Origin of the sequence: Streptococcus fermentans (genome assembly GCF_040888305.1) — a bacterium.
Classification (GTDB): Bacteria; Bacillota; Bacilli; order Lactobacillales; family Streptococcaceae; genus Streptococcus; species Streptococcus fermentans.
The window spans coordinates 115,343-172,414 of the sequence record NZ_JBFNFG010000002.1; the positions used below are offsets into that span (position 1 = coordinate 115,343).

The 57,072-nt window shown below is 38.2% G+C and carries 59 protein-coding genes, 1 tRNA gene and 1 riboswitch (2 of these 61 only partly in view); of the genes, 40 read left to right on the forward strand and 20 right to left on the reverse strand.

Going from position 1 to position 57,072, the window contains the following annotated elements; genetic code table 11:
- A protein-coding gene (locus AB2B50_RS02905; RefSeq protein ID WP_320692379.1) for a Xaa-Pro dipeptidyl-peptidase crosses the window boundary here: on the reverse strand, positions 1-748 show its start. It extends 1,592 nt beyond the left edge of the window; only the first 748 of its 2,340 coding nucleotides appear in the window; the start codon lies at positions 746-748; its stop codon lies off the left edge, out of view.
- Positions 749-925: 177 nt separating this feature from the next.
- On the opposite strand from AB2B50_RS02905, the gene mutY reads away from it, so the two are divergent.
- The 4 genes from mutY to AB2B50_RS02925 all read left to right on the forward strand — a co-directional run bounded on the left by mutY (position 926) and on the right by AB2B50_RS02925 (position 5,011).
- On the forward strand, positions 926-2,089 hold the full coding sequence (mutY, locus tag AB2B50_RS02910; RefSeq protein ID WP_320692380.1) for an A/G-specific adenine glycosylase: 1,164 nt from the start codon (positions 926-928) through the stop codon (positions 2,087-2,089).
- Between the two features lie 64 nt (positions 2,090-2,153).
- Positions 2,154-2,858 carry a response regulator YycF gene (gene yycF, locus AB2B50_RS02915; protein WP_000722070.1) on the forward strand — a complete coding sequence of 235 codons (705 nt, stop codon included), beginning with the start codon at positions 2,154-2,156 and terminating at the stop codon, positions 2,856-2,858.
- Entirely contained in the window at positions 2,851-4,200 is a 1,350-nt protein-coding gene (gene vicK / locus AB2B50_RS02920) for a cell wall metabolism sensor histidine kinase VicK (protein WP_320692381.1), read from the forward strand. The genes yycF and vicK overlap by 8 nt, the downstream gene beginning before the upstream one ends.
- Before the next feature lies 1 nt (position 4,201).
- A complete protein-coding gene (locus AB2B50_RS02925; RefSeq protein ID WP_045763287.1) occupies positions 4,202-5,011 on the forward strand; it encodes an MBL fold metallo-hydrolase in 810 nt (269 codons plus the stop codon).
- 38 nt (positions 5,012-5,049) lie between these two features.
- Here the strand turns inward: AB2B50_RS02925 and AB2B50_RS02930 are convergent, their stop codons facing one another.
- Both AB2B50_RS02930 and AB2B50_RS02935 read right to left on the reverse strand, forming a co-directional pair.
- Positions 5,050-5,397 (reverse strand): thioredoxin domain-containing protein, encoded by a 348-nt coding sequence (locus AB2B50_RS02930; protein ID WP_320692382.1) that lies wholly within the window; start codon positions 5,395-5,397, stop codon positions 5,050-5,052.
- 257 nt (positions 5,398-5,654) lie between these two features.
- Positions 5,655-7,373, reverse strand: coding sequence for a phospho-sugar mutase (locus AB2B50_RS02935; protein WP_320692383.1), 1,719 nt, complete (start codon positions 7,371-7,373; stop codon positions 5,655-5,657).
- A gap of 152 nt (positions 7,374-7,525) precedes the next feature.
- On the opposite strand from AB2B50_RS02935, the gene AB2B50_RS02940 reads away from it, so the two are divergent.
- From AB2B50_RS02940 to AB2B50_RS02950, 3 genes are all read left to right on the forward strand, one after another.
- Positions 7,526-9,427, forward strand: coding sequence for an ABC-F family ATP-binding cassette domain-containing protein (locus AB2B50_RS02940; RefSeq protein ID WP_320692384.1), 1,902 nt, complete (start codon positions 7,526-7,528; stop codon positions 9,425-9,427).
- A gap of 1 nt (position 9,428) precedes the next feature.
- On the forward strand, positions 9,429-10,292 hold the full coding sequence (locus AB2B50_RS02945) for an XRE/MutR family transcriptional regulator (protein WP_320692385.1): 864 nt from the start codon (positions 9,429-9,431) through the stop codon (positions 10,290-10,292).
- Positions 10,293-10,367: 75 nt separating this feature from the next.
- Positions 10,368-11,534, forward strand: coding sequence for an MFS transporter (locus AB2B50_RS02950; RefSeq protein WP_320692386.1), 1,167 nt, complete (start codon positions 10,368-10,370; stop codon positions 11,532-11,534).
- Between the two features lie 46 nt (positions 11,535-11,580).
- Here AB2B50_RS02950 and AB2B50_RS02955 read toward each other — a convergent pair.
- From AB2B50_RS02955 to AB2B50_RS02965, 3 genes are all read right to left on the reverse strand, one after another.
- A tRNA-Arg gene (locus AB2B50_RS02955) sits at positions 11,581-11,652 on the reverse strand.
- A 108-nt stretch (positions 11,653-11,760) separates the two neighbouring features.
- Positions 11,761-12,144, reverse strand: coding sequence for a large conductance mechanosensitive channel protein MscL (mscL, locus tag AB2B50_RS02960; protein WP_320692387.1), 384 nt, complete (start codon positions 12,142-12,144; stop codon positions 11,761-11,763).
- Positions 12,145-12,214: 70 nt separating this feature from the next.
- On the reverse strand, positions 12,215-12,649 hold the full coding sequence (locus tag AB2B50_RS02965) for a GtrA family protein (RefSeq protein WP_320692388.1): 435 nt from the start codon (positions 12,647-12,649) through the stop codon (positions 12,215-12,217).
- Positions 12,650-12,677: 28 nt separating this feature from the next.
- Positions 12,678-12,775, forward strand: a riboswitch (PreQ1 riboswitch).
- On the opposite strand from AB2B50_RS02965, the gene AB2B50_RS02970 reads away from it, so the two are divergent.
- The 12 genes from AB2B50_RS02970 to AB2B50_RS03025 all read left to right on the forward strand — a co-directional run bounded on the left by AB2B50_RS02970 (position 12,776) and on the right by AB2B50_RS03025 (position 23,214).
- Complete coding sequence (locus AB2B50_RS02970) at positions 12,776-13,285, forward strand: QueT transporter family protein (RefSeq protein WP_320692389.1); 510 nt, start codon at positions 12,776-12,778, stop codon at positions 13,283-13,285. It begins immediately after the preceding riboswitch.
- Positions 13,286-13,345: 60 nt separating this feature from the next.
- Positions 13,346-13,819 (forward strand): hypothetical protein, encoded by a 474-nt coding sequence (locus AB2B50_RS02975; RefSeq protein ID WP_320692390.1) that lies wholly within the window; start codon positions 13,346-13,348, stop codon positions 13,817-13,819.
- A 66-nt stretch (positions 13,820-13,885) separates the two neighbouring features.
- Positions 13,886-14,533, forward strand: a complete 648-nt coding sequence (locus AB2B50_RS02980; protein WP_049504963.1) for a hypothetical protein — start codon at positions 13,886-13,888, stop codon at positions 14,531-14,533.
- A gap of 71 nt (positions 14,534-14,604) precedes the next feature.
- A complete protein-coding gene (locus AB2B50_RS02985) occupies positions 14,605-15,402 on the forward strand; it encodes a formate/nitrite transporter family protein (protein ID WP_049504965.1) in 798 nt (265 codons plus the stop codon).
- A gap of 389 nt (positions 15,403-15,791) precedes the next feature.
- Entirely contained in the window at positions 15,792-16,589 is a 798-nt protein-coding gene (locus tag AB2B50_RS02990; protein ID WP_320692391.1) for a formate/nitrite transporter family protein, read from the forward strand.
- Positions 16,590-16,669: 80 nt separating this feature from the next.
- Positions 16,670-17,944, forward strand: a complete 1,275-nt coding sequence (locus AB2B50_RS02995; RefSeq protein ID WP_320692392.1) for a DUF2130 domain-containing protein — start codon at positions 16,670-16,672, stop codon at positions 17,942-17,944.
- Positions 17,945-17,953: 9 nt separating this feature from the next.
- On the forward strand, positions 17,954-18,397 hold the full coding sequence (locus AB2B50_RS03000) for a GNAT family N-acetyltransferase (RefSeq protein WP_049504971.1): 444 nt from the start codon (positions 17,954-17,956) through the stop codon (positions 18,395-18,397).
- A 31-nt stretch (positions 18,398-18,428) separates the two neighbouring features.
- Complete coding sequence (locus AB2B50_RS03005) at positions 18,429-19,232, forward strand: alpha/beta fold hydrolase (protein WP_049504972.1); 804 nt, start codon at positions 18,429-18,431, stop codon at positions 19,230-19,232.
- A 3-nt stretch (positions 19,233-19,235) separates the two neighbouring features.
- Positions 19,236-20,114: a tRNA pseudouridine(55) synthase TruB gene (gene truB / locus AB2B50_RS03010; RefSeq protein WP_049504974.1), complete on the forward strand. Its 879-nt coding sequence runs from the start codon at positions 19,236-19,238 to the stop codon at positions 20,112-20,114.
- A gap of 176 nt (positions 20,115-20,290) precedes the next feature.
- On the forward strand, positions 20,291-20,782 hold the full coding sequence (locus tag AB2B50_RS03015) for a DUF536 domain-containing protein (RefSeq protein WP_049504976.1): 492 nt from the start codon (positions 20,291-20,293) through the stop codon (positions 20,780-20,782).
- Between the two features lie 69 nt (positions 20,783-20,851).
- Positions 20,852-21,442, forward strand: coding sequence for a 3'-5' exonuclease (locus AB2B50_RS03020; RefSeq protein WP_049504978.1), 591 nt, complete (start codon positions 20,852-20,854; stop codon positions 21,440-21,442).
- Positions 21,443-21,450: 8 nt separating this feature from the next.
- On the forward strand, positions 21,451-23,214 hold the full coding sequence (locus tag AB2B50_RS03025; protein WP_049504980.1) for a glycerophosphoryl diester phosphodiesterase membrane domain-containing protein: 1,764 nt from the start codon (positions 21,451-21,453) through the stop codon (positions 23,212-23,214).
- Between the two features lie 46 nt (positions 23,215-23,260).
- Here the strand turns inward: AB2B50_RS03025 and AB2B50_RS03030 are convergent, their stop codons facing one another.
- Entirely contained in the window at positions 23,261-23,560 is a 300-nt protein-coding gene (locus AB2B50_RS03030; protein ID WP_049504982.1) for a YbaB/EbfC family nucleoid-associated protein, read from the reverse strand.
- Positions 23,561-23,924: 364 nt separating this feature from the next.
- Between AB2B50_RS03030 and AB2B50_RS03035 the strand changes: the two genes are divergently transcribed.
- From AB2B50_RS03035 to AB2B50_RS03075, 9 genes are all read left to right on the forward strand, one after another.
- The gene (locus AB2B50_RS03035; RefSeq protein WP_049504984.1) at positions 23,925-24,632 is read left to right on the forward strand and encodes an IspD/TarI family cytidylyltransferase; all 708 of its coding nucleotides are present in this window, start codon (positions 23,925-23,927) and stop codon (positions 24,630-24,632) included.
- Between the two features lie 4 nt (positions 24,633-24,636).
- The gene (locus AB2B50_RS03040; RefSeq protein ID WP_320692393.1) at positions 24,637-25,659 is read left to right on the forward strand and encodes a ribitol-5-phosphate dehydrogenase; all 1,023 of its coding nucleotides are present in this window, start codon (positions 24,637-24,639) and stop codon (positions 25,657-25,659) included.
- Between the two features lie 12 nt (positions 25,660-25,671).
- Positions 25,672-26,541 (forward strand): phosphotransferase family protein, encoded by an 870-nt coding sequence (locus tag AB2B50_RS03045; protein WP_320692394.1) that lies wholly within the window; start codon positions 25,672-25,674, stop codon positions 26,539-26,541.
- On the forward strand, positions 26,531-27,409 hold the full coding sequence (locus tag AB2B50_RS03050) for a DMT family transporter (protein ID WP_060955664.1): 879 nt from the start codon (positions 26,531-26,533) through the stop codon (positions 27,407-27,409). Before AB2B50_RS03045 ends, AB2B50_RS03050 begins: the two co-directional genes overlap by 11 nt.
- Positions 27,410-27,421: 12 nt before the next feature.
- A complete protein-coding gene (locus AB2B50_RS03055; RefSeq protein WP_049549506.1) occupies positions 27,422-28,111 on the forward strand; it encodes a CTP--phosphocholine cytidylyltransferase in 690 nt (229 codons plus the stop codon).
- A gap of 247 nt (positions 28,112-28,358) precedes the next feature.
- Positions 28,359-29,159: a dihydroorotate dehydrogenase electron transfer subunit gene (locus tag AB2B50_RS03060; RefSeq protein WP_320692395.1), complete on the forward strand. Its 801-nt coding sequence runs from the start codon at positions 28,359-28,361 to the stop codon at positions 29,157-29,159.
- A complete protein-coding gene (locus AB2B50_RS03065) occupies positions 29,122-30,108 on the forward strand; it encodes a dihydroorotate dehydrogenase (protein WP_320692513.1) in 987 nt (328 codons plus the stop codon). Before AB2B50_RS03060 ends, AB2B50_RS03065 begins: the two co-directional genes overlap by 38 nt.
- Before the next feature lie 65 nt (positions 30,109-30,173).
- Positions 30,174-31,085, forward strand: a complete 912-nt coding sequence (locus AB2B50_RS03070; protein WP_320692396.1) for a bifunctional riboflavin kinase/FAD synthetase — start codon at positions 30,174-30,176, stop codon at positions 31,083-31,085.
- A gap of 174 nt (positions 31,086-31,259) precedes the next feature.
- Positions 31,260-32,228, forward strand: a complete 969-nt coding sequence (locus tag AB2B50_RS03075) for a hypothetical protein (protein ID WP_320692397.1) — start codon at positions 31,260-31,262, stop codon at positions 32,226-32,228.
- 230 nt (positions 32,229-32,458) lie between these two features.
- Here the strand turns inward: AB2B50_RS03075 and AB2B50_RS03080 are convergent, their stop codons facing one another.
- The 4 genes from AB2B50_RS03080 to nrdH all read right to left on the reverse strand — a co-directional run bounded on the left by AB2B50_RS03080 (position 32,459) and on the right by nrdH (position 36,941).
- Positions 32,459-33,226, reverse strand: coding sequence for a DeoR/GlpR family DNA-binding transcription regulator (locus AB2B50_RS03080; protein WP_000917594.1), 768 nt, complete (start codon positions 33,224-33,226; stop codon positions 32,459-32,461).
- A gap of 127 nt (positions 33,227-33,353) precedes the next feature.
- Positions 33,354-34,316: a class 1b ribonucleoside-diphosphate reductase subunit beta gene (gene nrdF, locus AB2B50_RS03085; protein WP_049526102.1), complete on the reverse strand. Its 963-nt coding sequence runs from the start codon at positions 34,314-34,316 to the stop codon at positions 33,354-33,356.
- A 178-nt stretch (positions 34,317-34,494) separates the two neighbouring features.
- Entirely contained in the window at positions 34,495-36,654 is a 2,160-nt protein-coding gene (gene nrdE / locus AB2B50_RS03090; protein ID WP_320692398.1) for a class 1b ribonucleoside-diphosphate reductase subunit alpha, read from the reverse strand.
- A gap of 68 nt (positions 36,655-36,722) precedes the next feature.
- Positions 36,723-36,941: a glutaredoxin-like protein NrdH gene (nrdH, locus tag AB2B50_RS03095; protein WP_000259242.1), complete on the reverse strand. Its 219-nt coding sequence runs from the start codon at positions 36,939-36,941 to the stop codon at positions 36,723-36,725.
- Between the two features lie 363 nt (positions 36,942-37,304).
- Between nrdH and AB2B50_RS03100 the strand changes: the two genes are divergently transcribed.
- From AB2B50_RS03100 to udk, 3 genes are all read left to right on the forward strand, one after another.
- The gene (locus AB2B50_RS03100) at positions 37,305-37,568 is read left to right on the forward strand and encodes a phosphocarrier protein HPr (RefSeq protein ID WP_000146952.1); all 264 of its coding nucleotides are present in this window, start codon (positions 37,305-37,307) and stop codon (positions 37,566-37,568) included.
- A 4-nt stretch (positions 37,569-37,572) separates the two neighbouring features.
- Complete coding sequence (gene ptsP, locus AB2B50_RS03105) at positions 37,573-39,306, forward strand: phosphoenolpyruvate--protein phosphotransferase (protein WP_025171271.1); 1,734 nt, start codon at positions 37,573-37,575, stop codon at positions 39,304-39,306.
- Between the two features lie 124 nt (positions 39,307-39,430).
- Positions 39,431-40,069, forward strand: coding sequence for a uridine kinase (udk, locus tag AB2B50_RS03110; RefSeq protein ID WP_007555045.1), 639 nt, complete (start codon positions 39,431-39,433; stop codon positions 40,067-40,069).
- Between the two features lie 198 nt (positions 40,070-40,267).
- Here the strand turns inward: udk and AB2B50_RS03115 are convergent, their stop codons facing one another.
- From AB2B50_RS03115 to AB2B50_RS03125, 3 genes are read right to left on the reverse strand one after another with little or no spacing between them, the layout of a single operon-like run.
- Positions 40,268-40,831, reverse strand: coding sequence for an ECF transporter S component (locus AB2B50_RS03115; protein WP_320692399.1), 564 nt, complete (start codon positions 40,829-40,831; stop codon positions 40,268-40,270).
- On the reverse strand, positions 40,815-41,366 hold the full coding sequence (gene coaC / locus AB2B50_RS03120) for a phosphopantothenoylcysteine decarboxylase (protein ID WP_320692400.1): 552 nt from the start codon (positions 41,364-41,366) through the stop codon (positions 40,815-40,817). Before coaC ends, AB2B50_RS03115 begins: the two co-directional genes overlap by 17 nt.
- A gap of 11 nt (positions 41,367-41,377) precedes the next feature.
- Positions 41,378-42,067 (reverse strand): phosphopantothenate--cysteine ligase, encoded by a 690-nt coding sequence (locus AB2B50_RS03125; protein WP_320692401.1) that lies wholly within the window; start codon positions 42,065-42,067, stop codon positions 41,378-41,380.
- A gap of 232 nt (positions 42,068-42,299) precedes the next feature.
- On the opposite strand from AB2B50_RS03125, the gene AB2B50_RS03130 reads away from it, so the two are divergent.
- Positions 42,300-43,970: a formate--tetrahydrofolate ligase gene (locus AB2B50_RS03130; protein ID WP_320692402.1), complete on the forward strand. Its 1,671-nt coding sequence runs from the start codon at positions 42,300-42,302 to the stop codon at positions 43,968-43,970.
- 93 nt (positions 43,971-44,063) lie between these two features.
- Here the strand turns inward: AB2B50_RS03130 and lysS are convergent, their stop codons facing one another.
- From lysS to AB2B50_RS03155, 5 genes are all read right to left on the reverse strand, one after another.
- On the reverse strand, positions 44,064-45,554 hold the full coding sequence (lysS, locus tag AB2B50_RS03135) for a lysine--tRNA ligase (RefSeq protein ID WP_320692403.1): 1,491 nt from the start codon (positions 45,552-45,554) through the stop codon (positions 44,064-44,066).
- A 140-nt stretch (positions 45,555-45,694) separates the two neighbouring features.
- A complete protein-coding gene (locus AB2B50_RS03140; protein WP_320692404.1) occupies positions 45,695-46,315 on the reverse strand; it encodes a histidine phosphatase family protein in 621 nt (206 codons plus the stop codon).
- Positions 46,315-46,797 (reverse strand): aminoacyl-tRNA deacylase, encoded by a 483-nt coding sequence (locus tag AB2B50_RS03145; protein WP_001085923.1) that lies wholly within the window; start codon positions 46,795-46,797, stop codon positions 46,315-46,317. Before AB2B50_RS03145 ends, AB2B50_RS03140 begins: the two co-directional genes overlap by 1 nt.
- A complete protein-coding gene (locus AB2B50_RS03150; protein WP_000954130.1) occupies positions 46,797-47,639 on the reverse strand; it encodes a DUF368 domain-containing protein in 843 nt (280 codons plus the stop codon). The genes AB2B50_RS03145 and AB2B50_RS03150 overlap by 1 nt, the downstream gene beginning before the upstream one ends.
- Before the next feature lie 109 nt (positions 47,640-47,748).
- Positions 47,749-48,549 carry a glycoside hydrolase family 25 protein gene (locus AB2B50_RS03155; protein ID WP_320692405.1) on the reverse strand — a complete coding sequence of 267 codons (801 nt, stop codon included), beginning with the start codon at positions 48,547-48,549 and terminating at the stop codon, positions 47,749-47,751.
- A gap of 156 nt (positions 48,550-48,705) precedes the next feature.
- Between AB2B50_RS03155 and glmU the strand changes: the two genes are divergently transcribed.
- The 8 genes from glmU to AB2B50_RS03195 all read left to right on the forward strand — a co-directional run bounded on the left by glmU (position 48,706) and on the right by AB2B50_RS03195 (position 56,505).
- Positions 48,706-50,085, forward strand: a complete 1,380-nt coding sequence (glmU, locus tag AB2B50_RS03160; RefSeq protein WP_320692406.1) for a bifunctional UDP-N-acetylglucosamine diphosphorylase/glucosamine-1-phosphate N-acetyltransferase GlmU — start codon at positions 48,706-48,708, stop codon at positions 50,083-50,085.
- 9 nt (positions 50,086-50,094) lie between these two features.
- Entirely contained in the window at positions 50,095-50,658 is a 564-nt protein-coding gene (locus AB2B50_RS03165) for an NUDIX hydrolase (RefSeq protein WP_070460396.1), read from the forward strand.
- Positions 50,651-50,962 (forward strand): cell wall synthase accessory phosphoprotein MacP, encoded by a 312-nt coding sequence (gene macP, locus AB2B50_RS03170; protein ID WP_060955683.1) that lies wholly within the window; start codon positions 50,651-50,653, stop codon positions 50,960-50,962. Before AB2B50_RS03165 ends, macP begins: the two co-directional genes overlap by 8 nt.
- Before the next feature lie 10 nt (positions 50,963-50,972).
- Positions 50,973-51,668, forward strand: a complete 696-nt coding sequence (locus tag AB2B50_RS03175) for a 5'-methylthioadenosine/adenosylhomocysteine nucleosidase (protein ID WP_070460397.1) — start codon at positions 50,973-50,975, stop codon at positions 51,666-51,668.
- 292 nt (positions 51,669-51,960) lie between these two features.
- Positions 51,961-54,249, forward strand: a complete 2,289-nt coding sequence (pcrA, locus tag AB2B50_RS03180) for a DNA helicase PcrA (protein WP_320692407.1) — start codon at positions 51,961-51,963, stop codon at positions 54,247-54,249.
- 313 nt (positions 54,250-54,562) lie between these two features.
- Positions 54,563-54,823, forward strand: coding sequence for a SemiSWEET family transporter (locus AB2B50_RS03185; protein WP_045763891.1), 261 nt, complete (start codon positions 54,563-54,565; stop codon positions 54,821-54,823).
- Positions 54,824-54,928: 105 nt separating this feature from the next.
- Positions 54,929-55,630: a response regulator transcription factor gene (locus tag AB2B50_RS03190; protein ID WP_320692408.1), complete on the forward strand. Its 702-nt coding sequence runs from the start codon at positions 54,929-54,931 to the stop codon at positions 55,628-55,630.
- A complete protein-coding gene (locus tag AB2B50_RS03195; RefSeq protein ID WP_320692409.1) occupies positions 55,627-56,505 on the forward strand; it encodes a sensor histidine kinase in 879 nt (292 codons plus the stop codon). The genes AB2B50_RS03190 and AB2B50_RS03195 overlap by 4 nt, the downstream gene beginning before the upstream one ends.
- A 39-nt stretch (positions 56,506-56,544) precedes the next feature.
- Here the strand turns inward: AB2B50_RS03195 and AB2B50_RS03200 are convergent, their stop codons facing one another.
- On the reverse strand, positions 56,545-57,072 hold the 3' portion of the coding sequence (locus AB2B50_RS03200; RefSeq protein WP_045763888.1) for an ABC transporter permease. 231 nt of this gene lie beyond the right edge of the window; the window shows 528 of its 759 coding nt (coding positions 232-759); its start codon lies beyond the right edge, outside the window; it ends in the stop codon at positions 56,545-56,547.

Here is a 57,072-nt window from a genome sequence, read left to right on the forward strand (position 1 = left end):
GTTCAATAAAACTAATACTCGGATCTTCTAAGCTAATCTCGTGTGGCTCTTTGACTTCTAGTTCAGCTTCCATTTTGTAAAGGGCCTTATCACTAGCTTTATCATTGGTTCCTTGATGGTAAGGACTTGCCGTCATAACAGCTGGAATTTTGCCGTGGTAAGATGGACGGATAATGTTTACCTTGATAAGATCTGGCAGTCCATCATTATCAGAATCAATACTACTTTCTACATAAACAACTTCACGAATAACATTGTTAGTTGAGAAAGTAGCCAAACTCTTTCCATTGAAGTAGTGGTAATCATTGTCCTCAGGGATAAAACCATCACTAACAAGCTGATCAATTAAGGTATTTCCCTTTTTAGTGCGCGTGTTAAGGAGTTGATAGAGGTTATCAACTAAATCACCAAAGACGATAGGAAGTCCTGTTTCTTGATGAAAGGTTTGAGCATCTTCGAAGTCTATAAGGTAGCTAAATCCAAGCAACTGAAAAACTACGGTATAAAAGATTTCTGAAGTTAATTCACGATTAGAATTGAAGAAAGTGAGCAGATCAGTTTCTTTATCAACCGCTAAAGTTGAGAGGGGATAATCCGTATTTTTATAATTGAAAAAATAAGTTCTAACAAAAGCTTCAAACTGTTCTTTCGCAGAATTTGATTGATCAAGCTTGAACCCAAGGTTGGATAATTCCTGTAAAGCTTCTCGCTGGCTTACAGGATAGTAACTAAATTGATTAAAACGCATAGATGCCTCCTTTGAAGAATCATTAAATTTATTATATCAAAAAAGAAGGGAAAATGATAGAATCAGCTGGTTTGGAAAGGTTAAATTGCTATTAATCTAACAGAGTTTAAGAGAGTGTTTTAACAAGTCCTATCTTGAATTTTTGAGTATCATTAAAGGTTATGCTATACTAGAAATATGTTAGATTTGGAGAAATATGGTGTGACCATGTGGGAAAAGGACAAGATTCTCTCTTTCCGTCAAAAATTATTAGCCTGGTATGACGAAAATAAGCGTGATTTACCCTGGAGACGGAGTAAGAATCCTTACCATATCTGGGTGTCTGAAATCATGTTGCAGCAGACTCGAGTTGATACCGTTATTCCCTATTATGAACGTTTTTTGGACTGGTTTCCGACTGTTGAAAGCTTAGCAAATGCTCCTGAGGAGCGCTTATTAAAAGCTTGGGAAGGACTTGGCTATTATTCTCGTGTCCGCAATATGCAAACAGCCGCTCAACAGATTATGAGTGAATTTGAAGGCAAGTTTCCGTCAACTTATGAAGGTATTTCAAGCTTAAAGGGGATTGGTCCTTATACAGCTGGTGCAATTTCTAGTATTGCCTTTAACCTTCCACAGCCTGCAGTAGATGGCAATGTCATGCGTGTTTTGGCACGTTTGTTTGAAGTCAATCATGATATTGGAAATCCTAGCAATCGTAAACTATTTCAAGCGATGATGGAAGTTCTAATAGATCCTGATCGTCCAGGTGATTTCAATCAGGCTTTGATGGATTTAGGTTCAGATATTGAGGCTCCTGTTAATCCAAGACCTGAGGAGAGTCCTGTTAAGGAGTTCAGTGCTGCTTACCAACATGGGACCATGGATTGCTATCCCATTAAGGCTCCAAAGAAAAAGCCAATTCCTATTTTTCTAAAGGCTCTTGTAGTTCAAAATAGTCAAGGTCAGTTTCTATTAGAGAAGAATGAGAGTGAAAAACTCTTGGCTGGATTTTGGCATTTTCCCTTGATTGAAGTTGATGAATTCTCAGACCAGACTCAGGACCTGGACCTTTTTAGTCAAGTAGCGGAGCCAATTCTAGAACTGGGACCATCTCCACAGGAGAGTTTTGAACAGGACTATGACCTTGAAGTTGATTGGCAAGATCTACGTTTTGAAGAGGTTAAGCACATTTTTAGCCATCGTAAATGGCATATCCAGATAATTGCAGGGCGAGTTACTGAAACACAGGAATATGCAGATAGAGAAGTCCTTTGGTTAAGTCCGGAAGAATTTATCAATTATCCCCTAGCCAAACCCCAGCAAAAGATTTGGCAAGCCTACTTGAAAAGAAGCTGCTAGTATCGGTCTTTCGTGTCTTCTTTACATTTTTTTGGTATAATGAGATAAGGAAAAAGGTGACTAAATGAAAAAAATACTAATTGTAGATGATGAAAAACCCATCTCAGATATTATAAAATTTAATATGACCAAGGAAGGTTATGAAGTTGTAACTGCTTTTAATGGTCGTGAAGCTCTTGAACAATTTGAAGCTGAGCAACCAGATATTATTATCTTGGATCTGATGCTTCCAGAGATTGATGGACTTGAAGTTGCAAAAACTATTCGTAAGACAAGTAGTGTTCCTATTATCATGCTTTCAGCAAAGGACAGCGAGTTTGATAAGGTTATTGGGCTTGAACTTGGAGCGGATGACTATGTAACCAAGCCATTTTCAAATCGTGAACTACAGGCCCGTGTTAAAGCTCTTCTCCGTCGTACAGATATTGTATCAGTTGATAACCAAGAACCTGAAACGAAATTACAAAGTCTGCAGATTGGCGATTTGGAGATTTTACCAGATGCCTACGTGGCTAAGAAATATGGTGAAGAGTTAGACCTAACCCACCGCGAATTCGAACTCTTACATCATTTAGCTTCTCATCTTGGTCAAGTTATTACCCGAGAACATCTTCTTGAAACTGTTTGGGGATATGACTATTTTGGAGATGTCCGTACAGTTGATGTAACTATTAGACGTTTGCGCGAGAAGATCGAAGACACACCAAGTAGACCTGAATACATCCTAACTCGTCGTGGAGTGGGATATTACATGAGAAATAATGATTGAAGTAATTAAACAAACAATTTTGACGAGTGACTTTATCTTTATCCTCATCCTAATTGGCTTTATTATGCTAGTGACTTTTCTTCTGCTTGAGAGCCGTCGCGATAATATTCGCCTTAGACAATTAAACCAGAAGGTTAAGGATTTGATTGCTGGTGATTATTCTCAGGTTTTGGATATGCAGGGAAGTTCAGAGATTACAAATATCACCAATAATCTTAATGATTTGTCTGAAGTAATCCGTCTGACTCAGGAAAATCTCGAACAAGAGAGTAAGAGGTTGCATAGTATCCTAGCCTATATGACAGACGGAGTACTTGCGACCAATCGTCGTGGCCAGATCACCATGATCAATGATATGGCCAAGAGACAACTTGGAGTTGAAAGGGATGATGCTCTTAATCAAAATATCTTAGAGTTACTCAAAATTGAAGAAGAGTATGAGCTGAGAGATCTCATTACCCAAAGTCCTGAATTGATGATTTATTCCCAAAATGTGAATGGCGAGTATATCAGTTTGCGCGTGCGTTTTGCCTTGATTCGTAGAGAATCTGGTTTTATCTCTGGTTTAGTAGCAGTCCTACATGATACGACTGAACAAGAGAAGGAAGAACGTGAGAGAAGGCTTTTCGTTTCGAACGTTAGTCATGAGTTGCGTACACCCTTGACAAGTGTAAAATCTTATCTTGAGGCCTTGGACGAAGGAGCCCTGACAGAACCAGTTGCCCCTGATTTTATCAAGGTTTCTCTGGATGAAACCAACCGTATGATGCGGATGGTGACGGACCTCTTGCACCTCTCACGGATTGACAATGAGACCAGTCACTTGGATGTTGAGTTGATTAACTTTACTGCCTTTATCACTTTTATTCTCAATCGTTTTGATAAGATGAGAAGTCAGGACGATGAGAAGAAATACGAGTTGGTGAGAGATTATCCGATTAACTCCGTGTGGATTGAGATTGATACAGATAAGATGACTCAGGTGATAGATAATATCCTAAATAACGCCATCAAATATTCACCAGATGGTGGAAAAATCACTGTAAGCATGAAGACTACAGATGATCAGATGATTTTGTCTATCTCTGACCAAGGTTTAGGAATTCCAAAGCAAGATTTGCCGAAGATTTTTGACCGTTTCTATCGAGTTGATCGGGCAAGAAGTCGTGCTCAGGGTGGAACAGGATTAGGTTTGGCTATTGCTAAGGAAATCATCAAGCAACATAAGGGCTTTATCTGGGCCAAGAGTGAATATGGCAAGGGCTCTACTTTTACCATCGTACTTCCATACGATAAAGATGCCGTGAAAGAAGAGATTTGGGAGGATGAACTAGAAGACTAGAATGAGTGATATCGGTTTTAAATACAGTATTTTAGCATCGGGTTCCAGTGGAAATTCATTTTACTTGGAAACACCAAAAAAGAAAATTTTAGTAGATGCGGGACTCTCAGGCAAAAAAATTACAAGCCTCTTGAGTGAAATCAATCGTAAACCAGAGGATTTGGATGCTATCTTAATAACCCATGAGCATTCAGATCATATCCACGGTGTGGGCGTCCTTGCTCGTAAGTACGGCATGGATCTTTATGCCAATGAGAAAACTTGGCAGGCTATGGAAAATAGTAAGTATCTCGGTAAGGTTGACTCGTCGCAAAAGCATATTTTTGAGATGGGAAAAACCAAAACCTTTGGCGACATCGATATCGAGAGCTTCGGTGTGAGTCATGATGCAGTCGCTCCCCAGTTTTATCGTTTTATGAAGGACGATAAGAGCTTTGTCATGCTGACGGATACAGGCTATGTTAGTGATCGTATGGCTGGCATTGTCGAGAATGCAGATGGCTATCTGATCGAGTCAAATCATGATGTGGAAATCCTGCGAGCAGGATCCTACGCATGGCGACTCAAACAACGCATCCTGTCTGATCTTGGACATCTTTCAAATGAAGATGGCGCAGACGCCATGATTCGCACACTAGGTAATCGTACCAAGAAGATTTACCTAGGCCATTTGTCTAAGGAAAATAATATCAAGGAGCTGGCTCACATGACAATGGTCAATCAGCTAGCTCAAGCAGATCTAGGAGTAGGAGTAGATTTTCAAGTTTACGATACTTCACCAGACACCGCAACACCATTGACTGAGATATAAAAAAAGAAGGCCTTTGCCTTCTTTTTTTATAGACTATCTTACAACTCAGCAAATTCTTTGATTTCTTGAGCTGACATTGAAGAGTCGCAACGGACCTTGATTTGTCCATTTGCAACATGGACGAATCCTGGTACAGTAGGGATTTCATAGCGTGAGCGGAAGTCTTGTAAAGCTTCAAGTTGACTTGGTTCTTCGCTATTGATGAAGTAGATGTGCGCTTTGGTTTCAGCTACTACACCAGCCAATGTACCAGCAAATTTACGGCAGTAAGGACAAGTTTTGCGTCCGATAAAGAAAGTTGCAGTTTCTTGCTTGTCAAGTGCTTCTTGAGCACGCGCTACAGTTGTAACTTCAAGATCTTTGATGTTTTCTAAAAATTGTTCCATGAGATTACCTCGCTTTCATTGATATGTCTAGTATGCCATAAAGTTTCTAAAATTGCTCAGTTTTGATACGGAAATAGATGGTGGGGCAGAAATTAGTAGACTAAGTCTGATTTTCTAGTCCGATATCCCTGTGTCTTTAAAGATATCGAAACTGAAGTTTTGGTCAAAAGAGTTAAAAAAAGACATAAATTACAGTCATCTTTTACTTTATCATCAAAAATAAAGGTCAGGATTTTTCCCGACCTTTATATAGTTGCTTATTTTACAAAGGCATTGATTTCAGCTTCGATGTTAGCAATCTTAGCTTGTGAATCTTCGTTGCTTTCACCAACAACTGCAATGTAGAACTTGATTTTTGGTTCAGTACCTGAAGGACGAACTGCAATCCATGAACCATCAGCAAGTGTGTATTTCAAGACATCACTTGGGGGAGTAGTCAAGGCTGTTACAGTGCCATCAGAGGCAGTAGAAGTTTGTGCTTTGAAGTCTTCTACGACAGTGATTTCTGTTGCGTTCCATTCTTTTGGACCATTTTCACGGAATTTAGTCATAATTGCTTTGATTTGCTCAGCACCGTCGACACCAGAAAGAGTAACAGAGATTGTCTTTTCAGCATAGTAGCCATACTCTTTGTAGATTTCTTCGATACCATCTGCAAGAGTCAAACCACGAGAACGGTAGTAGGCTGCAAGTTCAGCAACGACTAGAACAGCTTGGATAGCATCTTTATCACGTACGAATGGTTTAATCAAGTAACCGAAGCTTTCTTCAAATCCCATCATGTATGTGTGATTGTGTTTTTCTTCGAATTCTTGGATTTTTTCAGCGATAAATTTGAAACCAGTCAAGACGTTGAACATAGTTGCGCCGTAGCTTTCAGCAATCTTCGTTACCAAGTCAGTTGATACGATAGATTTGCAAAGGGCTGCATTTTCTGGAAGAGTTCCAGCGTTTTTGTGGGCTTCCAAAATGTATTTGGCCATGATAGCACCGATTTGGTTACCTGAAAGGTTAAGATAGCTACCGTCTTTTTGAAGAACTTCAACACCGACACGGTCAGCATCAGGGTCAGTTGCGACAAGCACATCAGCTCCTACTTGACGACCAAGTTCTTCTGCAAGTGCAAAGGCTGCTTGGCTTTCTGGGTTTGGAGATTTAACAGTTGAGAAGTCTGGATCTGGAGTAGCTTGAGCTTCAACAACTTGAACTGAGTCGAATCCTGCTTGTGCAAGAGCACGACGCGCCAACATTTCACCGGTACCGTGAAGAGGAGTGTAGACAATCTTCATGTCCTTGCCAAACTCTTCAATCAAAGCTGGGTTGATGTTCACATCTTTGACTTCTTTGAGGTATTCGGTATCGACTGCTTCGCCAATAACTTCAATCAAACCAGATGCTTTTTCAGCTTCTACATCAGCAACTTCAACTGCAAATGGATTTTCGATAGCACGGATATAAGTTGTCAAAGCATCCGCATCGTGTGGAGGCATTTGGCCACCATCTTCACCGTAAACCTTGTAACCATTGAATGGAGCAGGGTTGTGGCTAGCAGTAATCATGATACCTGCGAAGCAGTTAAGGTGACGAACAGCAAATGAAAGTTCTGGTGTTGGACGGAGACTTTCAAAAACATAAGATTTAATACCGTGTTTAGCAAGAACTGCTGCAGATTCAAAGGCAAATTCTGGAGAGAAGTGACGGCTATCATAAGCGATCGCTACACCACGTTCTTTTTCGTTTCCACCTTTTGACTCAATCAAACGAGCCAAACCTTCTGTTGCTTGACGAACAACGTAGATGTTAATGCGGTTAGTACCAGCACCAATCAGTCCACGCATACCTGCAGTACCAAACTCAAGATTGGTATAGAATGCGTCTTCTTTAGTTTTCTCATCCATGTTTTCCAAATCATGACGAAGGTAGTCTGGAAGTTCTGCGAAATCAACCCATTTTTGGTAGTTTTCTTGATAAGCCATAGGAAATCTCCTTTAATATATAATCTAATCGCTTACATTATACCACGATTTGAAGTTTTAGTAAAACGTTAGCATGAGTTTCTGAAAAAGTTATGAAATGTACCTAAACCACAAGTCTTGAACGGCTAACCGAAACATGCTATACTAACTGTATGATTATTTTACAAGCTAATAAAATTGAACGTTCTTTTGCTGGAGAGGTTCTTTTTGATAATATAAACCTACAAGTGGATGAAAGAGACCGCATTGCTCTCGTTGGGAAAAATGGTGCTGGAAAGTCTACTTTGCTCAAGATATTGGTTGGAGAAGAGGAGCCAACCACTGGTGAAATCAATAAGAAAAAAGATATTTCCCTCTCTTATCTAGCTCAGGATAGTCGATTTGAGTCTGAGAACACCATCTATGATGAGATGCTTCATGTTTTTGATGACTTGCGTCGTACTGAAAGACAACTTCGACAGATGGAGTTGGAGATGGGGGAAAGAACTGGTTCAGAACTAGAAAAACTAATGTCTGACTATGATCGCCTATCAGAAAATTTCCGTCAGGCTGGAGGCTTTACATACGAAGCTGATATTCGCTCTATCTTAAATGGATTCAAGTTTGACGAGTCTATGTGGCAGATGCGAATCGCTGAGCTTTCCGGTGGTCAAAATACCCGTTTAGCCCTTGCCAAAATGCTCCTTGAAAAGCCTAATCTCTTGGTCTTGGACGAGCCGACTAACCACTTGGATATTGATACAATTGCTTGGTTAGAAAACTATCTAGTTAATTATAGCGGTGCTTTAATTATCGTCAGCCACGACCGTTATTTCCTCGATAAGGTTGCGACCATAACACTCGACTTAACCAAACATTCTTTAGATAGATATGCAGGAAACTACTCAAGTTTTGTGGAGCAGAAGGAGCAGAAGCTCGCAACTGAAGCCAAAAACTATGAAAAGCAGCAGAAGGAAATTGCTGCCTTAGAAGACTTTGTTAACCGAAATCTTGTTCGAGCATCAACAACCAAACGTGCTCAATCTCGACGCAAGCAACTGGAGAAAATGGATCGCTTGGACAAGCCTGAAGCTGGGAAAAAGTCAGCTAATATGACCTTCCATTCTGACAGGGTATCTGGTAATGTCGTTTTGACAGTTGAAAATGCTGCTATTGGCTATGATGGTGAAATCTTATCAGAACCCATCAACCTTGATCTTCGTAGGATGAACGCTATTGCCATTGTTGGTCCTAACGGTATTGGTAAGTCAACCTTTATTAAATCCATTGTGGACCAAATTCCCTTTATCAAGGGTGAGAAGCGCTTTGGTGCTAATGTTGAGGTTGGTTACTATGACCAGACTCAGAGCAAACTAACACCGAGTAATACAGTCTTAGACGAACTCTGGAATGATTTCAAGCTGACTCCTGAACTAGAAATTCGTAATCGCCTAGGTGCCTTCCTTTTTTCTGGTGACGATGTTAAGAAATCGGTTGGTATGCTGTCAGGTGGAGAGAAAGCTCGATTGCTCCTAGCTAAACTTTCAATGGAAAATAATAACTTCCTGATTCTAGACGAGCCGACAAACCACTTGGACATCGATAGTAAGGAAGTGTTGGAAAATGCCTTGATTGACTTTGATGGGACTCTTCTATTTGTCAGCCACGACCGTTACTTTATCAACCGTGTAGCGACTCATGTGCTAGAATTGTCTGAAAATGGATCAACACTTTATCTTGGTGATTATGACTATTATGTTGATAAAAAAGCAGAGCTAGCAGCTAGCCAAGCAGAAGAAGCGGCAGCTGTTAGCCAAGAAAAAGAGGCTTCTCCAGTTAATGACTACCAAGCTCAAAAGGAAAGTCAAAAAGAACTTCGTAAATTGATGAGACAAATCGAAAGTCTTGAGACAGAAATCGAAGAACTGGAAACTCAAGCCCAAGCTATCTCTGAACAAATGCATACCACCAATGATGCAGATGAACTCATGCAATTACAAGCAGAACTGGATAAAATTAGCCAGCGTCAAGAAGAAGCAATGCTAGAGTGGGAAGAATTATCGGAGCAGGTGTAAGATGGAAAATCTTGGAAAAGTTTTTCGTGAATTTCGAATCAGTAAAAATTACTCTCTAAAAGAAGCTGCAGGAGAGGCCTGTTCGACCTCCCAATTATCCCGCTTTGAATTGGGGGAGTCGGATCTGGCTGCATCTCGTTTCTTTGAAATATTAGATAATATTCATGTGACGATTGAGAATTTTATGGATAAGACTAGAAATTTTCAACATCATGAGCATGTTGGCTTGATGGCTCAGATTATTCCACTTTACTACTCAAATGATATTGCAGGTTTTCAAAAACTTCAAGAAGAACAACTTGAAAAGGCTAAGAGTTCAACAAATCCCCTCTATTTTGAGCTGAACTGGATTTTGTTACAAGGTCTGATTTGTCAAAGAGATGCTAGCTTCACTATGAAGCAAGGTGATCTGGATAAGGTGGCAGATTATCTTTTCCAAACAGATGAATGGACCATGTATGAGTTGATCCTCTTTGGCAATCTCTATAGCTTTTATGATGTGGACTATGTTACTCGCCTTGGTAGAGAAGTGATGGAGAGGGAAGATTTCTACAAAGAAATTGGCCGCCATCGAAAACTGGTCTTGATTTTAGCTCTTAACTGTTACCAGCATTGTTTAGAACATCTTGCTTTTGAAAATGCCAGCTACTTTGAAGCTTATATAGAGAAGATTATAGGTAAGAGCATCAAACTCTATGAGCGTAATGTTTTCCACTTTCTTAAGGGATTTGCTCTTTATCAGAAGGGGCAAAAAGAAGAAGGTTGTAAACAAATGCAGGAAGCAATGCGTATTTTTGACCTACTAGGTCTTCCAGAGCAAGTAGCCTACTATCAGGAACACTACGAGAAATTTGTCAAAAATTAATTTCCCAAATAAGGGAAAAATGAGAAACTCCTTCAAGTTTTGATACAATAGTTTCAAAATTTGAGAGGAGTTTTTATGAATCGATATGCAGTACAGTTGATTAGTCGTGGAGCTATAAACAAGATAGGAAATATGCTCTATGATTATGGAAATAGTGTTTGGTCGGCATCGATGGGAACGATTGGGCAAACCGTTCTAGGTATTTATCAAATTTCAGAGTTGGTGACAGCTATACTAGCTAATCCATTTGGAGGCGTGATTTCAGACCGTTTTTCGCGTCGCAAGATTTTGATGACAACAGACTTGGTTTGTGGGATTCTCTGTTTAGCTATTTCTTTTATCAGAAATGATAGCTGGATGATTGGCGCTTTGATTTTTGCTAATATTGTTCAGGCGGTTGCCTTTGCATTTTCTCGTACAGCCAATAAGGCCATTATAACTGAGGTTGTAGAGAAAGACGAGATTGTGACCTATAATGCTCGTTTAGAGTTAGTCTTGCAGGTTGTTGCTGTAAGTTCTCCTGTGCTCTCCTTCATCGTTTTACAATTCGCAAGCCTCCATGCGACTCTTTTACTGGATGCGCTGACCTTTTTCATCGCTTTTGTTCTGGTTGCTTTACTTCCAAAAGAAGAACCAAAGGTTCAAGAGCAGAAACCTTTTACTGGAAAAGATATTTTTGCGGATATCAAAGATGGCTTGCACTATATCAGGCATCAAAAGGAAATTTTCTTTCTCTTGTTAGTGGCTTCCAGTGTGAATTTCTTTTTTGCAGCTTTTGAGTTTTTGCTCCCTTTTTCAAATAAACTTTATGGTGTAGAGGGAGCCTATGCGACTATCTTAACCATGGGTGCAATTGGCTCAATCATCGGAGCACTGATAGCAAATAAATTTAAATCGAGCATGAATACGCTTTTATTCTTATTGATCCTCACAGGAGTAGGAGTTTTCATGATGGGCTTACCACTGCCAAATTTTCTAACTTTTTTAGGAAACCTAGTTTGTGAATTATTTATGACAATTTTTAATATTCACTTCTTTACTCAGGTACAAACCAAGGTTGATGGAGACTATCTGGGGAGGGTATTGAGTACCATTTTTACACTGGCAATTCTCTTTATGCCTATTGCGAAAGGTGTAATGACATTTTTACCAAGTGTGCAATTAGTTTCCTTTTTAATCATCGGACTTGGAGTTATTTTACTTTCGTTGGTATCAATGTTCTATATTCAAAGACAAGGGTAACACAGAAAAAAAGCAACGGCGCCGTTGCTTTTTTTGTTTTCATCAATCCACCCTGAGGGAATCGAACCCCCATCTCAAGAACCGGAATCTTACGTGATATCCATTACACTAAGGGTGGAAACTTTAATTATTATATCAAAAAAGAGAGCTGAACTCAAGTTTTTTCTAGGCTCAGTAAAAGGAGAAGTAAAAAAGGATTCAGTATTGAACCGAATCCTCTATATGATTATTTTTTCTCAAGAAGAGCTTTGATTTCTTGAAGAACTTCCAATTCAGTTGGTCCAGCTGGAGCTTCCTCTTCAACAACTTCTTCTTTTTTACGAAGATTTTGAGCTTTTTCAATTGCTTTAATCATGAAGAAAAGAACAGTACCTACAACAAGGAAGTTGATAACAGCGCTCAAAAAGTTACCGTAAGCAACCCCATTCCATGAAAGTTCAGCAATACGTTCGATTTTTGCAGCTTTCAAAGCAGGGTTCAATAGAAGTGGAGTGATGATATCATTAACGAATGAAGTAATGATAGCACCAAAAGCAGTAGCGATGATCACACCGACAGCAAGGTCTACGACGTTACCGCGGAGCAAAAATTCTTTAAGATCCTTTAACATAATCTTTTTCCTTTCAAAATTTTACATTTTAAATTATAACTTAATCATCTGTTGAATGCAAGAAATATGCTCAGTGTTTTTTAAAAACAAAAACTTTACTGAAGATGTAATTGAGGACTATAATAGTAACTTGTGCAAAAATAGTCTCAATTGTATTGATAGTATTGAGATTATCACCTACAAACTGACCGATAATATGGGGGAAACTCGTCACAAAAATAAAGGTTAAAAGCAGGTCTAAGAGGAATGTAATGAATCTTGCGGTCGTAAATTTTATCAGACGCTTGAACCAATTTTTTCGTTTTTGTTTAAAAACAATGGTATCGTTAGTGAAAAAAGCAAACAAAATTCCAGTTATATTTCCCAGAGCAGTCGCCCATAATTCTTGTTGGAAAAAGTAAAAAATAGTGATACGAACAATGATAGAAACAAGTGTAGTTGCAACTCCAAAAAATAAGTAGGAGAGGATTTCATTGTCGAAAAATCTTTTTATGGATATTTTCATAAAAACAGTATAGCATAAAGGACATAAATGTGCTATAATTGAAAGGTTGACTTGCTCAACCCTTGGTGCTTAGCTTCTTTCACCAAGCATATTTTACGCGGGTTAATCGCTAAAGGAGAATAATAGATGAAAAAACTTACTGTCCGTGATTTGGCGGATATTGCCATTGTCGCAGCCATTTATGTGGTTTTGACAATCACACCACCCCTTAATGCTATCAGTTACGGTGCTTATCAGTTCCGTATTTCTGAAATGATGAATTTCTTGGCTTTCTACAATCCTAAGTACATTATCGGTGTTACTATTGGATGTATGATTGCTAATTTCTTCAGTTTTGGAATTATTGATGTCGCTGTTGGAGGCGGTTCTACACTGGTATTCCTTAGCCTGGGAGTATGGTTGTTCAGCAAATACAGCAAAGACTATCTTTTTAATGGATTGATTCGAAAAGATCATTTCTTCTTTTCAATTCTATTTTCGATTTCAATGATCACCATTGCTGCTGAATTGAACATCGTAGCTGAAGCACCTTTCTTCTTAACTTGGTTTACAACTGCTATCGGAGAATTCGCTTCCTTGATTGTTGGTGCTATTCTTATCGGAAAAATCGGTAAACGTCTTGATTTGACTAGATAAAGATATCACATGAAATATTATTGAAAATGGCTGAACTTTGTTCAGTTTTTTTCTTTATCCATGAACCTAGAAGCTCAACAAAAGTGGTATAATAAAGAAAAAAGGGATTATTTTAATATGTATGGTTATCGTATTTCAGTTTTTGAAGTCCTTTGGAAAAATCAGGTCATTAGATTTTTGTTTATTTTTTTAGCACTATTTTATTTCTATCTTTTTTTCCAAAGAGTTAAGACATCTTTAAAAAGTGGTGGGAGTATGTTGGATCCTTTTCATATTGCAAAGGGAAGATTATACATTCACACGATTATTCTTTTTAGAAAAAGGATTGTTCCTCTAGCTGAAATTAGACAGATTGATATTGATTACGTTCGAGGGAGAAGAATGAATGGGGACAGGTATCATCTGTATTTTACAAGGAAAGATGGAAAATCTTTTACTTTTCATTTTGGGAAAAGCAAAAGAAACGAGGAGTTAGTGAAAAATCTTGCCAATGTGGCCAAGAAGTGCCATATTAAAATCTATTATTATTATTAAGAGTCGATTGCTAAAATTGGATTGTTGTCACTTGTGACAATTGTCAAAGCCAGGAGAGTAGCTAATATGAATCAACTACAAGTAATAAGACAAGATAAACAACTAAGAATTTTATGGATGCAAGAATGCGATATTCTCTTTTATGACCAGTTGAAAGAGGTTGAATTTTCTCAGAACAATGAAGTTTATTCTCTTTCGCCCATAGCCTTTGCTAAAGACGGCAGCGGGGGAGAATATGTAATTCTTGAAGATCAGAGTATCGGCTTTATAGGAAGTGAAGGCCAAGTTGGTCGGGTAGCAGAAAGCCTTGATGACTTGCTTACTTTCTTAATTCATGCTGGTTCTATCTCAGACTTTTCTTGTCGGTTACTCTACCAAAACAAGGATTTGTTGGCAAAATTCTGTCAGGGATTTATCAACAAAGCACGACAAAATTACCAGTCAAAAGGCGAAAAGTGGGACAAAGTGAGAACTCTACTTGCACAAGAGTTGGGACTTGAATTTCAGCCAGAAAAACTGCAAGAGTTAGCCTTCAATTTTTATCAATCAGCGATAAGAACTCCACTATTTACTTGTAAATATGGTCATGGTGAGAATGAATATGTCTGCGATTCTGTTTTGTCAGATATTGTCGGCTTGTGGGTTTCAGAGCTGGTAGGGTTGACTGCAGAAGAAATTGAAGCTTTTGCAAACACTAAAAACAATCAAATGTAAAGGACAAAAATTTATTTCCACTTAAAATGTTTTATGTTATAATATTAACAATGATATTTTAAGGGGTTTATATGAGTTCGTCAGAATTTATTTCAAAGATTGATTATTATTGCCATAAGAAAGAAAGTTTATTTGACCAAAGTAAGTTTAAATATGCCATTCGCTCGATGTTTGCCGGTGCTTTCTTAACCTTTAGTACAGCCGCTGGTGCCATAGGTGCTGATCTACTCAATAGCATCGTTCCAAGTGCTGGTTATTTCCTATTTCCCTTTGTATTTGCTTGGGGACTTGCCTATATCGTTTTCTTGAATGCCGAGTTGGTGACATCAAATATGATGTACTTGACAGCTGGAACATTTTTGAAGAAGATTGATTGGAAAAAAGCTTTTATCATTTTACTTTATTGTGCCTTTTTCAACTTAGTTGGCGCTCTGTTAGCAGGTTGGTGCTTTGCTAATTCATCGGCTTTTTCACACCTGACACACGACAGTTATCTTTCAAAGATTGTAGCCAAGAAGTTGGCACGACCTAGTGAGTTGGTCTTGTTGGAAGGGATTTTGGCAAATATGTTCGTAAATATTGCCATTCTGTCTTCAATTTTGGTTAAGGATAGCAATGCCAAACTCTGGATTATCTTGTCAGCTATTTCTATGTTTGTTTTCTTATCTAACGAGCATATTGCAGCCAATTTTTCGTCTTTTAGTATTATTAAATTTAGTATTGTAGCTGATCAGATTGCAAACTTTGATATTCCAAATATCCTCCGTCATTGGAGTGTTACCTTCATTGCTAACTTGATAGGTGGAGGATTCCTGATAGGTTTACCATACGCTTATCTTAATAAAAATGAAGAGACTTATGTTGATTAGCACTTAGCTCTTACTAAATAAAATGAAAATCAATAATAGAGGAGGTCGGTGAAAAAAATCCAGACCTCGATTTTTTTTTCAAAGAAGCTTTTGATAAAAACGTTATTTTCTCTGTCTATAAATTCAAACAAATTATTAGTACATGGACTTTAGCTGAAAATCAAAGAGACTCTTTTGTAAATTCATATAGAACAAATTAAAAACATATAGTGAATATATAAAGTAGAGAATTTGAAAATAAAGAGTTGAAAATATTAAATATGCTGATACAAAGCAAATGGAAACGATTGCTAAAAGTGATAAAAATATTGTAAATAGAATTAAGAAAGCCTTCCCATAATTTCGATTTTATGTTATAATATTCACAAATAAAAGTTTTAGGAGTTTATATGGTTTCTTCAGAATTTATCTCAAAAATTGAGTTTGCTTGTAAGAAAAAGGAAAGTCTTTACAGTCAAAGTAAAATCAAGTACGCTATCCGTTCAATGTTTGCTGGTGCATTCTTAACATTTAGTACAGCAGCTGGTGCAGTTGGAGCTGACTTGATTAATAAGATTGCTCCAGGTAGTGGACGTTTCCTCTTCCCATTTGTTTTCGCTTGGGGATTGGCTTACATTGTCTTCTTAAATGCTGAGTTAGTAACATCTAACATGATGTTCTTGACAGCTGGTAGCTTTTTGAAAAAGATTAGCTGGAGAAAAACAGCTGAAATCCTTCTATATTGTACACTCTTTAATTTGATCGGTGCTCTTATAGCAGGTTGGGGCTTCGCCCATTCAGCAGCTTATGCAAACCTAACACATGATAGTTTTATTTCTGGAGTTGTGGAAATGAAGTTGGGCCGTTCAAATGAACTAGTCTTGCTTGAAGCTATCTTGGCTAATGTCTTTGTAAATATCGCAATTCTTTCATTTGTTTTAGTCAAAGATGGTGGTGCTAAACTTTGGTTGGTTCTTTCAGCAATTTATATGTTTGTATTCTTGACAAACGAACACATCGCAGCTAACTTTGCTTCCTTCGCTATCGTAAAATTCAGTGTTGCTGCAGATACAATCGCTAACTTTGGTATTGGTAATATCCTTCGTCACTGGGGTGTAACCTTCATCGGTAACCTTATCGGTGGTGGGCTTTTGATTGGATTACCTTACGCCTTCCTAAACAAAAATGAAGACACATATGTAGATTAAAAGTTGGATAGATTCCAACTTTTTCTTTTTGTTTATCCATGCTATAATGAATGTAGAAAAGATGGATACAGAGGAATAATATGAACGAGATTAAATGTCCCAACTGTGGGGAAGTCTTTACGGTCAATGAAAGCCAGTATGCAGAACTCTTGTCGCAGGTACGAACAGCAGAGTTTGATAAAGAATTGCATGAACGAATCAAACAAGAGTTGACATTGGTGGAACAAAAATCCTTAAATGAACAACAGGCAAAACTGGCTCAAAAAGATCAAGAAATTGCCCAGCTTCAAAGTCAAATTAACAACTTTGATACAGAAAAAGAATTGGCTAAGAAAGAAGTGGAGCAAAGTGCTAGCCAAAGCTTGCTAGAGAAAGAAAAAGAAGTTCAAGCTCTCGAAAATCAATTGGCTACCTTGCGCTTAGAGCATGAGAACCAACTTCAAAAAACATTATCTGACTTAGAGAAAGAAAGAGATCAGGTAAAAAATCAGCTCCTTTTACAAGAAAAAGAAAACGAACTTTCTCTGACTTCAGTTAAGAAAAACTACGAAGCCCAGCTTAAGGCGGCTAATGAGCAGGTTGAGTTCTATAAGAATTTCAAAGCCCAACAATCTACAAAGGCTATTGGTGAAAGTCTGGAACACTATGCGGAGAGTGAATTCAACAAGGTTCGAAGCTTTGCCTTTCCAAATGCCTACTTTGAAAAAGACAACAAGGTTTCAGCACGTGGTTCTAAGGGCGATTTTATCTTCCGTGATTTTGATGAAAATGGACTAGAATTCATTTCCATCATGTTTGAGATGAAAAATGAAGCTGATGGGACAGAGAAGAAACATAAGAATGCGGATTTTTATAAGGAATTGGACAAGGATCGTCGTGAGAAGAACTGTGAGTATGCTGTTTTGGTAAGTATGCTTGAGGCTGATAACGACTACTTCAATACAGGGATTGTCGATGTCAGCCACGAGTATGAAAAGATGTATGTCATTCGTCCTCAATTCTTTATTCAATTGATTGGACTTTTGCGAAATGCTGCCCTTAATTCTCTTAAATACAAGCAGGAATTAGCACTTGTTCGTGAACAAAATATTGACATTACGCATTTCGAGGAAGACTTGGATGCTTTCAAGGTAGCCTTTGCTAAGAACTACAATTCAGCTTCGGTCAACTTCGGCAAGGCCATCGATGAAATTGACAAGGCCATTAAACGGATGGAAGAAGTCAAGAAATTCCTGACCACATCAGAAAACCAACTGCGCCTTGCTAACAACAAATTGGATGATGTTTCCGTTAAAAAATTGACAAGAAAAAATCCAACTATGAAAGCGAAATTTGATGCCTTGAAGGAAGACTAGGAGGATCCTATGCAGATACGAAAAGCAACCATGAAAGATGCTGAAGCCCTACTGTCTTTATACGAAGACTTGGGCTATCCAACGACCGCTTCTAATCTGTCTCGACGTTTAGAAATGATTCTTTCTCAATCACATTATGGCTGTCTTTTAGCTGAAAGAAACGGAGAAATTTTAGGTTTCTTAGGTTATGCAAAGCTCTTCTTTTTTGAAGAAGATGGATCTTACTATCGTATTTTAGCTTTGTCAGTTGCAAAAGAAACAAGACGACAAGGAATTGCTAGTAGGCTAATCGATGAATTGAAAAAACAAGCTGTAAAAGAAGGAGTTAAGGCACTGGCTCTAAATAGTGGATTAACCGCTGAACGAAATGCTGCACATCAGTTTTATCAGGCAGTTGGATTTGAAAAAGTGACTGCCGGCTTTGCCTTGCATTTAAAAACTCAGCATAGATAAATCGTGAAAAAATAGTAGAGGGAACGAAGTAATGTCTTCAACAAAAGGGAAAACCTTATATTTTAACGATAAGAGCATGGACTATGTGACCTTTGGTAAAGGAAAGAAGTCTCTCGTTATCATACCAGGGTTGGGGGATGGGATTCAGACGGTTAAAGGTATGGATATGTCTTTTTCAATCACATACCGTATACTTGCCAAACGTTACAAAATTTATGTTTTTTCTCGAATCAATGAGCTGAGACAGGGCTATACGACGCGAGATATGGCAGCAGATGTAGCAGAAGCAATGGAGGTATTGAATATTACCAGTGCCTATGTTATGGGGATTTCGCAAGGTGGAATGATTGCCCAATGGCTAGCTGTAAACTTTCCAGAAAAGGTTGAAAAGTTAGTTTTGGCTGTTACAACTGCAAAACTAAGTAATCTAGGTAGGGATAGAATTAGTTGTTGGCTGAACCTGAGTCAAACAGGAACTTATAAAGATCTGATGATTGATATCGCTCGTCATTCTTACACGACTAAATCCTTTGGAAAATTTAAATACCTTTATCGAATAATGGGAATTTTTGGTCATATTAAAGATAAACAACGTATTGATATTCAGTCTGTATCTTGTTTGAAACATGATAGTCTAGATTTTTTGGAAAAAATCAACTGCCCTACGTTAATCATTGGAACAGAAAAAGATGATGTTCTTGGCGTAGATGGTTCGTTTGGATTGCATCATCATATCAGAGGTAGCCAACTGATTATTTTACCAGGGTGTGGACATGCACTCTATGAACAGAATAAGGATTTCCAAAAAAGAGTTTTAGTATTTTTAGAAAGTTAATCAATGAACGGTATTATCAACTTAAAAAAAGAGGCGGGGATGACCTCGCATGATGCAGTTTTCAAGCTGCGTAGGATTTTAGGAACTAAGAAGATTGGTCATGGAGGGACTTTAGACCCTGATGTTGTCGGTGTTTTGCCGATTGCCGTCGGTAAGGCAACCCGCATGGTTGAGTTTATGCAGGACGAAGGTAAGATTTACGAGGGTGAAATTACTCTGGGATATTCTACAACAACCGAGGATGCTAGTGGTGAGGTGGTTGCTGAGACACCAGTATTGTCTCCTTTAGATGAAAAGCTTGTTGATCAAGCGATTTCTGGCCTTACAGGACCTATCATACAAGTTCCTCCTATGTACTCCGCTGTCAAGGTCAATGGGCGCAAACTTTATGAATATGCGCGTGCTGGTCAGGAAGTGGATCGTCCAGAACGTCAGGTGACGATTTATAGTTTTGAACGAACAAGTTCCATTTTCTATGAAAATAATCTGGCTCGATTTACCTTCCGTGTAAAATGTAGCAAAGGGACTTATATCCGGACCTTGTCAGTTGACTTGGGAGAAAAACTTGGCTATGCAGCTCATATGTCTTATTTAACACGAACAAGCGCTGCGGGCTTACAGTTAGATGATGCTTTGACCTTGAATGAAATTGAGGAAAAGGTTCAAGCTGGTGAGTTAGACTTTCTTCATCCCTTAGAGATTGGTACAGGTGACTTAGTTAAGGTTTATTTGACCCCAGAGCAGGCTGAAGAAGTGCGTTTTGGTCGCTTTATTGAATTGGAGCAAACTGAGAAGGAATTGGCTGGTTTTGAAGGTGATAAGTTATTAGCCATTTTAGAGAAACGGGATACTCTTTATAAACCAAGAAAGGTTTTCAATTGATTAGGACCGGTGGTAAAATTGCAAACTGATGTTTAGTTTAAAAAAGCTGAAAGACAATTTAGTTTAGAAGAGAAATTGTTTTGAAAAAGGGTTGAAAACACGGTGATATTTGACAGTTTTGCTTGCTTATGATAATATTTAAATAAAGAAAAGCTAGAAAACTTTCAGAGGATATTATGAGTATTGAGATGACTGTAAGTGAGATTGCTGAGGTTTTGGGCTTGTCCCGCCAAGCAATCAATAACCGTGTCAAGGAATTACCTGAAGAAGATACGACTAAAAATGATAAAGGAGTCACTGTGGTAACTCGCAGTGGCTTGATTAAGCTTGAAGAAATCTACAAAAAAACTATTTTTGAAGATGAACCTGTTAGTGATGATGTGAAGCAACGTGAATTAATGGAGATTCTTGTTGATGAAAAGAACGCTGAAATCATCCGTCTTTATGAGCAATTAAAGGCTAAAGACAAACAGTTAGCTGAAAAAGATGAACAGATGCGTGTCAAAGACCGTCAAATCGCAGAAAAAGATAAGCAATTGGATCAACAACAACAGTTAACCCTACAAGCCATGAAGGACCAAGAAACCCTTCAGTTGGAGTTGGATCAGGCTAAGCAAGAAGTACAAGCAACGAAGAAAGGCTTCTTTGCTCGCTTATTTGGAGGATAAGAAAAAACTGCTTGGTTTCTAGATATAACCAAGTAGTTTCTTTTTCAAATACAATAAGGAATGGATAAGATGGAAAAATTAAGAGATTATATTTCATTTGATTTGGAATTTAATAAACACCAAGATAAAACTCACTTGATTCAGGTATCTGCAGTCCGTTTTAAAGATGGTGAAGAAGTAGGAGCATTTGACTCATATGTTCATACCGATGTACCATTGAAAAGTTTTATAAACGGCTTAACGGGTATCACGTCTGAAACCTTGAAAGATGCACCGATGGTGGAGGAAGTTCTTAAGAATTTTCAAGACTTTGTTGGTGAATTACCCCTTGTTGGTTATAATGCAGCCAAGAGTGATTTACCAATCTTACTAGAGTATGGATTGGATTATAGTCGTCAATATCTAGTCGATCTCTATGATGAAGCTTTTGAGCGACGGAGTTCGGATCTTCACGGCATTGCAAATCTAAAATTACAGACTGTTGCTGAATTTTTAGGATTCAAGGGGCAGTCTCATAATAGTTTAGAGGATGCACGAATGACTGCGCGTGTTTATGAAGCTTTTCTAGAATCTGATGAAAGCAGAATTTTACTGGACTCCAAGAGTAGCCTGAACTCTAATCCTTTTGGTGGACTAGATTTGTCACAGTTTTTTGATTAGGAGGTTTTATGAAACCTGAAAAACCTAAAAAATTGGGTTTTAAAAAGATTTACCTCAATCTTGATAAAATCCTCTTTCTATTTTTTCTAATCTTCATGCTGGTAGACTATATTTGGTTGCCACTGAACTCATTGATAGCAGGTTTTTTACTAAGCCAGACGGGCTATTTATTTATTTCCTATAACAATGTTTTTGAAATTTTAAAACATGCGCCTTTAGTCAGCCTTGGGTTTTTAATCTTAATAGCCATTAACCTTTTAGTAGCCTATTTTCAAATTAGTCTCCTCTTTATTGGGGCTCGACACCTTCTTTATCACGAGAAACGAACCTTGATTGAGTATAGTCGCAAGGTATTTCGTGAAAGTATAGCCTTCATGAAACGTCTGACTGTTTCCAAGGCCTTGTTTATCTTCGTTTATATTGCTATGATTTTTCCGTTTATCAGGAAGATTTTTAAAATTTATTATTTTAATAAAATAGTGATACCTGAGTTTATTCAGACCTACATGGAAGACAAATACTGGATGTGGTGGATTGGTATTATCATCTTGTCAATCCTCTTCCTATGCGTTTCTGTTAAGTTGGTTTTTGTTCTACCAAAAATCTTTTTTGAAAAGATGACGGTTAAGGAAGCAGTGGTTTACAGTTTAGAAAAAACCAGAAATCATTTTTGGTTTTACGCTTGGCATCTCTTTCTCATTGTTGTCAAAACAAATCTTTTCTTTTATTTACCTTTAATTCCTCTATTGATGATCCAGTCTTTAGCAGATGGTCTCACACACCGAGAATCATTGATTCTAGCTATTTCAAACTATATTTTGATTAAAAATATCCACTATATGTCTTTAACCTACTTCTTGGTTAAGTTTACCTCCTTTTTAACTGGTGAGGAGTTGGATATTATGCCAAGACGGAAAAAGGACCATATTATGAGATGGGGTGTAATGGGGTGCGCAAGTATCTTCTTTGCGATTGAAGGCTATATTTATCTCGAAGCACCCGTAGTCAATCCTCCACTTGTCATCTCTCACAGAGGAGTTTCTAATGGGAATGGTGTCCAAAATACAGTTGAATCCTTAGAAAAAACAGCTCAGTTAAAACCAGATTTAGTTGAGATGGATGTGCAGGAAACCAAGGATGGTCAGTTTGTCATGATGCATGATGCGAACCTAAAAAGTTTAGCGGGATTAAATGTAACACCACAAGACTTAACTTTAGATGAGTTGAAGCAATTAGATATTTATGAAAATGGTTATCAGACTAAAATATCTAGCTTTGATGATTATATAAATCGTGCCAATGACCTTCATCAGAAATTGCTGATCGAAATAAAAACAAGTCGAAAAGATAGTGCTCAGATGATGGATCATTTTCTAGATCAATATGGAGCAAAAATTAAAATCTATGGGCATCAGATGCAATCTTTGGATTATCATGTTATTGAAAAAGTTACCCAGTATGATAAAGAGATTCCAGTCTATTTCATACTGCCCTATAATTCCGTTTTTCCAAGAACAAATGCTACAGGTTATACCATGGAATATTCTACCTTAGATGAATATTTTGTAACCAAGCTTTGGAATACAAAACAAAAACTCTATGTATGGACAATCAATGGTTCGGAATCCTTTGATAAGTCCCTACGTTTGGGAGTTGATGGTATGATAACAGATGATTTGGAAAAAATTAAAGAAGAGCTTGAGACCGCTCAGGAAGATCCTGAATATACGGACTTGCTTCTCAAGAAAGCAACAGAAATATTTACTTTCTAGGTAAGACAAAAGAGGCTGAATTGAACATCAGCCTCTTTTTATACTATTAGAATGGTAATTTACCAGCAAAAGCCCCTAGTTTCTTTTTAGTTGCTTCATCAATTTGCTCAAGAGCAGCATTGACTGCTTGAACTGTCATATCTGATAGAGTTTCAATATCTTCTGGGTCAACAACTGCTGGATTGAAGTCAATCCTAACAATTTTCTTGTCTCCTGTTAGTGTAGCAGTTACAAGGTTTTGGGCAGAAGTTCCAACAAATTCTGTAGCAGCAAGTTCAGCTTGACTTTGCTCCATTTGTTTTTGAAGTTTTTGAGCTTGACGCATCATGTTTTGCATATTCATCATGGTGGTATATAGCTTCCTTTTCTATTATTTTCCCTACTATTTTAACAATTTTAACTAGAAAAGTCTAATTTAAATCTAAGTATTATCTTAGAACCAACTTTAAACTTTAAGGTTTCTTTAAGGTTTCTATACTATTCTGAAGAACTCTATATTAATAGAATTGATTAGATCTTGATAGGAGAAATGAGAAAATCATTTGTATTTTATAAAAGAAAGTTCACTAGGAAGAAATAATGTTCAGATTAAGGTTTAAAAAGAGCGTTTTCTAGGCATAAAGTCTTTGTATTTCTTTCAAGATAGAGCCAGATTGTGATATAATAGTTAACAATAAGTTTTTTTTAGAATGAACTAAAGGAGTATAAAAATGATCTACGCTGGAATTTTAGCGGGTGGCACTGGCACACGCATGGGGATCAGTAATTTGCCTAAACAATTTCTTGAGTTGGGAGATCGCCCAATCTTAATTCACACTATTGAGAAATTTGTTTTGGAACCAAGTATTGAGCGAATTGTAGTTGGAGTTCACGGGGACTGGGTGACACACGCAGAAGATTTAGTTGAAAAATTCCTTCCACTCCATAAAGATCGTATCATTATCACCAAAGGTGGTGCAGATCGAAATTCTAGTATTGAAAAGATCATCGAAGCCATTGATGCTTACCGTCCAATCGCAGAAGATGATATCGTGGTCACTCATGACTCTGTTCGTCCTTTTATCACACTTCGAATGATTCAAGACAACATTGAACTGGCTAAAAATCATGATGCTGTCGATACCGTGGTTGAAGCAGTCGATACCATTGTAGAGAGTACAAACGGACAATTCATCACAGATATTCCAAACCGTGCCCATCTCTATCAAGGACAAACTCCACAAACCTTCCGTTGCAAGGACTTTATAGATCTCTATGGTTCTTTATCAGCAGAAGAAAAAGAAATTTTGACAGATGCATGTAAAATCTTTGTCATTAAGGGAAAAGATGTAGCCTTGGCTAAGGGTGAATACTCTAACCTTAAAATTACAACAGTTACAGACTTGAAGATTGCTAAAAGCATGATTGAGAAAGACTAAAGACATGATTAATCAAATTTATCAACTGACAAAGCCAAAGTTTATCAATATCAAATATCAAGAAGAAGAGATTGATCAAGAGAATCAAATCCTTATTCGACCAAACTATATGGCAGTTTGTCATGCGGATCAACGCTACTACCAAGGTAAACGCGATCCAAAAATCTTATCAAAGAAACTTCCAATGGCTATGATCCACGAGTCTTGTGGAAAGGTCATTTCTGATCCAACTGGTACTTATCAAGTGGGTCAGAAGGTTGTCATGATTCCAAATCAACCACCTATGCAGAGTGACGAGGAATTTTATGAAAACTACATGACTGGAACTTATTTCCTATCGAGTGGTTATGATGGGTTTATGCGAGAATTCGTTTCTCTACCTAAGGATCGTGTGGTATCTTATGAGGACATCGAAGATACAGTAGCTGCCATTACTGAATTTGTCAGTGTTGGCATGCACGCCATGAATCGTTTCTTGACAGTTTCTCACAGTAGACGTCAGCGTATTGCAGTGATTGGGGATGGTAGTCTAGCTTTTGTCATGGCTAATATTATCAACTATACCTTGCCTGAAGCAGAGATTATCGTCATTGGGCGCCACTGGGAGAAATTGGAACTCTTCTCTTTTGCTAAAGAGCTCTATATTACGGATAGCATCCCAGAAGATCTTAGTTTTGACCACGGTTTCGAATGCTGTGGTGGTGATGGATGCGGGCCTGCTATTAATGACTTGATTCGTTACATCAAACCACAGGGAACCATTCTCATGATGGGCGTTAGCGAGTATAAGGTTAATATCAATACTCGTGATTCCTTGGAAAAAGGTCTACTATTAGTTGGCTCTTCTCGTTCTGGAAGAGTTGACTTTGAAAATGCAATACAGATGATGGAAGTTAAAAAATTTGCAAATCGTCTGAAAAATATCATTTATCTGGAAGAACCAGTGAGAGAAATCAAGGACATTCATCGTGTTTTTGCAACAGACCTTAATACTGCCTTCAAGACAGTATTTAAGTGGAAAGTCTAATGGAGGATTATTGTGAAGGAAATCGTTAAAGAAAAGATTGTTTCTTTATTAGCTGGTGATGAAGAAATTCAGAGCGTTGAACAGTTGGGTGGAATGACTAATCAAAACTATTTGGTTAAAACATCCTCAAACCAGTACATCGTTAAGTTTTTCGGTAAAGGTACGGATAAATTAATCGACCGCCAGAATGAAAAGTACAATCTTGAATTGTTGAAAGATTTAAAATTAGATGTAGAAAATTATCTTTTCGATATTGAAGCAGGAATTAAGGTTAATCAGTACATTGAAAATGCTGAAACGCTTGATTCAACTATCATTAAAACCAAATTTGAAAAGATTGCGCCAATTCTACAAACGATTCATGCGTCTGGTAAAGAATTAAAAGGAGAGTTTGCTCCATTTGAGGAAATCAAAAAATATGAATCCTTGATTCAAGGAGAGATTTCCTATCCAAACTATGAAGCTGTCAGAAAATCGGTAATTTCTCTAAAAGACCAACTTGAAGAAATTGGAATTGAGAAGAAATCTTGTCATATTGATTTGGTTCCAGAAAACTTTATTGAAGCGCCAGATGGACATCTCTACCTCATCGATTGGGAATATTCTTCCATGAATGACCCTATGTGGGACTTGGCAGCTCTCTTTCTAGAGTCTGAATTTACACCGGAAGAAGAGGAAGAATTTCTAGCTTATTACGAGAGTGAACAGACACCAGTTTCTAGGGAAAAAATTCGTATTTATAAGATTTTACAAGACATTATTTGGAGCCTTTGGACTATTTACAAAGAAGAAAATGGTGCAGATTTTGGAGATTATGGAATTTCTCGTTATAATAGAGCTGTTAAAGATTTGACATATTATGGAGGTTCAGATGAAAAATAAAAATGGAGTTTCCTTTGGTCTACTATCAGGTGTATTCTGGGGATTAGGATTAACTATTAGTGCTTATATTTTTTCAATCTTTACAGAGCTGTCACCTTTTGTAGTAGCAGCAGCACACGACTTTCTTAGTATTTTTATCTTGCTAGGATATCTTTTAGTTAAAGAAGGAAAAGTACGTTTTTCAATCTTCTTGAACATTCGAAATGTTAGTGTCATTATTGGAGCATTATTAGCTGGGCCGATTGGTATGCAGGCCAATCTCTATGCGGTTAAGTATATTGGTAGCTCTTTAGCTTCTTCGGTTTCAGCAATTTATCCTGCAGTTTCTGTCCTTCTGGCCTTCTTTATTTTAAAGCACAAGGTTTCTAAGAATACAGTATTTGGAATTTTATTAATCATTGCAGGGATTATTGCTCAGACTTACAAGGTTGAACAAGTTAATTCCTTCTATATCGGAATTCTGTGTGCCTTGATTTGTGCTCTTGCTTGGGGAAGCGAAAGTGTTCTAAGCTCATTTGCTATGGAAAGTGATCTCAGTGAACTCGAAGCCCTCTTGATTCGACAAGTAACTTCCTTCCTGTCCTATCTTGTTATTGTTCTCTTCTCGCATCATTCATTTGCAGAAGTGGCAAATGGACAATTGTTGGGACTTCTGATTGTCTTTGCAGCATGTAATATGATTTCTTATCTAGCCTACTATATTGCTATTAATCGATTGCAGCCAGCAAAAGCAACAGGTCTAAATGTGAGTTATGTAGTATGGACTGTTTTGTTTGCAGCAATTTTCTTGGGCTCGCCCCTTAATTTACTGACCATCATTACTTCACTTATCGTAATGGCTGGTGTTTATATTATTATTAAAGAATAAAGGAGAAAACGCGTGAAAGCGATTATCTTAGCAGCCGGATTGGGAACTCGTTTGAGACCCATGACAGAAAACACTCCCAAAGCATTGGTTAAAGTCAATCAAAAGCCATTGGTTGAATATCAAATTGAATTTTTAAAAGAACGCGGAATTGATGACATTATCATCGTTGTAGGTTATTTAAAAGAACAATTCGACTATCTTAAAGAAAAGTACGGAGTTCGGTTGGTATTCAACGATAAGTATGCTGATTACAATAACTTTTACTCACTTTACTTGGTGAAAGAAGAGTTGGCTAACAGCTATGTTATTGATGCGGATAATTATCTTTTCAAGAATATGTTCCGCAATGATTTGACTCGTTCGACTTATTTCAGTGTTTATCGTGAAGATTGTACCAACGAATGGTTCCTAGTTTACGGTGATGACTACAAAGTTCAAGATATTATTGTCGATAGCAAAAATGGACGCATCTTGAGTGGTGTATCATTCTGGGATGCTCCAACAGCTGAAAAGATTGTTGGTTTTATCGATGAAGCCTATGCAAGTGGCGAGTTTGTTGACCTCTATTGGGACAATATGGTTAAAGATAATATCAAAGAACTAGATGTTTACGTAGAAGAGTTGGAAGAAAACTCTATCTATGAAATCGATAGTGTTAAAGATTATCAAAAATTAGAGCAGATTCTTTCTTCACAAAAGTAAGCAACTTTTATGAACTGATACCTTACCTATTTTTACTTGACTTTTCACGTTTGATACAGTATACTAGTGAAAATTTAACCTTTAAGGGAAGTCCAGAGAGACTTACAAGGTGTCAGAGAAAAGAAACTACGATTGAAACAAGTAAGCAAGTGCTTATTTGCTACTTTTGTGTGAATATCTTAACTGAAACCTTGCAATGCAAGGTTTTTCTTTATCTGATCCCCTTAAAATTTAAGGAGGAAAAGTTATGAATCCAAATTGTAAAAAACGCATGGGTGCTATTCGTTTAGAAAACATGAAAGTGATTGAGCAAGAGGAAATCGCACCAGCGATCTTTGAACTAGTTCTCGAAGGAGAAATGGTTGAAGCTATGAAAGCTGGACAATTTCTTCATTTACGTGTGCCCGATGATGCCCATCTCTTGCGTCGTCCGATTTCAATCTCGTCTATAGATAAGGCTAAAAAACAATGCCATCTTATTTATCGTATCGAAGGTTCTGGTACGGCAATTTTTTCAACCTTAAAAACAGGTGATAGCTTAGATGTTATGGGACCTCAAGGAAATGGCTTTGACTTATCTGATTTAGATAAGCAGAGTCATGTTCTCCTAGTCGGTGGAGGAATTGGTGTGCCTCCTTTACTTGAAGTAGCTAAACAATTAGATGAACGTGGTGTAGATGTTACAACAGTTCTAGGATTTGCTACTAAAGATGCAGTTATTTTGGAAGATGAATTATCCAAATACAGCAAAGTCTTTGTAACGACTGATGATGGGTCTTATGGTATTAAAGGAAATATTTCTGTAGTGATTAACGAATGTGACACTGAATTCGATGCAATTTACTCATGCGGAGCACCTGGTATGATGAAATACATCAATCAAACATTTTACGACCATCCAAGAGCTTATCTATCTCTTGAATCCCGTATGGCCTGTGGCATGGGAGCTTGCTACGCTTGCGTATTGAAAGTACCAGATAGTGAAACAGTTAGTCAACGTGTGTGTGAAGATGGCCCTGTATTTAAAACAGGAACAGTTGTTTTATAAGGAGAGTGTCATGACTACAAATCGATTACAAGTTTCTCTACCAGGTTTAGAATTAAAGAATCCCATCATTCCTGCTTCAGGCTGTTTTGGATTCGGTCAAGAATATGCCAAATACTATGATTTGGATCTCTTGGGCTCTATCATGATTAAGGCTACTACACTTGAACCCAGGTTTGGAAATCCAACTCCACGAGTGGCAGAAACACCAGCAGGTATGTTAAACGCCATTGGTTTACAAAATCCTGGTTTAGAAGTCGTTCTCTCTGAAAAATTACCTTGGCTTCAAAGAGAATATCCAAATCTCCCTATAATCGCAAATGTTGCTGGCTTTTCAAAACAAGAATACGCGGGCGTATCTCATGGAATTTCTAAGGTAACTAACGTGAAAGCTATTGAGCTCAATATCTCTTGTCCTAACGTTGATCATGGGAATCATGGACTTTTAATTGGACAAGATCCTGAGTTGGCCTATGATGTGGTGAAGGCTGCCGTAGAAGCATCAGAAGTGCCCGTTTACGTCAAATTGACTCCAAGTGTTACTGACATTGTAACCATTGCTAAGGCTGCAGAAGATGCTGGAGCTAGTGGACTCACCATGATCAATACCCTTGTAGGGATGCGTTTTGATCTCAAAACTAGAAAGCCGATTATTGCAAATGGGACAGGTGGCATGTCTGGACCTGCAGTCTTTCCTGTAGCTCTTAAACTAATCCGTCAAGTAGCTCAAACAACTAAGCTTCCAATCATTGGTATGGGAGGAGTGGATTCTGCTGAAACTGCCTTAGAAATGTATCTGGCTGGTGCATCAGCTATCGGAGTCGGTACAGCAAACTTTACCAATCCATATGCTTGTCCAGATATTATCGAAAATCTACCAAAAGTCATGGATAAGTACGGGATCGAAAGTCTAGAAATGTTGCGAAATGAAGTCAGAGAAAGTTTGATCTAAGTTTTATATGCTGAATTCAGTCTAAATTGTTTTGAAAGCGCCATTTTTTTGGTATAATAAATACTATGATTATTACAGTACCTATTAAAACAGAAAAAGATATTGCAACACCAGGACCAAACGTCCTTGTACTTGGTTATTTTGATGGAGTTCATCTTGGACATCAAAAATTATTTGAAATAGCTTCTAACATTGCTGCTGAAAAGCGCCAGGGAGTAGCTCTAGTAACTTTTAATGAATCACCAAAACTAACTCTGAATCAATATTCACCTGAACACTTATTGCATATTTTGAATGCTAGTGAACGTGAGCGTCGATTGAAGAGAGCTGGAGTTGAGAGCTTGTATTTGATGGATTTCACTAGTCGAGTAGCAAATATGACTGCCCAAGAATTCATTGATACCTACGTCAAGGAAGCAAAGGCAGATACGATTGTAGTCGGTTTTGACTACACTCTTGGTTCAGATAGAAAAACAGCTGAAGATTTAAAAGAACTTTTCCATGGAGAAGTAGTTATTGTTCCACCAGTTGAGGACGAAAAGGGGAAAATTAGTTCAACGCGCATTCGTCAAGCCATCTTAGAGGGTGATGTGAAAGAAGCTAGAAAACTTCTCGGTGCGCCACTACCAACTAGAGGTGTAGTGGTTCATGGCAATGCTCGTGGTCGAACTATTGGCTTTCCTACAGCCAATCTAGTCAATTTGGATCGGACTTATATGCCGGCTGATGGTGTCTATGCTGTTGATGTTGAAATTCAGAGAAAAGTCTATCGTGGAATGGCTAGTCTAGGCAAAAATGTGACCTTTGATGGTGAAGAAGAGCGCTTTGAAGTTCATATCTTTGATTTTTCTGACGATATCTATGGCGAAACTGTCATCGTTTCCTGGTTGGACCGTATCCGTGATATGGTAAAATTTGATAGCGTTGATCAATTGGTTAAGCAACTTAAGCAAGATGAACAGATGGCAAGAAAATAGAATTTGAAATAATAGGAGAGTTTGAGATTATCTCAAGTTCTTTTTTTGAAATATCATATATTATTTTTGATAAGCGCTTTCTTTCCTTATTTAATAGCATTTGTATTAAAGATTATTATTGAAATTTATAGGAATTTTTTCTATAATTTAATCATAAAACTAAAGGAGATTATGATGTTTAAAGAAAAAAGAAATAAAGGCTTTATTTCAGGGCTTATTCTTTCACTAGTTTTCTTTGCTTTTTCTGCAGGAACTGTCTTCATGTGGAATCATCATCAACATCCAATGGATCCATTTTCAGACGACACACGGTCAGGTAAAGAAGTTACTATGACTGTCTATGATATCTATCCAGAAGTGGTTGGAGAAGTTGAAGGTGGAAGTGTTTTATATCTTGTGCAATATAGCAATGATGGTGATGGTAAATTTGCAGTTGTAGAGGCTAAAGAAAATGATAAAGAGATTCAAAAACTTATGGATCAAGCTGCAACTGAAACACTTATAGATAATCCAGCTACTCTAGTAGGTACACAGTTACAACCTCTAAGTAAAAATGTTAACAACAAATCTCGAAATAATAGAATTGTAGATTTGTCTGGCTTTCTTGACTCTATACTTGAACCTGATTCAAGTGTTGCATTGAACATGAACTCAAGTGTCTATCTTAGTTTGACTGAACACTCAAAAGATGGCTGGTGGCATATCATAAGTGCTGCAATTTTTGGAGGAATTGGCCTAGTCACATTAGTGAGTGCCTTTCTTCTTCGTAAAAAATCTATCGCAGCTTTTGAAGAGCTTTATCAAGCCTATCCAGAATTGCAAGGAAACGTTGAAAATATGGCTGGTTTAGCAGAATTTTATGATGAAAATCTAAAAGTAATTCTCTATAAAAACCACCTCATCACCTACTATAAAGGAACGCAAGCTTTAGACCTAAGAGATGTTGAGCAACTTTATCTAGTTGAAACGAGAATTAACCGTTCCCTAATCACAAATAAAGTCTATCAGTTCTGCTATATTCGTAAGAATGCTAAGAAGAAACAAGACATGACCTTGAAAAGAACTAAAACAGTTCAAGAACAACTGGAAGAACTTTGGGATATAATTTCAGATAAATTCCCAGAAATTCATATAGGAGTTTAATAGCAAAGCATCGAATTTTCGATGCTTTTTATGTTTATATCAATTAGCTATTATCGTTATAATTTTGATAGATTTTAGAGATAATTTCTTAATGGATTGTGCGGTGTTTTCATTATAAAACTTGTATGTAATCTATATCTTTATTTCTTTCACCAAGGAAATTATTGATTGCAAAAAAACTAGCCATGGAATTAGTAGTAGCTACTAAATTCTATGACTAGTTGTAGAGTTTAAGGTTTTGACTTGATAATTTTAGTTTGTTTAGACAGTGATTGGAGTGTTTGGTCACTTAATTTTGAATCAGTGATAATGGTGTCGATATCTGAGATATTGTAAAATGTGAAGAAATCAAATTTATCAAATTTGCTATGGTCAGCTAGGAGATATTTTTTATTGGCGTTTTCTAGTGCTAATTTCTGTGCTTCACCTTCGTCTTCACTAAAGGTAGCGATAGCATGATCCTTGATACCATTACAACTAACGAAGGCTTTTGAAAATTGCAAACTAGCGATATCTTGAAGGGTTAAAGTACCTACAAATGCTCCAGTAATTGAACGATAATTACCACCGATTAGAATGAGATCAGTTAGCTTACGCTCGTTTAGAATGAGAAATACAGGCAAACTATTGGTAACAACACGAATGTTATCGATAGGAAGTTCACGCGCAAAGAATTCTAATGTGGTACCTGGACCAATGAAAATAGTTTCTCTTTCTTCAACTAAGTGACCTGCAAAGCGAGCAATTTCTTGTTTTTCTGCTGTTTGTAGCCCTTGTTTTTCAACGTTAGAACGCTCATTATTTAATAAGGAACCTGTTCGAAGTTTTTCAGCTCCTCCATGAACTCGAACCAGCAAATCCTTATCCGCTAACTCTTGTAAATATCGTCTAGCTGTCATATCGGAAATATCAAGGCGATTCATAATCTCTTTAACAGTGATAGTTCCTTTTGTATTAACAATTTCTAAAATAGTATCTAATTTTTCTTGCTTCAGCATTGAACCACCCCCAAATCTAATATTATTTTATCATATTTTAAACAGCTAAGCAACTTAAAGAAAACAAAAATAAACAAAAAAAAACATCTAGTTTGTAAATAAACTTAGATGTTTTTTAGGTTAGGTATTAATTTAGTCCATAGTTATAGTCATCATCCTGCATAGCTTCAACTTCGCCAAGTAGATAACCATTACCAACTTGAGAGAAGAAGTCGTGGTTTGATGTACCGGTTGAAATCCCGTTCATAACGATCGGGTTGACATCGTCCGCTGAGTCAGGGAAGAGAGGATCTTGCCCCAAGTTCATAAGAGCCTTATTTGCATTGTAGCGAAGGAAGGTTTTAACCTCTTCAGTCCATCCGACTTCGTCATAGAGGCTCTCTGTGTAGCCTTCTTCATTCTCATAAAGAGTATAGAGAAGGTCGTACATCCATTCTTTGAGTTTTTCTTGCTCATCTTCTGGCAATTCATTGAAACCAAGTTGGAATTTGTAGCCGATGTAGGTTCCATGAACTGACTCATCACGAATGATCAACTTGATAATTTCTGCTACGTTGGCCAACTTGTTGTTTCCAAGATAGTAGAGTGGTGTAAAGAAACCAGAGTAGAAAAGGAAGGTTTCAAGGAAAACACTAGCTACTTTCTTTTCAAGAGGAGTTCCGTTTAGGTATATTTCATTGATAATCTCAGCTTTTTTCTGAAGATATGGATTAGTGTTGGTCCATTCGAAAATTTCTTCAATTTCAGACTTGGTATTCAAGGTAGAAAAGATAGAAGAGTAAGATTTGGCATGGACAGATTCCATAAATTGGATATTGTTAAAAACAGCTTCCTCGTGAGGCGTACGAATATCAGCACGAAGGGCTTGAACACCAGTTTCTGATTGCATGGTATCAAGAAGGGTCAAACCTCCAAAAACTTTACCAACAAGGTCTTTTTCCTTGTTAGAAAGCTTTCTCCAGTCGTCTAGGTCATTTGACAAAGGGATACGCGTATCAAGCCAGAACTGCTCAGTCAGCTTTTCCCAGGTTGATTTGTCAATGACATCTTCGATGGCATTCCAGTTAATGGCTTTGTAGTAAGTTTTCATTTGAAATCTCTTTCTGTGTGTAGTAATGCGATAACATAATCATTCTTATTTTATCATAATTCTATGCTATAATCGAACAAAAAGTCGGTAGCCCGACTTTTATGTTCTTACATGATTCTATCAGCAAAATACGTTTCGTTTAATGGATTAAGTAAATGTAATTTTTTTGAGAGTTGAATTAAATCACACAGCTCTCGCATTGGTTAGCACCGACTTCTCCACCATCATCTGTAAAGGTACGGACGTAGTAGATAGACTTGATACCTTTGTTGAAGGCATAGTTACGAAGGATAGACAAGTCACGTGTCGTTTGTTTGTTTTCTTTCTTCCATTCGTAAAGGCCTGTTGGGATATCACTACGCATGAAGAGTGTGAGTGAAAGTCCTTGGTCCACGTGCTCAGTCGCAGCAGCATAAACGTCAATGACTTTACGCATATCCATGTCATAAGCAGAAGTGTAGTAAGGAATTGTTTCTGTTGACAAACCAGCAGCAGGATAGTAGATCTTACCAATTTTCTTCTCTTGACGTTCTTCGATACGTTGCGTAATTGGGTGAATAGAAGCAGAAACATCGTTGATGTAGCTGATAGAACCATTTGGTGCTACAGCAAGGCGGTTTTGGTGGTAAAGTCCATCTGCTTTAACTTTATCACGGAGTTCAGACCAGTCAGCAGCAGTAGGAATAAAGATATCTTTGAAGAGTTCTTTAACACGGTCTGATTTTGGAACAAACTCACCACTTGTGTACTTATCAAAGTAGCTTCCGTTTGCGTAGTCTGATTTTTCAAAGTTGTGGAAGGTAACACCACGTTCACGTGCGATATTGTTTGACTCAACCAAGGTCCAGTAGTTCATAAGCATAAAGTAGATGCTTGTGAATTCAACAGACTCAGGTGATCCGTATTCGATCAATTGTTGAGCAAGATAGCTGTGAAGTCCCATAGCTCCAAGACCGAAGGTATGAGCTTGACTATTTCCGTGGTCGATAGTAGGAACAGCGACGATGTGTGAACTATCTGTAACGAAGGTCAAGGCACGTACCATTGCACGGATAGAGCGACCAAAGTCAGGTGAAGTCATCATGTTGACCACGTTAGTTGAACCAAGGTTACATGAAACATCTGTCCCCATTTTTAGGAATTCTTGAGCATCGTTGATAAGACTTGGTTCTTGGACTTGAAGAATCTCTGAACACAAGTTACTCATGATGATCTTACCATCGACTGGATTTGCACGGTTAGCAGTATCGATGTTGACTACATAAGGATAGCCAGATTCTTGTTGCAATTTAGAAATCTCAGTTTCCAAATCACGCGCCTTGATTTTTGTCTTACGAATGTTTGGATTTGCAACCAATTCATCGTATTTTTCAGTGATGTCGATATAGTTGAAAGGTACGCCATACTCTTTTTCTACAGAATATGGGCTAAATAGGTACATTTCTTCATTTTTACGTGCTAATTCGTAGAATTTATCTGGTACAACAACACCAAGTGAAAGGGTCTTGACACGCACTTTTTCATCAGCATTTTCCTTCTTGGTTGAAAGGAAGGCGATGATATCTGGGTGAAAGACATTGAGGTAAACAACCCCAGCACCTTGACGTTGCCCCAATTGGTTTGAGTAAGAGAAGCTGTCTTCGAAAAGCTTCATAACTGGTACGACACCAGAAGCAGCACCCTCATATCCTTTGATAGGAGCTCCAGCTTCACGAAGATTGCTGAGGGAAATTCCCACACCACCACCGATACGTGAAAGTTGAAGAGCAGAGTTGATAGAACGTCCGATAGAATTCATATCATCTGTTACCTGGATCAAGAAGCAAGATACCAACTCACCACGACGAGCACGACCTGCATTCAAGAAAGAAGGAGTAGCAGGTTGATAACGTTGGTGAATGATTTCATTAGCAATATCAATAGCAATCGCTTCATCACCATCCGCGAAGTAAAGGGCATTAAAGAAGACACGGTCTTCCATGCTCTCAAGATAGTACTCCCCGTCATTAGTTTTCAAAGCATACTGATTATAGAATTTATAGGCAGCCATGAAAGACTTAAATTGGAAGTTCTGATCCTTGATAAATTGGTGTAGTTCTTCCAAAAATTCTGGACGGTATTTCTTGATAAATGCTGTCTCAATGTAGTTATGCTCAATGAGGAAATTAATTTTATCCGTTATTGAGTCAAAAACCATTGTGTTAGGTACAACATTTTCTTTAAAGAAGGCTTCTAAAGCTTCCTTGTCTTTGTGAAGCATGATTTGTCCATTCACAGGACGGTTAATTTCATTATTAAGACGGAAGTAAGTCACATCTTCAAGTTGTTTTAATCCCATAAAAAATCCTTTATCTAATTACAAAAGAAAGGCTTCTAAGGTAGACATAGAAGCTTTTGTCCTGATTCTTAAGCAAGTTGTTTGAGTTTACCTGGTTGGAAACCAGAGAAAACTTCTGTTGGTGTCTGAATAATAGGAGCAGCACTAAAGCCAAGCTCTTTTACTTGATCAATGTATTCAGGTTGTTCATCAAGATTGATTTCTTTATATTCAACATTATTACTGTCTAAGAAACGTTTCGTCATTTTACATTGGACACAGTTGTTTTTAGAATATACGGTTACCATTTCTGTAACTCCTCTTTAAAAATTTATTACTTTCTTAGTATATCAGAAAAAAAAACTTTGTCAACTTTCTAAAACTAAATCTTGTGTACTTATTTTACTGATTTTACTAACAAACACAATATATAGTGTAGTATTGAGAAACAACGACAGAAAAATCAATGATTTCATTATAGACAACTTAACAAAAACTACATACTGTGTTTTGCTAAATTTAATAGAAGATTTTCAGCAAGTTATCTGAAAGGAAATTGAAGAAAGTCCATAAAATACTTGAAAAATATCAATGAAGGTGATATAATACTAAATTGTAAGGGTTATCAGATATGTAACTCAACAAGAAAACTATTAAAGGAGAGTCAAACTATGGCTTCTAAAGATTTCCACGTAGTGGCAGAAACAGGTATTCACGCACGTCCAGCAACATTGTTGGTACAAACTGCTAGCAAATTTGCTTCAGATATCACTCTTGAGTACAAAGGTAAATCAGTTAACCTTAAATCTATCATGGGTGTAATGAGCCTTGGTGTTGGTCAAGGTGCTGACGTTACAATCACTGCTGAAGGTGCAGACGCTGATGACGCTATCGCTGCAATCTCAGAAACAATGGAAAAAGAAGGATTGGCATAAGGAAATGACAGAAATGCTTAAAGGAATCGCAGCATCTGACGGTGTTGCAGTTGCAAAAGCATATCTACTCGTTCAACCGGATTTATCATTCGAGACTGTTACAGTCGAAGATACAAATGCAGAAGAGGCTCGTTTGGATGTTGCTCTTGAAGCTTCTCAAAACGAGCTTTCTCTTATCCGCGAGAAGGCTGTAGGTACGCTTGGTGAAGAAGCGGCACAAGTATTTGACGCCCACTTGATGGTTCTTGCTGACCCTGAATTGATCGGTCAAATCAAAGAAACTATCCGTGCTAAGAAAGTGAATGCAGAAGCAGGTCTGAAAGAAGTTACAGACATGTTTATCACAATCTTTGAAGGCATGGAAGACAACCCATACATGCAAGAACGTGCAGCGGATATCCGTGACGTAACAAAACGTGTATTGGCTAACCTCCTTGGTAAAAAATTGCCAAACCCAGCTTCTATCAATGAAGAAGTAATCGTGATTGCTCACGACTTGACTCCATCTGATACAGCTCAATTGGACAAAAACTTTGTTAAAGCTTTTGTAACAAACATTGGTGGTCGTACAAGTCACTCAGCTATCATGGCTCGTACACTTGAAATCGCTGCAGTTTTGGGTACAAACAATATCACTGAAATCGTTAAAGATGGTGACCTACTTGCCGTTAATGGTATTACAGGTGAAGTGATTATCAACCCTACTGAAGAACAAGCGGCTGAATTTAAAGCAGCTGGTGAAGCTTACGCTCAACAAAAAGCTGAGTGGGCACTCTTGAAGGATGCTCAAACTGTTACTGCTGATGGCAAACACTTCGAATTGGCAGCAAACATTGGTACTCCAAAAGATGTTGAAGGTGTTAATGACAACGGTGCAGAAGCTGTAGGTCTTTACCGTACAGAGTTCTTGTACATGGATTCTCAAGACTTCCCAACTGAAGACGAGCAGTACGAAGCATACAAGGCTGTTCTTGAAGGAATGAACGGTAAACCAGTTGTTGTCCGTACAATGGATATCGGTGGTGACAAGGAACTTCCTTACTTCGATATGCCACATGAAATGAACCCATTCCTTGGATTCCGTGCTCTTCGTATCTCTATCTCTGAAACAGGAGATGCAATGTTCCGCACTCAAATCCGTGCTCTTCTTCGTGCTTCTGTACACGGTCAATTGCGTATCATGTTCCCGATGGTTGCGCTTTTGAAAGAATTCCGTGCAGCTAAAGCAGTCTTCGATGAAGAAAAAGCTAACCTTCTTGCTGAAGGTGTTGCAGTTGCGGATGACATCCAAGTTGGTATCATGATCGAAATTCCTGCAGCAGCTATGCTTGCAGACCAATTTGCAAAAGAAGTTGACTTCTTCTCAATTGGTACAAACGACTTGATCCAATACACAATGGCGGCAGACCGTATGAACGAACAAGTTTCATACCTTTACCAACCATACAACCCATCAATCCTTCGTTTGATCAATAACGTTATCAAAGCAGCTCACGCTGAAGGTAAATGGGCTGGTATGTGTGGTGAAATGGCTGGTGACCAAACAGCTGTTCCACTTCTTGTCGGAATGGGCTTGGATGAGTTCTCTATGTCAGCAACATCTGTACTTCGTACACGTAGCTTGATGAAGAAACTCGACACTGCTAAAATGCAAGAATACGCTAACCGTGCTCTTACTGAATGTTCAACAATGGAAGAAGTGCTTGAACTTTCTAAAGAATACGTTAACTTCGATTAATCAATTACAAATCCTTGTAGCTTCTAGCTATGAGGATTTTTTCTTCTATTTTGAAGAAAACTCCTTCTGTAAAATTTATCAAAAATATGGTAAAATAGACAAGGGAAAATACAAGGAGGCTACAATGCAAAATAGACCAATCATTATCGGAGTAACAGGGGGATCTGGAGGAGGAAAGACAAGCGTATCTAAAGCAATCTTGTCACATTTTCCAAATGAAAAAATCTCTATGATTGAGCATGATTCCTACTATAAAGATCAATCTCATCTAACCTTTGAAGAGCGTATTAAGACCAACTATGACCATCCTTTTGCTTTTGATACTGATTTGATGATTGAGCAAATCAAAGAGTTGTTGGCAGGTCGTCCAGTTGATATTCCTACCTATGATTATGCTGCCCATACCAGAAGTTCTAAAACTTATCGTCAAGAACCTCAGGATGTCTTTATCGTAGAAGGAATCTTGGTTTTGGAGGACAAACGCCTTCGTGATTTGATGGATATCAAGATTTTCGTAGATACAGATGATGATGTTCGTATCATTCGCCGTATTAAACGTGATATGGAAGAGCGTGGTCGTAGCCTGGATAGCGTTATTGACCAGTATCTTGGTGTGGTAAAACCCATGTATCATCAATTTATTGAGCCAACAAAGCGTTATGCAGATATCGTTATTCCAGAAGGAGTAACCAATACTGTAGCTATTGATTTGCTAACAACAAAGATTGAAAAGATTTTAGAAGAAGCACGTCTAGCCCAATAATAAGTAGATAAAAGGTTATGGGAAAGTAGTTATTTTTCCAAGATTGAAGCCTTTTCCAATACCAGTGAGTCTTTACAATCATGCTTTTAGATAGAAAAAATCTTCTTTCAAAGGATTTTCTAAGTCTTTAAGATCCACTAAATGCTGGAGCAGAGTTTCAGTGCAAATAAAAATCGAGGCCGGGATTTTCCCGACCTCTTATTTTTTGATTTTTTCAAGTCTCGGAACAATAACTAGGGTCAGTATTGCTGAGATTATGAGTTCTGCAATAGAATTTGTTGAGATAACAGTAGCTAATAGTTTTTGGATATTTCCGTCAAAAACATTTCCAAAGAGGAAGAAGATTCCGCCTAGTACAAATACAGTATTTGTGAGGGAACCGAGTGCTCCAGCGAAGATAAGCCCCGCCTTGTTTCTGAGGAGTTTGTAGACAAAGTATGGAGTTAAACCGATAAGGACGCGTGGTACAATCGCAATAACTAGGGAGTAGATGTTACCGTTTGGTACAAAAGGAGAGAAGAGGTAGCTGGTTGGGAGAATTGTGATCGTATTGACTGTCAAGCTAATCATCCCCATCAAGAAACCTAAGATTGCACCAATTCGTGGCCCGTAGATGATACTAGCAATGATGACTGGAATATGGACAATGGTCGGTTTAATTGGAAATGGCAAGACATTAAAGACAATAGAACTCAGCAGATGAATGACGATCATGCTGGCAAAAAAGATAGCAATGGGAGCAATATTAGAGCGTTTGTTCATGAAGTTTTTCCTTTATCTGTTGTAAAATAGTATCAAAATCAGCAAGAGCACCACGTCCTACATCGCCACAGGCCAGTAGGGACTCTTTTGGAGCAATAATTGTATAACCATAATTTTCCAAAGTATTTAGGTTTGTTTGAGTTGCTGGATGGTCATACATTTTGGTATTCATAGCAGGTGCTACTAGTTTTGGAACATAGTTTGGCAAGGCAAGAGCTGTAGCAGTTACCATATTATCAGCCAAACCGTGCGCGACTTTCGCAATCGTATTAGCGGTCGCAGGGGCAAGGATAAACAAGTCTGTTTCTTTTCCTAGCTCGATATGATTGACTTTATCAGGATAAGGTTCCTGCATAAGATCGAGATGTACGGTATTTTGAGATAAGACTTGAAGGGTTAAAGGTTGGATAAAGGCAGTCGCAGCCTGGGTCATAAGTACAGTAACAGAATGTCCCTGTTTCTTCAAGTTACTAACCAAATCAGCAGCCTTGTAAGAGGCGATAGAGCCTGTCACAGCGAGTGTAATACGAGCCATAACTTTCCTTTCTAACAGTCAAATCCTTGAATTCTTTCGACTAATAAGTCGGCGATTTCTTGTTTGCTAGCAGCAATCTGATAATCTTTTTCCTCTACTAGATAAGCCAGGTGTTGATCAACATTAATCTGAGTGAGGTCATTAGCTACAATCAAGTCAGCTTGATTCTTTTCAAGACTTTCTCTAGCGATTTGAATCAAATCTTCCTTGGTAACATCGACAAGCAGTTTAAAGCCGATGAGATGGATACTTGGGTTCCATTCTTTAACAAGAGAAATGATTTTGGGATTTTTCTTGAGAAATAGGACTTGCACCTCATCCTTAGAGGAAATCTTTGTTTCCATATTTTTCTTATGCAAAAACTCACTTAAATCTTGGCTTGCTTGGACTTGATCAAGACCGGTCATGTATACAGGACTATAGTCAGAGACTGCCATGGAATGAATCAAAACTTGATAATCAGGAACAATCCGTTGCATCTCTTGAAGTAAATCGGAAGTGTTTTTGATTTCAATGATGGACAAATTTGAGTGTGGTGCTGGTTTTAATGCTTGTTTTGTCGTAACCAGACAAACCTGATGCCCAGCCTTTAGTAAAGTCTCAGTTATCACTTTACCAAGTCTACCAGTAGAGTGGTTGGTAATGGAGCGAACTCGATCAATGGCTTCGCTTGTACCACCAGATGTAACTAAAATTTTCATAGAACTATTGTACAAAAAAATGAACAGTAAGTAAAATGAAAGCGATAAAATATTATGTGAAATCTAAGCTTTCAACTATAGTTAAAACCTATAAAGGCATATAAAAATTTAAAAAGAAGCCAAGAAAGTCTGAAGTGTTGTGATATTTACGAACGTTAACAAGCTTTATGACTGTTAAAAATCTTATTTTATGATATAATGAATTAATACATTTGAGGTAGAGGAGTTTTGAATGAAAACAGATATTGAAATTGCACAAAGTATCGAATTGAAACCAATCGTTGATGTTGTCGAGAAACTTGGCATCTCTTACGATGATTTGGAATTATACGGAAAATACAAGGCTAAGCTTAGTTTTGATAAAATTCGTGCAGTCGAGAGCAATCCAGTCGGTAAATTGATCCTGGTTACAGCTATCAATCCAACACCTGCTGGTGAAGGAAAATCAACTATCACTATCGGACTTGCTGATGCTCTGAATAAGATTGGTAAGAAAACTATGATTGCTATCCGCGAACCTTCTCTTGGGCCTGTCATGGGGATTAAAGGTGGAGCTGCAGGTGGTGGTTATGCTCAAGTATTGCCGATGGAAGACATCAACCTTCACTTTACTGGAGATATGCATGCTATTACAACTGCAAATAATGCTCTTTCTGCCTTGATTGACAATCATTTGCACCAAGGAAATGAGCTAGGAATCGACCAACGTCGTATTCTCTGGAAACGCGTAGTGGACTTGAATGATCGTGCTCTTCGTCACGTGACAGTTGGACTTGGTGGTCCTCTTAATGGTATTCCACGTGAAGATGGTTTTGACATCACTGTGGCTTCAGAAATCATGGCTATCCTTTGCTTGGCAACTGATATTGAAGATTTAAAACGTCGTTTAGCTAATATCGTTATCGGCTACCGTTATGACCGTACACCTGTTTCAGTTGGTGATTTACAGGTTGAAGGTGCCTTGGCATTGATTTTGAAAGATGCTATCAAACCAAACTTGGTTCAAACAATCTATGGTACACCTGCCTTTGTGCATGGTGGCCCATTTGCCAATATTGCTCACGGATGTAACTCAGTTTTGGCTACAACTACAGCCCTTCACTTGGCTGATTACACAGTGACAGAAGCAGGTTTTGGTGCAGACCTTGGTGCTGAGAAATTCCTTGATATCAAAACTCCAAACTTGCCAACTGCGCCAGATGCAGTAGTTATCGTTGCAACCCTTCGTGCTCTTAAGATGAATGGTGGGGTTGCTAAGGATGCATTGACAGAAGAGAATGTAGAAGCAGTTCGTGCAGGATTTGCAAACTTGAAACGTCACGTTGAGAATATCCGTAAGTTCGGTATTCCAGCAGTTGTTGCTATTAATGAGTTCGTATCTGATACAGAAGCTGAAATCGCAGCTTTGAAAGAACTTTGTGCTTCAATCGATGTTCCAGTTGAATTGGCTAGCGTATGGGCTGATGGAGCAGAAGGAGGAGTGGCTTTGGCTGAAACTCTCGTCAAAACAATTGACGAAAACCCAGCTAACTATACACGTCTCTATGATAACGAACTTTCTGTACAAGAAAAGATTGAAAAGATTGTCACTGAAATCTATCGTGGAAGCAAAGTAAACTTCGAGAAGAAAGCTCAAACTCAAATCGCACAAATCGTACAAAACGGTTGGGACAAATTGCCAATCTGTATGGCTAAAACTCAATATAGTTTCTCAGATAATCCAAATGCTCTTGGTGCACCTGAAAACTTTGAAATTACTATTCGTGAATTGGTACCAAAATTGGGGGCAGGCTTTATCGTTGCACTTACTGGTGACGTTATGACCATGCCTGGTCTTCCAAAAAGACCTGCTGCCCTCAACATGGATGTTGAAAGTGATGGTACAGTTCTTGGATTATTCTAATTGAACAATATAAAGACAAGCTCAACATTGAGTTTGTCTTTTTGTTATTATTAAAAAATCTCCTAGATAGAGATAACTAGGAGATTTGAGTTTTTATTTCATAGTTGGGAAAAGAAGTACATCACGGATAGTTGTAGTATCAGTGAGTAGCATGCAGAGACGGTCAATACCGATTCCCAAACCACCTGTTGGCGGCATACCGTATTCAAGGGCTTCGATGTAGTCGTAGTCAATGCCAGTCGCTTCGTCGTCACCCAATTCTTTTGCTTTGGCTTGAGCTTCGAAACGGCTAAGCTGGTCGATTGGGTCATTGAGCTCAGTAAAGGCATTACCATATTCTTTAGTCATGATGAAGAGCTCGAAACGGTCTGTGAAGCGATCATCTTCAGGATTTTTCTTAGCAAGTGGAGATACAGCTACTGGGTGACCATAAACAAAAGTAGGCTGAATCAAAGTTTCTTCAACAAATTCTTCAAAGAAGGCATTGATGATATGACCAACTTCAGTGTAGTGTTTTTCAACTGGAACTTTCTTTTCAGCTGCGATTGCTTTAGCTTCTTCGAAAGTCATATCTTTCCAGAAATCAACACCTGTAATTTCCTTGATTGCATCAACCATATGTACACGTTTAAATGGTTCATTAATCTTGATTTCAGTTCCTTGATAAATAACTGGACCGTCGCCTTTAACAGCTTTAGCAGCGTGTTGAATAATGCCTTCAGTCAAGTCCATGATATCGTGGAAGTCTGCATAAGCTTGGTAAACTTCGATAGAAGTAAACTCAGGGTTATGTGTAGCATCCATTCCTTCGTTACGGAAGATACGACCAATCTCATAAACACGCTCCATACCACCAACGATAAGACGTTTCAAGTGAAGCTCAGTCGCGATACGAAGCACCATGTCAATGTTTTGAGCATTGTGATGAGTGATGAATGGGCGAGCAGCAGCACCACCAGCTTCGTTGTGAAGAACTGGTGTTTCAACTTCAAGGAAGCCTTTTTGGTCTAGGTAACGACGGATTTCAGAGATGATTTTTGAACGAGTAACAAAACGTTCGAAGCTTTCGCGGTTAGAAATCAAGTCAAGGTAACGTTTACGATAGATTGTTTCAACGTCTGTTAAACCGTGGAATTTCTCTGGAAGTGGACGAAGAGCCTTAGACAAGTGTGTAATGTGAGTCGCCTTGATAGAGAGTTCTCCCATATCCGTACGCATCACTTCACCTTCAACACCAAGGAAGTCACCAAGGTCAGCTTTCTTAAAGATTTCGTAGTTTTCTTCACCAACAGCGTCTTTACGAACGTAGATTTGAATTTGGCCTTCGCGGTCTTGAAGGTGGGCAAATCCAACTTTACCTTTACCACGCTTTGTTACCAAACGTCCAGCGATAGTAGCAGTCTCGTTTAAATCGTGTAGTTGTTCTTTGTCAAGGTTAGCATATTTATCTTTTAATTCTTGTGAGTTAGCAGTGCGTTCAAAGCGTTTACCGAATGGATCGATTCCTTGTTCGCGGAGCGCAGCCATTTTTTCACGGCGAACGATCTGCTGGTCATTTAGTTCTTCCATATGTTCTGTTGACATGGTTTCCTCCTAGTTTTTACTCAATTCTTGATACGATGAGTCTTTTTTACGATACTCCCATTTTATCATAAAAGTCAAATAAATTCACGGATATTCTACAAAATCTAAAAAGAACTTAACAGTGATTGTTAAGTTCAGTTCTAATTCTGATAAGAAGTGTCGTTCCAGACTAAGAGGTTAAAGTTTTTAAAGTCTTCCGTTTCGACAATAGTCACACTGGCATTTGCTAGACCACCATCTTTTCTAAGTAGTGGAGTATCATAGCCTAAAAGAGTTCGAATACTGGCTGTGAGATTGGCCCCGTGACCGACAATCATGACATGTTCAAAAGGTTTGGACTCTAATGATTTGATAAATTGAATGGTTCGTTGAGTTGTTTGATAGACAGACTCTGCTCCAAACATAGTCGAATCAAACTTAGCTAGATTGCTACGGAGAGCATTCATTTGCTCGGGATAGATGGCTTCTAAGGTTGCAAATTTTGCACCTTCAAGTTTTCCAAGTTGCCTTTCTCTTAGTGAGGGGATTTCTTCTAATGGACAGCTGTCTTTCAGTTGACTTTGGATAATTTGAGCAGAAGTTTTAGCCCGAGGAAGATCACTAGAATAAATCACATCAAATGAAGTTTCCTGAAGATACTGACCTAGTTTTTTTAAGGTCTCAATGGATTCATCTAAGAGTGGAGAGTCACCACTCGCTCCTTGAAAACGTCCCTCCAGATTCCAAAGTGTTTTACCGTGACGAATAAAATAGAATTTCATTAGTTACTTGCCTCCAAGATATCTGCAAATTCAGCTTTAACAAAGGATGCTAGATCTTGAGGATTGATAATGATACTATGACCAACCTCCCCTGCGGAAACAATCATTTCATTCAGTTGAAGAGCAGTTTGGTCGATAAAGATAGGATAGTTATGTTTTTGACGGATTCCAACTGGATTATTGGCACCGTGGATATAGCCTGTTGTTTTTTCTAGGTCTTTTTGTGGAATCATGCTGACTTTCTTATTACCAGAAATCTTAGCCAGTTTCTTTTCAGAAAGATGTTCAGTGATAGGCACGATTCCAATAATTGGTCCAGTCTTATCTCCCAGAAGTGCTAGAGTCTTGAAAATCTGACTCTTTTCATAACCTTGAGGCATTTCACCTTCCAAAGCATTAATTTGAATACCTGTATGGTTTATTCCTGCCTTGGTTAAAATTTGTTGAACCAAGGTTTTCTTGACTTTTACTTTTTTTGCCATTATTTATACTTATCCTCCAATTGACTCATCCAGATTCCCAACCAAATCCCTAGGGCAAAGAAGAAAGCAATCAGTACATATGAAACTAGTGACAAACCACTGTAACTAATACTTTCAGCATTTCCAGCGTTTGGAATAAGGATCAAGAGTGTACTTGATAATACGATTCCAATGATAAAATGATACACACGTGAGTGATAAAGGCGAAGAGCATAGTCCATGAATTTAGAGAAAATAATCAGAGTGATAAGAAGCCCAATTCCAATTGGTAAGAAGGTTCCAAACAAATCAAAAGTCTTGAACCCTGTTAACATAGGGCCATAAAGGCCAAGAATCAAGAGAAGATTGGAAGGACTAAGCCCAGGAACCAAAATCCCAAGAGCCAATAAACAACCAGCTAGTGTAAAGTTTAGGAAGCTTGCAGATAGAGAACCAACTACAAAATTCAAGGCATAGAGGGCGATACCTGAGATGATGAAGGTTGCCCAAAACCATATGTGGTCAACCTTGTCTCTATCAGAGTCACGAGTTGATTCTTTGACAAGACTTGGGATAGTACCAATGATAGCTCCAGCAAAACTCCACAATACATACACTTGATAATTCTCTAAAAGATACTCGATTGGATAGGAGAAAAGTCCGATACCTAGAAGCATTCCAATGCCGACAGGAAGGAAAAAGAGCACATCTTCTTTTAAATTCTTAAAAGGATGGGCAAGAAATCGAATCATTCTCTCATAAATTCCCAAGATAGCAGCCAGAACGCCACCAGAAATCCCTGGTAGAATGAAACCTAGGGCGATTACAATTCCCTTAATAATTTTTGATAACCATGATAACATAGAGGTCCTCCGAGATTTATATACTATATAGATAAAAAAGTGATTTAATACTGAAAAATAAAGAAAAGCAAGCAGAAAGCAATGTCTGACTTGCTTATTGTGATAGTGATTAAGGATTTAAAAACAATTTTCTAAAGGTTTCTTCCTTGCTCTTTGATGAAGAAATAAGGTTCAAATCGAGGTGATGTTCAAATCCGCCAAGATTTCCATGTGAAGTGTATTGGTGTAGGTCATAGCTAAGATCTGTTTTTGGAGCATTCTCATAGTAACCTGAGTTGGTTCCATAGGAAGGTATCCAGATTGCTGAGTAATTATCAACGCTGATACTATGTTCCTCCATAAAGTAAACACCAACATAGATACCGATATTTTTTGCACCCAATGAAGCTAATTTAGCACGAAAGGCCTCAACACCCTGGTTCATGTCAGACATAGTCTTTTCTTCAACATCCAACCAATAGTAGCTTGGGTTGTAAGGTGAAGCAGCGTTATAAAAGGCTTCAGCAGCTTTTTCCATTTCTTCGACATTTTTTCCAGCTACATAGGCATAAACAGCGACTGGAACATTTCGTTTTTGGAATTCAGTGATATGTTCTTTATAAGCCTTATCAACCCCATTTTTGAATGCAGCGTCATTTTCAACAGAAACTTGAGCTCCACTATGAACCCGAACGATCGCACCTGAAATATTTTGAGTTAAGGTATCATAATTAATCTCTGATGGTCTTTGCCAGCCAGAAACATCAATAATCGGCTTGTTGATATTATGTAAAGCTTGAGTTTCTACTTGAACTGGATTTTGCTTTGTTTTGACTGGATGGTCTTCGAACTTGGGTCTATTGATGATTAAAATACCCACGAGAGTAGCTAATACAGTAAAAATAAAAACAGGATTTATTTTCTTTCTCATACTTTTATAGTGTATCGTAAATGGTGAAAAAAATCAAAAAAAAATACTCGAAATCATCTAGAGAATGCGATGTTTTAAAGCATTTGCCCTCTTTTGTGTTTGAAAAAGTAAATTTATGATATAATATAAGGGAATTTCTATAGAAAAGAGAAAAATATGGCAAATTATGCAGTTATTTTAGCAGCGGGTAAAGGTACTCGTATGAAATCAGATCTACCAAAAGTCATGCACAAGGTTGCAGGAATTTCAATGCTTGAGCATGTTTTTCGTAGTGTAGGGGCCATCAATCCTGAAAAAACAGTAACGGTTGTGGGTCATAAGGCAGAACTTGTGGAGCAAGTTTTAGCTGGTCAAACTGATTTTGTAAGACAGTCTGAGCAATTAGGAACTGGTCATGCGGTTATGATGGCTGAGCCAATTCTTGAAGGACTTTCTGGACAAACATTGGTTATTGCTGGTGATACACCACTCATTACTGGTGAAAGTCTAAAGAACTTGATTGATTTCCACGTTAATCACAAGAACGTAGCTACAATTCTTACTGCAGAAGCTGAAGATCCGTTTGGTTATGGTCGTATTGTTCGTAACGAGAATGCTGAAGTGCTTCGTATCGTGGAGCAAAAGGATGCGACTGATTTTGAAAAACAAATCAAGGAGATCAATACAGGAACCTATGTCTTTGATAATGCTCGTCTCTTTGAAGCACTTAAGAATATCAATACCAATAACGCTCAAGGCGAATACTACATCACTGATGTTATCGGCATTTTCCGTGAAGCAGGGAAAAAAGTTGGTGCCTATACTCTGAAAGACTTTGATGAAAGTCTCGGAGTTAATGACCGTGTTGCCCTTGCGACAGCTGAAAGCATTATGCGTCGCCGTATTAACCAAGCGCATATGGTCAATGGGGTTAGTTTTGTGAATCCTGAAGCTACTTACATTGACATTGATGTTGAAATCGCTCCAGAAGTTCAAATCGAAGCAAATGTAACCCTCAAAGGTTCTAGTAAGATTGGTACAGGAACTGTTTTGACCAACGGAACTTATATCGTTGATAGTAGTATCGGAGCAGGAGCAGTGATTACCAATTCAATGATTGAGGAAAGCTCAGTTGCTGATGGCGTTACAGTTGGTCCTTATGCTCATATCCGTCCAGGATCAAGCCTTGCAAAAGATGTGCACATTGGAAACTTTGTTGAAGTCAAAGGTTCAAGCATCGGTGAAAATACAAAAGCTGGTCATTTAACTTATATTGGTAACTGTGAGGTTGGTAGTGATGTCAACTTCGGTGCAGGAACGATCACTGTAAATTACGATGGTCAACACAAATTTAAAACAACCATTGGAAACAATGTTTTCGTTGGATCTAATTCAACTATCATTGCTCCAGTAGAACTTGGAGATAACTCTCTTGTTGGAGCAGGTTCAACCATTACTAAGGATGTCCCAGCTGATGCCATTGCTATTGGACGAGGTCGTCAAGTCAATAAGGATGAATATGCAACTCGCCTCCCTCATCATCCTAATAATAAATAGGAGCTAACGATGGAATTCGAAGAAAAGACTATAAGTCGTAAAGAAATCTATAAAGGACCGATCTTCCAATTGGTTCAAGACCAGGTTGAACTACCTTCTGGCAAAGGTAGAGCGCAACGTGATTTGATTTTCCACAATGGAGCAGTTTGTGTCCTTGCAGTCACTCCAGAAAATAAGATTGTCCTTGTTAAACAATATCGCAAGGCGATTGAAAAAGTTTCTTATGAAATTCCTGCAGGTAAACTTGAAATCGGGGAGAATGCAGAACCAGAAGCAGCAGCCCTTCGTGAATTAGAGGAAGAGGCAGCTTATACTGGAAAATTAAGCCTTCTCTATGATTTTTACTCAGCGATTGGATTTTGTAACGAGCGCTTAAAACTTTACTTGGCAAGCGATTTGACAAAAGTTGAAAATCCTCGTCCTCAGGATGAAGATGAGACTTTGGAGTTGCTTGAAGTCAGTCTTGACCAAGCTAAAGCATTGATCCAGTCTGGAGATATTTGTGATGCCAAGACCATCATGGCTATCCAGTACTGGGAATTACAAAAAAATAGTGGAGGAACCCATGGGTAAACCTTTATTAACAGATGAAATGATTGAACGTGCCAATCGAGGAGAGGACATCTCGGGTCCTCCCTTGCTAGATGATGAGGAAACTAAGATTTTACCGACTTCTTCTCAAAATTTTGGCTATTCACGAACCAGAGATCATGGTTTTAGCCAGGATACACTGACCATCGAAGTTGAACCTTCTATTCACAAAAGTCGTCGGATTGAAAATACTAAGAGAAATGTCTTTAATTCTAAATTAAACAAGATTCTATTTGCAGTTATTTTTCTCTTGATTTTGTTAATTCTAGCAATGAGATTTATTTAAGGGGTCTATCATGAAAATTGGAATTATAGCAGCTATGCCAGAAGAGCTAGTTTACTTGATTCAACACTTGGACGATGCCAGCGAAGAAAAGGTTCTGGGAAACAGCTATCATACTGGTAAGATTGGTTCTGCCGAGCTTGTACTTGTAGAGAGTGGAATCGGAAAAGTCATGTCTGCGATGAGTGTCGCTATCTTAGCGGATCACTTTCAGGTGGATGCAGTGATTAATACTGGATCTGCTGGTGCAGTGGCAAATGGGATTGCAGTAGGCGATGTAGTGATTGCAGACAAGCTTGCCTATCACGATGTTGATGTGACTGCCTTTGGCTATGATTACGGTCAAATGGCTCAACAGCCTCTCTATTTTGAATCAGACAAAAAGTTTATCAGTTTGATTCAAGAGAGTTTGTCTAAACTGGAACAAACTTGGCATTTAGGTTTGATTGCGACAGGAGACAGTTTTGTTGCTGGAGAAGATAAAATCAAAGCGATAAAAGAGCACTTCCCTCAAGTTCTTGCTGTAGAGATGGAAGGGGCAGCTATTGCTCAAGCAGCTCACGCTTTGAACCTACCTTTCTTAGTCGTTCGTGCCATGAGTGACAATGCCAACCATGAAGCATCCGTTTCCTTTGATGAATTTATCGTAGAAGCAGGACGTCGTTCTGCCCAAGCCCTAATGACGCTTTTGCAGTCTATAAAGGATTAATAGAATAATTACTGAGAGTGGGACAGAAATCGGTAATTCGTTAGAATTCGATTTCGTCGTCCCACCTCCGCACAGTTGAGTAGGGGTGTAAAAGCTGATGAAATCAGCGTAGTAGAGCCCACTCAACCACTGCGTCTTGCTCGACAATCAAAAGAGAATTGAGAGGCTAGGACTTTTGTCCCAGCCTCTTCTTATCTTGTCAACTAAAATAATCAGAAGGTTCCTAAGAAAAGTTATTTTCAAACTTTTTTGATATAATAGAAACATTGACTTGAAGAATAAGGAAGAGAAAATGAACGAATTATTAAAGGGAATGAATGACCGTCAAGCTGAGGCTGTTCAAACGACTGAAGGTCCTTTGCTGATCATGGCGGGTGCTGGATCTGGTAAGACTCGTGTTTTAACCCACCGTATTGCCTACTTAATTGATGAAAAGATGGTAAACCCATGGAATATCTTGGCCATTACTTTTACCAATAAGGCTGCGCGTGAAATGAAGGAGCGTGCTTATGGACTCAATCCAGCTACTCAGGACTGTTTGATTGCGACCTTCCACTCTATGTGCGTGCGTATCCTACGGCGCGATGCGGACCACATTGGCTACAATCGCAATTTCACGATTGTGGATCCAGTGGAGCAGCGAACGCTCATGAAACGTATTCTCAAGCAGTTAAACTTGGATCCTAAAAAGTGGAATGAACGAACCATTTTGGGAACTATCTCCAATGCTAAGAATGATCTGATTGACGATGTTGCTTATGTTGCCCAGGCAGGAGATATGTACACTCAAATTGTAGCTAAGTGTTATACGGCCTATCAGAAAGAACTTCGTCAGTCAGAGTCGGTGGACTTTGATGACTTAATCATGTTGACCTTGCGTCTCTTTGACCAAAATCCTGATGTTTTGACTTATTATCAGCAGAAGTTCCAGTACATCCACGTTGATGAGTATCAAGATACCAACCATGCCCAGTATCAACTCGTTAAACTCCTGGCTTCTCGCTTCCAAAATATCTGCGTAGTTGGGGATGCTGACCAGTCTATCTACGGTTGGCGTGGTGCTGATATGCAGAATATCTTGGATTTTGAGAAGGATTATCCTCAAGCCAAGGTTGTTTTATTGGAGGAAAATTACCGCTCAACCAAAACCATCCTCCAAGCAGCTAATGATGTCATCAAAAACAATAAAAATCGCCGTCCTAAGAATCTCTGGACTCAAAATGCGGATGGGGAACAAATTGTCTACTATCGTGCCAATGATGAACAAGACGAGGCTGTCTTTGTAGCCAAAACCATTGATGAACTTGGTCGAAGCCAAAACTTCCTCCACAAGGACTTTGCAGTTCTTTACCGTACCAATGCCCAATCTCGTACTATTGAAGAAGCTTTGCTCAAGTCCAATATTCCTTACACCATGGTTGGTGGAACAAAATTCTACAGCCGTAAAGAAATTCGTGATATTATCGCTTATCTGAATCTCATCTCTAATTTGAGTGATAATATTAGTTTTGAACGCATCATCAATGAACCTAAACGTGGCATTGGCCCTGGAACAGTAGAGAAAATCCGTGACTTTGCCAACCTACAAAATATGTCTATGCTAGATGCTTCAGCTAACATCATGTTATCAGGGATTAAAGGTAAGGCAGCCCAGTCAATCTGGGATTTTGCCAATATGATTCTTGATTTGCGGGAGCAACTGGATCAATTAAGCATTACTGAGTTAGTGGAAGCAGTCTTGGAAAAGACAGGCTACGTAGATATTCTCAATGCCCAGGCGACTTTGGAAAGCAAGGCTCGTGTTGAAAATATCGAAGAGTTCCTTTCTGTTACCAAGAACTTTGATGATAATCCAGATAATCAGGAAGAGGAAACTGGCTTGGATAAGCTCAGTCGCTTCTTGAATGATTTGGCCTTGATTGCAGATACAGACTCTGGCAGTCAGGAAACATCAGAAGTAACCTTGATGACGCTCCATGCGGCCAAGGGACTCGAGTTTCCAGTTGTATTCTTGATTGGGATGGAAGAAAATGTCTTTCCACTTAGTCGTGCAGCAGAAGACATGGATGAACTAGAAGAGGAACGCCGTCTAGCCTATGTCGGTATCACGCGCGCAGAGAAAATCCTTTATCTAACCAATGCTAACTCACGCTTGCTCTTTGGTAGAACGAACTATAATCGCCCAACACGCTTTATCAATGAGATTAGTTCAGATTTGTTAACTTATCAAGGTTTGGCGCGTCCTGCTAATAGTAGCTTCAAAGCATCCTATAGTAGTGGAGGTGTCGCCTTTGGTCAAGGCATGAGCCTAGTTCAAGCTCTACAAGATCGCAAACGCAATGCAGCACCAAGATCAATTGAATCAAAAGGACTACCTTTTGGACAATTTGCTGCTGGATCAAAATCAACTTCAAGTGAAACCAGCTGGTCTATTGGTGATATTGCCCTTCATAAGAAGTGGGGCGAAGGAACTGTTCTAGAAGTTTCAGGAAGTGGATCTACTCAGGAATTGAAAATCAATTTCCCAGAAGTCGGCCTTAAAAAACTTTTAGCCAGTGTAGCACCGATTGAGAAGAAGTAAGTTATCTATATGAATAAGATTGAGGTTGGGACAAAAGATCCCTACCTCACTTTTTATTAGCAATCAAACTTTGGCGCGGTAGCTGATTGGACTTTTTGTTGGTCTTTTAGACTCCAAAAACTCCTACTCATCTTCGCGGGGCTGGGACTACGAAATCGAGACTTTGTCTATCGATTTCTGTCCCACCGCCATTTTTACGAATACTCTTATCACAATCTTGTGATAATTTACAAGTTTTTAACAAATAGCTTTTTAAACTTCACTATTTTTAAAAAAAGTGTATAATGGAAAATGTTTTTGAAAGGAGAAAAAAATGACTGAAAAACAAATGAAAACTTTAGGTTGGATTGCAACCTTTATGTCTGTAATGATGTATGTCTCTTATATTCCTCAAATTATGAACAACCTTGCGGGTCAAAAAGGGAATTTTATCCAACCAGCAGTAGCTGCACTTAACTGCAGTCTTTGGGTTTACTACGGTCTCTTTAAAAAAGAACGTGATATTCCTTTGGCAGCAGCAAATGCTCCAGGTATTGTTTTTGGACTTATTACCGCATTGACAGCTTTAATTTAATATAGATAATGAACTCTTCTTCGTATTTAAGCATGAAGGAGAGTTTTTCTTTATCCGAAATTCCTAAAAAAACATGATATAATACTATTAGAAAGGTTGGTGTTTATGGCTAGAATACTTATCGTTGAAGATAATAATGAGATTCAAGAAATTTTGAGAACTCTTCTTTCTGAGGAGCATGAGGTGATTCAGGCTTTTTCTGGCACTGAAGGAATGATTCGATTTGAGCAAGGCGACATTGATCTTATCTTGTTAGATATTATGCTTCCAGGAAAAAATGGTGATCAGGTTTTAAAATCCATTAGACAAGATAGTTCAATTCCTGTCATCATGCTAACTGCCCTAAGCGATAAAAAGCTAATCAGCCAATATCTCTTAGATGGTGCTAATGATTATATCGTAAAGCCTTTTGATTTGGATGAAGTTTTTGCCAGGGTTACGGTACAATTACGTCAAAATAGTGATAAGCAAGCAGCTGAGATGGAACATCCTGACAAGTTGATTCAACAGTTAAAAAATATTCAATTTGATGCAGATAGTTTTGAAATCAAAAATTGCCAGGAAACTATTCGCCTAGCTAAGAAAGAATGCTTAATTCTCCAAACCTTGTTGAGACATCCTAAGAAAATTTTTACGAAAGAAGAACTTTATGAGTTGGTTTGGGAGGATACTTATTTACCGGGCGACAATACTCTCAACACTCATTTAAGTAATCTCCGTAAAAAATTAAGCCAACTAGATCCAGAGCAAGAGTATATTGAAACTATCTGGGGAGTTGGTGTTCGGTTAAAAGGAGATGAGCAATGATCTATATTTTACTTTCTTTGCTACTGCTGGTTATTATCCTATTGACGATATGGTTGATTCGCTATCATCTAGCACTCGTAAACTTGAGCCAACAAATTGAAGACAAGATTCTGACTGGAAGTATGAAGAGAATCGGAGTGTCAACTTTCTCCAAGGATTTTTTACATCTTTACCAGCAAATCAATCATCTCTTTCAAGAAGTTGAGCAGTCACGCTTGATTATGAAGCGAGAGAAGCAGACTTTAGACATGGCTATTAGCAATATTGCACACGATATTCGAACACCTTTAACGATTGCGTCAGGTTATACTCAGCAATTGCTTAAAACAGATAATCCTGAGTCTGAGAGTTTGAAAAAAATTTCCCATCATCTCAATCAAGTTTCAAAACGTCTAGAGGCTCTTTTGGACTATCGTCGGTTAATGGAAGGAGCAGTTAAGCCTGACTTATCTGAGTTAGAAGTCTCGACATTTATGACGCAAAAATTATTAACCTATTATGACTCATTTCAGACGGCAAAGATTAACCTTGATTTGCAAGTAGAACCCGGTTTGTATTTACTGACAGACTCGGATTTATTAGAACGTATCTTGCAAAATCTCATTGGCAATGTTCTAAAACATGGTAAGGATGAAGCGAGATTTTCTCTGAAGGAAGTGGACAATCATATCTGTTTGGAAATTGCTAATCTGGTTAAACAACCGATTCGTAAAATTGAAAATCTCAGTCAACGATTTTACTCTGAAAACCTCTCAGATACAGAAGAATCCTCTGGTTTAGGTCTTTATATTACAGAAGAATTATCTCATCTACTTGGTGCAGAACTACAACTAAGTACAGATGGTTCTTGGTTTACAGTTAGAATTCTCTTTTAAAGCAAGAAACCTCCTCTTTTTGAACAGAGGAGGTTATTTTTATAAGCTTTTCTTTTTGAAAACAGCAAGTCCACTTATGGTAAAGAATAGAATAACAGTCACTGTAACGATAATGGTGTATAGAACAGCTTGACTATAGGCAGTCATAGCATAGGCAAAATTCAAGGACAAATAGCGTAAAATCTCGATATCTGGAAAGATAAGCATCGGCGTTGAAAGCAAGATAGAACTGATTAAATAGCCAATGAAAACAGCCAAATAAGAATGGGTCACATAGAGAATGAAGGAAACAATAGAAAGCCAGGCTAGGAGACAGAGGAATTGAAGACCAATAGTAAGAAGAAGATTGCCAATAAAACCTTCTGGCATCGTTCCTACCCCGTTTAGGATAGTTGCTGGTACGAAAGCAATAACTAGGCTAATAAGAATTTGCATTAGAGCGATACTGGCTAATACAACAGACTTGGCTAGGAAGAATTCTGTACGAGAAACCCCCACTGTCAAACTGTTTTTATAGAGTTTTCCGATAAGGTCAACTCCTAGAACTAAGCAAGCAAGGATAATACA

Excerpts from the sequence above, each read along its gene's own strand:
- mutY (WP_320692380.1), top strand. The coding sequence starts at position 926 with ATGTTAGATTTGGAGAAATATGGTGTGACCATGTGGGAAAAGGACAAG.
- yycF (WP_000722070.1), top strand. The coding sequence starts at position 2,154 with ATGAAAAAAATACTAATTGTAGATGATGAAAAACCCATCTCAGATATT.
- vicK (WP_320692381.1), top strand. The coding sequence starts at position 2,851 with ATGATTGAAGTAATTAAACAAACAATTTTGACGAGTGACTTTATCTTT.
- AB2B50_RS02925 (WP_045763287.1), top strand. The coding sequence starts at position 4,202 with ATGAGTGATATCGGTTTTAAATACAGTATTTTAGCATCGGGTTCCAGT.
- AB2B50_RS02930 (WP_320692382.1), bottom strand. The coding sequence starts at position 5,397 with ATGGAACAATTTTTAGAAAACATCAAAGATCTTGAAGTTACAACTGTA.
- AB2B50_RS02935 (WP_320692383.1), bottom strand. The coding sequence starts at position 7,373 with ATGGCTTATCAAGAAAACTACCAAAAATGGGTTGATTTCGCAGAACTT.
- AB2B50_RS02940 (WP_320692384.1), top strand. The coding sequence starts at position 7,526 with ATGATTATTTTACAAGCTAATAAAATTGAACGTTCTTTTGCTGGAGAG.
- AB2B50_RS02945 (WP_320692385.1), top strand. The coding sequence starts at position 9,429 with ATGGAAAATCTTGGAAAAGTTTTTCGTGAATTTCGAATCAGTAAAAAT.
- AB2B50_RS02950 (WP_320692386.1), top strand. The coding sequence starts at position 10,368 with ATGAATCGATATGCAGTACAGTTGATTAGTCGTGGAGCTATAAACAAG.
- mscL (WP_320692387.1), bottom strand. The coding sequence starts at position 12,144 with ATGTTAAAGGATCTTAAAGAATTTTTGCTCCGCGGTAACGTCGTAGAC.
- AB2B50_RS02965 (WP_320692388.1), bottom strand. The coding sequence starts at position 12,649 with ATGAAAATATCCATAAAAAGATTTTTCGACAATGAAATCCTCTCCTAC.
- AB2B50_RS02970 (WP_320692389.1), top strand. The coding sequence starts at position 12,776 with ATGAAAAAACTTACTGTCCGTGATTTGGCGGATATTGCCATTGTCGCA.
- AB2B50_RS02975 (WP_320692390.1), top strand. The coding sequence starts at position 13,346 with ATGAACCTAGAAGCTCAACAAAAGTGGTATAATAAAGAAAAAAGGGAT.
- AB2B50_RS02980 (WP_049504963.1), top strand. The coding sequence starts at position 13,886 with ATGAATCAACTACAAGTAATAAGACAAGATAAACAACTAAGAATTTTA.
- AB2B50_RS02985 (WP_049504965.1), top strand. The coding sequence starts at position 14,605 with ATGAGTTCGTCAGAATTTATTTCAAAGATTGATTATTATTGCCATAAG.
- AB2B50_RS02990 (WP_320692391.1), top strand. The coding sequence starts at position 15,792 with ATGGTTTCTTCAGAATTTATCTCAAAAATTGAGTTTGCTTGTAAGAAA.
- AB2B50_RS02995 (WP_320692392.1), top strand. The coding sequence starts at position 16,670 with ATGAACGAGATTAAATGTCCCAACTGTGGGGAAGTCTTTACGGTCAAT.
- AB2B50_RS03000 (WP_049504971.1), top strand. The coding sequence starts at position 17,954 with ATGCAGATACGAAAAGCAACCATGAAAGATGCTGAAGCCCTACTGTCT.
- AB2B50_RS03005 (WP_049504972.1), top strand. The coding sequence starts at position 18,429 with ATGTCTTCAACAAAAGGGAAAACCTTATATTTTAACGATAAGAGCATG.
- truB (WP_049504974.1), top strand. The coding sequence starts at position 19,236 with ATGAACGGTATTATCAACTTAAAAAAAGAGGCGGGGATGACCTCGCAT.
- AB2B50_RS03015 (WP_049504976.1), top strand. The coding sequence starts at position 20,291 with ATGAGTATTGAGATGACTGTAAGTGAGATTGCTGAGGTTTTGGGCTTG.
- AB2B50_RS03020 (WP_049504978.1), top strand. The coding sequence starts at position 20,852 with ATGGAAAAATTAAGAGATTATATTTCATTTGATTTGGAATTTAATAAA.
- AB2B50_RS03025 (WP_049504980.1), top strand. The coding sequence starts at position 21,451 with ATGAAACCTGAAAAACCTAAAAAATTGGGTTTTAAAAAGATTTACCTC.
- AB2B50_RS03030 (WP_049504982.1), bottom strand. The coding sequence starts at position 23,560 with ATGATGAATATGCAAAACATGATGCGTCAAGCTCAAAAACTTCAAAAA.
- AB2B50_RS03035 (WP_049504984.1), top strand. The coding sequence starts at position 23,925 with ATGATCTACGCTGGAATTTTAGCGGGTGGCACTGGCACACGCATGGGG.
- AB2B50_RS03040 (WP_320692393.1), top strand. The coding sequence starts at position 24,637 with ATGATTAATCAAATTTATCAACTGACAAAGCCAAAGTTTATCAATATC.
- AB2B50_RS03050 (WP_060955664.1), top strand. The coding sequence starts at position 26,531 with ATGAAAAATAAAAATGGAGTTTCCTTTGGTCTACTATCAGGTGTATTC.
- AB2B50_RS03060 (WP_320692395.1), top strand. The coding sequence starts at position 28,359 with ATGAATCCAAATTGTAAAAAACGCATGGGTGCTATTCGTTTAGAAAAC.
- AB2B50_RS03065 (WP_320692513.1), top strand. The coding sequence starts at position 29,122 with ATGGCCCTGTATTTAAAACAGGAACAGTTGTTTTATAAGGAGAGTGTC.
- AB2B50_RS03070 (WP_320692396.1), top strand. The coding sequence starts at position 30,174 with ATGATTATTACAGTACCTATTAAAACAGAAAAAGATATTGCAACACCA.
- AB2B50_RS03075 (WP_320692397.1), top strand. The coding sequence starts at position 31,260 with ATGTTTAAAGAAAAAAGAAATAAAGGCTTTATTTCAGGGCTTATTCTT.
- AB2B50_RS03080 (WP_000917594.1), bottom strand. The coding sequence starts at position 33,226 with ATGCTGAAGCAAGAAAAATTAGATACTATTTTAGAAATTGTTAATACA.
- nrdF (WP_049526102.1), bottom strand. The coding sequence starts at position 34,316 with ATGAAAACTTACTACAAAGCCATTAACTGGAATGCCATCGAAGATGTC.
- nrdE (WP_320692398.1), bottom strand. The coding sequence starts at position 36,654 with ATGGGATTAAAACAACTTGAAGATGTGACTTACTTCCGTCTTAATAAT.
- nrdH (WP_000259242.1), bottom strand. The coding sequence starts at position 36,941 with ATGGTAACCGTATATTCTAAAAACAACTGTGTCCAATGTAAAATGACG.
- AB2B50_RS03100 (WP_000146952.1), top strand. The coding sequence starts at position 37,305 with ATGGCTTCTAAAGATTTCCACGTAGTGGCAGAAACAGGTATTCACGCA.
- ptsP (WP_025171271.1), top strand. The coding sequence starts at position 37,573 with ATGACAGAAATGCTTAAAGGAATCGCAGCATCTGACGGTGTTGCAGTT.
- udk (WP_007555045.1), top strand. The coding sequence starts at position 39,431 with ATGCAAAATAGACCAATCATTATCGGAGTAACAGGGGGATCTGGAGGA.
- AB2B50_RS03115 (WP_320692399.1), bottom strand. The coding sequence starts at position 40,831 with ATGAACAAACGCTCTAATATTGCTCCCATTGCTATCTTTTTTGCCAGC.
- coaC (WP_320692400.1), bottom strand. The coding sequence starts at position 41,366 with ATGGCTCGTATTACACTCGCTGTGACAGGCTCTATCGCCTCTTACAAG.
- AB2B50_RS03125 (WP_320692401.1), bottom strand. The coding sequence starts at position 42,067 with ATGAAAATTTTAGTTACATCTGGTGGTACAAGCGAAGCCATTGATCGA.
- AB2B50_RS03130 (WP_320692402.1), top strand. The coding sequence starts at position 42,300 with ATGAAAACAGATATTGAAATTGCACAAAGTATCGAATTGAAACCAATC.
- lysS (WP_320692403.1), bottom strand. The coding sequence starts at position 45,554 with ATGTCAACAGAACATATGGAAGAACTAAATGACCAGCAGATCGTTCGC.
- AB2B50_RS03140 (WP_320692404.1), bottom strand. The coding sequence starts at position 46,315 with ATGAAATTCTATTTTATTCGTCACGGTAAAACACTTTGGAATCTGGAG.
- AB2B50_RS03145 (WP_001085923.1), bottom strand. The coding sequence starts at position 46,797 with ATGGCAAAAAAAGTAAAAGTCAAGAAAACCTTGGTTCAACAAATTTTA.
- AB2B50_RS03150 (WP_000954130.1), bottom strand. The coding sequence starts at position 47,639 with ATGTTATCATGGTTATCAAAAATTATTAAGGGAATTGTAATCGCCCTA.
- AB2B50_RS03155 (WP_320692405.1), bottom strand. The coding sequence starts at position 48,549 with ATGAGAAAGAAAATAAATCCTGTTTTTATTTTTACTGTATTAGCTACT.
- glmU (WP_320692406.1), top strand. The coding sequence starts at position 48,706 with ATGGCAAATTATGCAGTTATTTTAGCAGCGGGTAAAGGTACTCGTATG.
- AB2B50_RS03165 (WP_070460396.1), top strand. The coding sequence starts at position 50,095 with ATGGAATTCGAAGAAAAGACTATAAGTCGTAAAGAAATCTATAAAGGA.
- macP (WP_060955683.1), top strand. The coding sequence starts at position 50,651 with ATGGGTAAACCTTTATTAACAGATGAAATGATTGAACGTGCCAATCGA.
- AB2B50_RS03175 (WP_070460397.1), top strand. The coding sequence starts at position 50,973 with ATGAAAATTGGAATTATAGCAGCTATGCCAGAAGAGCTAGTTTACTTG.
- pcrA (WP_320692407.1), top strand. The coding sequence starts at position 51,961 with ATGAACGAATTATTAAAGGGAATGAATGACCGTCAAGCTGAGGCTGTT.
- AB2B50_RS03185 (WP_045763891.1), top strand. The coding sequence starts at position 54,563 with ATGACTGAAAAACAAATGAAAACTTTAGGTTGGATTGCAACCTTTATG.
- AB2B50_RS03190 (WP_320692408.1), top strand. The coding sequence starts at position 54,929 with ATGGCTAGAATACTTATCGTTGAAGATAATAATGAGATTCAAGAAATT.
- AB2B50_RS03195 (WP_320692409.1), top strand. The coding sequence starts at position 55,627 with ATGATCTATATTTTACTTTCTTTGCTACTGCTGGTTATTATCCTATTG.